General features: G+C 62.7%; 56 protein-coding genes (2 of these 56 running past the window's edge). 30 read left to right on the top strand and 26 right to left on the bottom strand.

The window, feature by feature from the left end; genetic code table 11:
* Together EJ075_RS18855 and EJ075_RS18850 are read left to right on the top strand one after the other, a co-directional pair.
* Positions 1-1,123 carry the 3' portion of an ATP-binding protein gene (locus tag EJ075_RS18855; RefSeq protein WP_126105281.1) on the top strand. The gene continues 290 nt to the left of window position 1, outside the view, so 1,123 of the gene's 1,413 nt are visible here — the last part of the coding sequence; its start codon lies beyond the left edge, outside the window; its stop codon occupies positions 1,121-1,123.
* Between the two features lie 281 nt (positions 1,124-1,404).
* Complete coding sequence (locus EJ075_RS18850) at positions 1,405-2,490, top strand: glycosyltransferase family 1 protein (protein WP_245457950.1); 1,086 nt, start codon at positions 1,405-1,407, stop codon at positions 2,488-2,490.
* A 168-nt stretch (positions 2,491-2,658) separates the two neighbouring features.
* On the opposite strand, the gene EJ075_RS18845 is transcribed toward EJ075_RS18850, so the two are convergent.
* The 3 genes from EJ075_RS18845 to EJ075_RS18835 all read right to left on the bottom strand — a co-directional run bounded on the left by EJ075_RS18845 (position 2,659) and on the right by EJ075_RS18835 (position 4,258).
* Entirely contained in the window at positions 2,659-3,018 is a 360-nt protein-coding gene (locus EJ075_RS18845) for a tRNA-binding protein (RefSeq protein WP_095488848.1), read from the bottom strand.
* 18 nt (positions 3,019-3,036) lie between these two features.
* Positions 3,037-3,537 carry a YbjN domain-containing protein gene (locus EJ075_RS18840; RefSeq protein ID WP_095488847.1) on the bottom strand — a complete coding sequence of 167 codons (501 nt, stop codon included), beginning with the start codon at positions 3,535-3,537 and terminating at the stop codon, positions 3,037-3,039.
* A gap of 418 nt (positions 3,538-3,955) precedes the next feature.
* Positions 3,956-4,258, bottom strand: a complete 303-nt coding sequence (locus EJ075_RS18835) for an accessory factor UbiK family protein (protein WP_095488846.1) — start codon at positions 4,256-4,258, stop codon at positions 3,956-3,958.
* Between the two features lie 132 nt (positions 4,259-4,390).
* Between EJ075_RS18835 and lgt the strand changes: the two genes are divergently transcribed.
* The 6 genes from lgt to EJ075_RS18805 all read left to right on the top strand — a co-directional run bounded on the left by lgt (position 4,391) and on the right by EJ075_RS18805 (position 10,140).
* Positions 4,391-5,245: a prolipoprotein diacylglyceryl transferase gene (gene lgt / locus EJ075_RS18830; RefSeq protein WP_126105280.1), complete on the top strand. Its 855-nt coding sequence runs from the start codon at positions 4,391-4,393 to the stop codon at positions 5,243-5,245.
* Positions 5,242-6,330 (top strand): class I SAM-dependent methyltransferase, encoded by a 1,089-nt coding sequence (locus tag EJ075_RS18825; RefSeq protein WP_126105279.1) that lies wholly within the window; start codon positions 5,242-5,244, stop codon positions 6,328-6,330. The genes lgt and EJ075_RS18825 overlap by 4 nt, the downstream gene beginning before the upstream one ends.
* Before the next feature lie 116 nt (positions 6,331-6,446).
* Positions 6,447-7,241 (top strand): peptidoglycan editing factor PgeF, encoded by a 795-nt coding sequence (gene pgeF, locus EJ075_RS18820; protein ID WP_126105278.1) that lies wholly within the window; start codon positions 6,447-6,449, stop codon positions 7,239-7,241.
* A complete protein-coding gene (locus EJ075_RS18815) occupies positions 7,241-8,392 on the top strand; it encodes a Xaa-Pro peptidase family protein (RefSeq protein WP_126105277.1) in 1,152 nt (383 codons plus the stop codon). Before pgeF ends, EJ075_RS18815 begins: the two co-directional genes overlap by 1 nt.
* 54 nt (positions 8,393-8,446) lie before the next feature.
* On the top strand, positions 8,447-9,049 hold the full coding sequence (locus EJ075_RS18810) for a hypothetical protein (RefSeq protein ID WP_126105276.1): 603 nt from the start codon (positions 8,447-8,449) through the stop codon (positions 9,047-9,049).
* 155 nt (positions 9,050-9,204) lie between these two features.
* Positions 9,205-10,140 (top strand): ribose-phosphate pyrophosphokinase, encoded by a 936-nt coding sequence (locus EJ075_RS18805; RefSeq protein WP_065011960.1) that lies wholly within the window; start codon positions 9,205-9,207, stop codon positions 10,138-10,140.
* 187 nt (positions 10,141-10,327) lie between these two features.
* Here the strand turns inward: EJ075_RS18805 and EJ075_RS18800 are convergent, their stop codons facing one another.
* Positions 10,328-11,200 carry a helix-turn-helix transcriptional regulator gene (locus tag EJ075_RS18800; RefSeq protein WP_126105275.1) on the bottom strand — a complete coding sequence of 291 codons (873 nt, stop codon included), beginning with the start codon at positions 11,198-11,200 and terminating at the stop codon, positions 10,328-10,330.
* A 123-nt stretch (positions 11,201-11,323) separates the two neighbouring features.
* Between EJ075_RS18800 and EJ075_RS18795 the strand changes: the two genes are divergently transcribed.
* Positions 11,324-12,574, top strand: coding sequence for an MFS transporter (locus EJ075_RS18795; RefSeq protein WP_164547133.1), 1,251 nt, complete (start codon positions 11,324-11,326; stop codon positions 12,572-12,574).
* Between the two features lie 135 nt (positions 12,575-12,709).
* Positions 12,710-13,885, top strand: coding sequence for an FAD-dependent monooxygenase (locus tag EJ075_RS18790; RefSeq protein WP_348627329.1), 1,176 nt, complete (start codon positions 12,710-12,712; stop codon positions 13,883-13,885).
* An 83-nt stretch (positions 13,886-13,968) separates the two neighbouring features.
* On the opposite strand, the gene EJ075_RS18785 is transcribed toward EJ075_RS18790, so the two are convergent.
* Positions 13,969-14,568: a TetR/AcrR family transcriptional regulator gene (locus EJ075_RS18785; protein WP_126105272.1), complete on the bottom strand. Its 600-nt coding sequence runs from the start codon at positions 14,566-14,568 to the stop codon at positions 13,969-13,971.
* 140 nt (positions 14,569-14,708) lie between these two features.
* Here EJ075_RS18785 and EJ075_RS18780 point away from each other — a divergent pair, with 140 nt between their 5' ends.
* Positions 14,709-15,197 (top strand): anthrone oxygenase family protein, encoded by a 489-nt coding sequence (locus EJ075_RS18780; RefSeq protein ID WP_126105271.1) that lies wholly within the window; start codon positions 14,709-14,711, stop codon positions 15,195-15,197.
* Positions 15,198-15,309: 112 nt separating this feature from the next.
* Here EJ075_RS18780 and EJ075_RS18775 read toward each other — a convergent pair whose 3' ends face one another.
* Both EJ075_RS18775 and EJ075_RS18770 read right to left on the bottom strand, forming a co-directional pair.
* Positions 15,310-16,500 (bottom strand): glycerate kinase, encoded by a 1,191-nt coding sequence (locus tag EJ075_RS18775; protein ID WP_126105270.1) that lies wholly within the window; start codon positions 16,498-16,500, stop codon positions 15,310-15,312.
* Between the two features lies 1 nt (position 16,501).
* Positions 16,502-17,872: an SLC13 family permease gene (locus tag EJ075_RS18770; RefSeq protein ID WP_126105269.1), complete on the bottom strand. Its 1,371-nt coding sequence runs from the start codon at positions 17,870-17,872 to the stop codon at positions 16,502-16,504.
* Positions 17,873-18,150: 278 nt separating this feature from the next.
* Between EJ075_RS18770 and EJ075_RS18765 the strand changes: the two genes are divergently transcribed.
* The 8 genes from EJ075_RS18765 to EJ075_RS18730 all read left to right on the top strand — a co-directional run bounded on the left by EJ075_RS18765 (position 18,151) and on the right by EJ075_RS18730 (position 25,783).
* Positions 18,151-19,734: a HAMP domain-containing sensor histidine kinase gene (locus EJ075_RS18765; protein ID WP_126105268.1), complete on the top strand. Its 1,584-nt coding sequence runs from the start codon at positions 18,151-18,153 to the stop codon at positions 19,732-19,734.
* Positions 19,731-20,411, top strand: coding sequence for a response regulator transcription factor (locus EJ075_RS18760; RefSeq protein ID WP_348627328.1), 681 nt, complete (start codon positions 19,731-19,733; stop codon positions 20,409-20,411). Before EJ075_RS18765 ends, EJ075_RS18760 begins: the two co-directional genes overlap by 4 nt.
* A gap of 365 nt (positions 20,412-20,776) precedes the next feature.
* Positions 20,777-21,418 carry a 50S ribosomal protein L25/general stress protein Ctc gene (locus tag EJ075_RS18755; protein WP_126105267.1) on the top strand — a complete coding sequence of 214 codons (642 nt, stop codon included), beginning with the start codon at positions 20,777-20,779 and terminating at the stop codon, positions 21,416-21,418.
* A 23-nt stretch (positions 21,419-21,441) separates the two neighbouring features.
* Positions 21,442-22,170: an aminoacyl-tRNA hydrolase gene (gene pth, locus EJ075_RS18750; RefSeq protein WP_126105266.1), complete on the top strand. Its 729-nt coding sequence runs from the start codon at positions 21,442-21,444 to the stop codon at positions 22,168-22,170.
* Between the two features lie 95 nt (positions 22,171-22,265).
* Positions 22,266-23,369: a redox-regulated ATPase YchF gene (gene ychF, locus EJ075_RS18745; RefSeq protein ID WP_126105265.1), complete on the top strand. Its 1,104-nt coding sequence runs from the start codon at positions 22,266-22,268 to the stop codon at positions 23,367-23,369.
* A gap of 331 nt (positions 23,370-23,700) precedes the next feature.
* A complete protein-coding gene (gene corA / locus EJ075_RS18740; protein ID WP_095488832.1) occupies positions 23,701-24,675 on the top strand; it encodes a magnesium/cobalt transporter CorA in 975 nt (324 codons plus the stop codon).
* Positions 24,676-24,845: 170 nt separating this feature from the next.
* On the top strand, positions 24,846-25,316 hold the full coding sequence (locus EJ075_RS18735; protein ID WP_095488831.1) for a MaoC family dehydratase: 471 nt from the start codon (positions 24,846-24,848) through the stop codon (positions 25,314-25,316).
* Complete coding sequence (locus EJ075_RS18730; protein WP_126105264.1) at positions 25,313-25,783, top strand: MaoC family dehydratase; 471 nt, start codon at positions 25,313-25,315, stop codon at positions 25,781-25,783. The genes EJ075_RS18735 and EJ075_RS18730 overlap by 4 nt, the downstream gene beginning before the upstream one ends.
* Before the next feature lie 177 nt (positions 25,784-25,960).
* On the opposite strand, the gene EJ075_RS18725 is transcribed toward EJ075_RS18730, so the two are convergent.
* The 4 genes from EJ075_RS18725 to petA all read right to left on the bottom strand — a co-directional run bounded on the left by EJ075_RS18725 (position 25,961) and on the right by petA (position 29,650).
* Positions 25,961-26,506 carry an adenine phosphoribosyltransferase gene (locus EJ075_RS18725; RefSeq protein ID WP_095484226.1) on the bottom strand — a complete coding sequence of 182 codons (546 nt, stop codon included), beginning with the start codon at positions 26,504-26,506 and terminating at the stop codon, positions 25,961-25,963.
* Positions 26,507-26,805: 299 nt separating this feature from the next.
* Positions 26,806-27,678 carry a cytochrome c1 gene (locus EJ075_RS18720; RefSeq protein WP_126105263.1) on the bottom strand — a complete coding sequence of 291 codons (873 nt, stop codon included), beginning with the start codon at positions 27,676-27,678 and terminating at the stop codon, positions 26,806-26,808.
* Positions 27,679-27,767: 89 nt separating this feature from the next.
* Positions 27,768-29,072: a cytochrome b N-terminal domain-containing protein gene (locus tag EJ075_RS18715; RefSeq protein WP_126105262.1), complete on the bottom strand. Its 1,305-nt coding sequence runs from the start codon at positions 29,070-29,072 to the stop codon at positions 27,768-27,770.
* Positions 29,073-29,089: 17 nt separating this feature from the next.
* Entirely contained in the window at positions 29,090-29,650 is a 561-nt protein-coding gene (gene petA / locus EJ075_RS18710) for a ubiquinol-cytochrome c reductase iron-sulfur subunit (RefSeq protein ID WP_095484223.1), read from the bottom strand.
* Positions 29,651-29,951: 301 nt separating this feature from the next.
* On the opposite strand from petA, the gene EJ075_RS18705 reads away from it, so the two are divergent.
* Positions 29,952-30,308 carry a cupin domain-containing protein gene (locus EJ075_RS18705; protein ID WP_095484265.1) on the top strand — a complete coding sequence of 119 codons (357 nt, stop codon included), beginning with the start codon at positions 29,952-29,954 and terminating at the stop codon, positions 30,306-30,308.
* 287 nt (positions 30,309-30,595) lie between these two features.
* Here the strand turns inward: EJ075_RS18705 and EJ075_RS18700 are convergent, their stop codons facing one another.
* The 8 genes from EJ075_RS18700 to EJ075_RS18665 form a co-directional block, all read right to left on the bottom strand.
* Complete coding sequence (locus tag EJ075_RS18700) at positions 30,596-31,408, bottom strand: methyltransferase domain-containing protein (RefSeq protein WP_126105261.1); 813 nt, start codon at positions 31,406-31,408, stop codon at positions 30,596-30,598.
* A gap of 335 nt (positions 31,409-31,743) precedes the next feature.
* Positions 31,744-31,992 (bottom strand): VOC family protein, encoded by a 249-nt coding sequence (locus EJ075_RS33755; RefSeq protein WP_245457949.1) that lies wholly within the window; start codon positions 31,990-31,992, stop codon positions 31,744-31,746.
* Positions 31,993-32,180: 188 nt separating this feature from the next.
* Positions 32,181-32,663 carry an N-acetyltransferase gene (locus tag EJ075_RS18690; RefSeq protein WP_126107373.1) on the bottom strand — a complete coding sequence of 161 codons (483 nt, stop codon included), beginning with the start codon at positions 32,661-32,663 and terminating at the stop codon, positions 32,181-32,183.
* 51 nt (positions 32,664-32,714) lie between these two features.
* Complete coding sequence (locus EJ075_RS18685; protein ID WP_126105260.1) at positions 32,715-34,442, bottom strand: adenylate/guanylate cyclase domain-containing protein; 1,728 nt, start codon at positions 34,440-34,442, stop codon at positions 32,715-32,717.
* Positions 34,443-34,851: 409 nt separating this feature from the next.
* Positions 34,852-35,166, bottom strand: a complete 315-nt coding sequence (locus EJ075_RS18680; protein WP_126105259.1) for a DUF6665 family protein — start codon at positions 35,164-35,166, stop codon at positions 34,852-34,854.
* A gap of 31 nt (positions 35,167-35,197) precedes the next feature.
* Positions 35,198-37,081 (bottom strand): ABC transporter ATP-binding protein, encoded by a 1,884-nt coding sequence (locus tag EJ075_RS18675; RefSeq protein ID WP_126105258.1) that lies wholly within the window; start codon positions 37,079-37,081, stop codon positions 35,198-35,200.
* 10 nt (positions 37,082-37,091) lie between these two features.
* Positions 37,092-38,966 carry an ABC transporter ATP-binding protein gene (locus EJ075_RS18670; protein ID WP_126107372.1) on the bottom strand — a complete coding sequence of 625 codons (1,875 nt, stop codon included), beginning with the start codon at positions 38,964-38,966 and terminating at the stop codon, positions 37,092-37,094.
* A gap of 29 nt (positions 38,967-38,995) precedes the next feature.
* Positions 38,996-39,421 (bottom strand): hypothetical protein, encoded by a 426-nt coding sequence (locus EJ075_RS18665; RefSeq protein WP_126105257.1) that lies wholly within the window; start codon positions 39,419-39,421, stop codon positions 38,996-38,998.
* Positions 39,422-39,843: 422 nt separating this feature from the next.
* Between EJ075_RS18665 and EJ075_RS18660 the strand changes: the two genes are divergently transcribed.
* Both EJ075_RS18660 and soxR read left to right on the top strand, forming a co-directional pair.
* A complete protein-coding gene (locus tag EJ075_RS18660; RefSeq protein WP_126105256.1) occupies positions 39,844-40,302 on the top strand; it encodes a tRNA (cytidine(34)-2'-O)-methyltransferase in 459 nt (152 codons plus the stop codon).
* A 169-nt stretch (positions 40,303-40,471) separates the two neighbouring features.
* Positions 40,472-40,918, top strand: a complete 447-nt coding sequence (soxR, locus tag EJ075_RS18655; protein ID WP_126105255.1) for a redox-sensitive transcriptional activator SoxR — start codon at positions 40,472-40,474, stop codon at positions 40,916-40,918.
* Between the two features lie 140 nt (positions 40,919-41,058).
* On the opposite strand, the gene EJ075_RS18650 is transcribed toward soxR, so the two are convergent.
* Entirely contained in the window at positions 41,059-41,316 is a 258-nt protein-coding gene (locus EJ075_RS18650) for a hypothetical protein (protein WP_006202578.1), read from the bottom strand.
* Between the two features lie 105 nt (positions 41,317-41,421).
* Between EJ075_RS18650 and hemF the strand changes: the two genes are divergently transcribed.
* The 3 genes from hemF to EJ075_RS18635 all read left to right on the top strand — a co-directional run bounded on the left by hemF (position 41,422) and on the right by EJ075_RS18635 (position 43,385).
* Positions 41,422-42,336 (top strand): oxygen-dependent coproporphyrinogen oxidase, encoded by a 915-nt coding sequence (gene hemF / locus EJ075_RS18645; RefSeq protein WP_126105254.1) that lies wholly within the window; start codon positions 41,422-41,424, stop codon positions 42,334-42,336.
* A 249-nt stretch (positions 42,337-42,585) separates the two neighbouring features.
* On the top strand, positions 42,586-42,846 hold the full coding sequence (locus EJ075_RS18640) for a DUF1344 domain-containing protein (protein WP_126105253.1): 261 nt from the start codon (positions 42,586-42,588) through the stop codon (positions 42,844-42,846).
* Positions 42,847-43,199: 353 nt separating this feature from the next.
* Entirely contained in the window at positions 43,200-43,385 is a 186-nt protein-coding gene (locus tag EJ075_RS18635; RefSeq protein WP_023799945.1) for a DUF1059 domain-containing protein, read from the top strand.
* Between the two features lie 151 nt (positions 43,386-43,536).
* On the opposite strand, the gene EJ075_RS18625 is transcribed toward EJ075_RS18635, so the two are convergent.
* From EJ075_RS18625 to EJ075_RS18615, 3 genes are read right to left on the bottom strand one after another with little or no spacing between them, the layout of a single operon-like run.
* Positions 43,537-44,793 (bottom strand): CCA tRNA nucleotidyltransferase, encoded by a 1,257-nt coding sequence (locus EJ075_RS18625; RefSeq protein WP_126105252.1) that lies wholly within the window; start codon positions 44,791-44,793, stop codon positions 43,537-43,539.
* 8 nt (positions 44,794-44,801) lie between these two features.
* Positions 44,802-45,434, bottom strand: a complete 633-nt coding sequence (locus EJ075_RS18620; protein ID WP_126107371.1) for a CoA pyrophosphatase — start codon at positions 45,432-45,434, stop codon at positions 44,802-44,804.
* Positions 45,435-45,448: 14 nt separating this feature from the next.
* A complete protein-coding gene (locus tag EJ075_RS18615; RefSeq protein WP_126107370.1) occupies positions 45,449-46,078 on the bottom strand; it encodes a DUF1285 domain-containing protein in 630 nt (209 codons plus the stop codon).
* A gap of 146 nt (positions 46,079-46,224) precedes the next feature.
* On the opposite strand from EJ075_RS18615, the gene EJ075_RS18610 reads away from it, so the two are divergent.
* Genes EJ075_RS18610 through EJ075_RS18595 form a run of 4 tightly spaced genes read left to right on the top strand, consistent with a single transcriptional unit; the run spans position 46,225 to position 53,068 of the window.
* On the top strand, positions 46,225-47,229 hold the full coding sequence (locus tag EJ075_RS18610) for a MoxR family ATPase (RefSeq protein ID WP_126105251.1): 1,005 nt from the start codon (positions 46,225-46,227) through the stop codon (positions 47,227-47,229).
* The gene (locus EJ075_RS18605; protein WP_126105250.1) at positions 47,229-48,143 is read left to right on the top strand and encodes a DUF58 domain-containing protein; all 915 of its coding nucleotides are present in this window, start codon (positions 47,229-47,231) and stop codon (positions 48,141-48,143) included. The genes EJ075_RS18610 and EJ075_RS18605 overlap by 1 nt, the downstream gene beginning before the upstream one ends.
* Positions 48,140-50,965 (top strand): DUF4159 domain-containing protein, encoded by a 2,826-nt coding sequence (locus EJ075_RS18600; protein ID WP_126105249.1) that lies wholly within the window; start codon positions 48,140-48,142, stop codon positions 50,963-50,965. The genes EJ075_RS18605 and EJ075_RS18600 overlap by 4 nt, the downstream gene beginning before the upstream one ends.
* A 3-nt stretch (positions 50,966-50,968) precedes the next feature.
* The gene (locus EJ075_RS18595; RefSeq protein ID WP_126105248.1) at positions 50,969-53,068 is read left to right on the top strand and encodes a hypothetical protein; all 2,100 of its coding nucleotides are present in this window, start codon (positions 50,969-50,971) and stop codon (positions 53,066-53,068) included.
* A 174-nt stretch (positions 53,069-53,242) separates the two neighbouring features.
* Here the strand turns inward: EJ075_RS18595 and clpS are convergent, their stop codons facing one another.
* The 3 genes from clpS to EJ075_RS18580 all read right to left on the bottom strand — a co-directional run bounded on the left by clpS (position 53,243) and on the right by EJ075_RS18580 (position 54,419).
* Positions 53,243-53,548, bottom strand: a complete 306-nt coding sequence (gene clpS / locus EJ075_RS18590) for an ATP-dependent Clp protease adapter ClpS (protein ID WP_126105247.1) — start codon at positions 53,546-53,548, stop codon at positions 53,243-53,245.
* 289 nt (positions 53,549-53,837) lie between these two features.
* Positions 53,838-54,053 carry a hypothetical protein gene (locus EJ075_RS18585; RefSeq protein WP_126105246.1) on the bottom strand — a complete coding sequence of 72 codons (216 nt, stop codon included), beginning with the start codon at positions 54,051-54,053 and terminating at the stop codon, positions 53,838-53,840.
* A gap of 36 nt (positions 54,054-54,089) precedes the next feature.
* Positions 54,090-54,419: a hypothetical protein gene (locus EJ075_RS18580; protein ID WP_126107369.1), complete on the bottom strand. Its 330-nt coding sequence runs from the start codon at positions 54,417-54,419 to the stop codon at positions 54,090-54,092.
* Between the two features lie 237 nt (positions 54,420-54,656).
* Here EJ075_RS18580 and EJ075_RS18575 point away from each other — a divergent pair, with 237 nt between their 5' ends.
* Positions 54,657-55,343, top strand: partial view of a response regulator transcription factor gene (locus EJ075_RS18575; RefSeq protein WP_095484205.1) — the 5' portion only. It continues 30 nt past the right edge of the window; the window shows 687 of its 717 coding nt (coding positions 1-687); it begins with the start codon at positions 54,657-54,659; its stop codon lies beyond the right edge, outside the window.

Here is a 55,343-nt window from a genome sequence, read left to right as displayed (position 1 = left end):
TCCGAACGACGCCGACTACGCCAATATCATCCGCATCGCGCAGGATCGCATGCAGCTGAAGATCGACTTGCTTCCGCCCGATCCGCTGCCAGCGCCCGGTCCAAAGCCGTTCTTCTCGATCCTCGACGAAATTCTCTCGTCCGAGATCACCCATCAGATCAACCGGCCGTTCTGGATCGACACGGTCGGCAATTCCAATATCATCGAGGTCCGCGTCCAGCTCGAGGGCAAGGTACTGCGCGCCTTCGTGCGCCGCAGCCAGGCCTATGCCTCGAACACGCACATTTTCCTGATCTGGATGGTCGGCACCTCGCTGGTGCTGCTGATGATCGCCATCCCTTTCCTGCGCAACCAGATCCGGCCGATCCTGACGCTGGCCGAGGCCGCCGAAAGTTTCGGCAAGGGCCGGCCGATGCCGCGCGATTTCCGTCCGCGCGGCGCCGAGGAGGTCCGCCGCGCCGGCTTTGCCTTCATCCAGATGCGCGAACGCATCGAACGCCAGCTCGAACAGCGCACCGCTATGCTGACCGGCGTCAGCCACGATTTGAGAACCATCCTCACTCGCTTCAAGCTGCAGCTTGCGCTGACCGGGACCAAGGCCGACACCGAGGCGCTCGGCCAGGACATCGATGACATGCAGTCTATGCTGGAAGGCTATCTCGCCTTTGCTCGCGGCGAGGCAACGGAAGACGCCGGCCGTTTCAATCTTGAAGCGTATTTCGAAAAGCTGGGCGAGGAGGCCACGCTGCGCAAGCGCAAACTGTCGACCGCGCTCGCCGGCGATCCAAATGTGCATGTGCGGCCCCACGCCTTTGCCCGGCTGTTGTCCAATATCGTCGGCAACGCCTTCCGTTACGCCAAGACGGTTGAAATCAACGCCAATCATGGCCGCGGCTCGCTGCTCGTCACCATCGACGACGACGGTCCGGGCATTCCGCCCGAAAAGCGCGAGGACGTGTTCAAGCCTTTCGTGCGGCTTGACGAGGCCCGCAACCTCGACGCCAGCGGCACCGGCCTTGGCCTTGCCATCGCACGCGACATAGCCCGCAGCCATGGCGGCGATATCATGCTGGACAAGAGCCCGCTCGGCGGCTTGCGCGCCGTCATCAAGGTTCCGGCCTGATTAGAGCGACGTGCGTCCAGTTGGACGCACAAAGTACGCTCTAACACTTTGAACCTACGCACCGTGCTTTCCGAACCGAAGGTCAGCGCAGCAAAAATCGAATTCGATTTTCGGGACGACGCGCTGCTTTTCTGGCAGCTGCGGACGACCGCCGGTTTGCGCCTTCATCGGCCCGTCATGAAACCATGCTGAAGAGCGCGCATGAAGCGTGCGATCCTGATTGATTCGGCCTTGCGGCCTCGCATCAAGGAAACCGACGACATTTCAAGCAAAGGGCTGCTATGCGCATCCTGATGGTCACCGACGCCTGGCGCCCGCAAGTCAACGGCGTCGTCCACACGCTGGAGCGGCTTTCGGAAACCCTGAAATCCTTCGACGTCGAGACGGACTTCCTGACCCCGAACATCTTTCGCACCTTGCCCCTGCCTACCTATCCGGACATCCGGCTGGCGCTGACGACGCCGGGCCATGTCGCGCGCCTGATCGAAGCGCGCAATGCCGATCATATCCATATCGTCACCGAAGGCCCGCTCGGCATCATGGCGCGGCGCTATTGTCGCAAGGCAGGCCGGCCGTTCACGACGAGCTATCACACGCGCTTCCCGGAATATCTTAGCGCGCGGCTGCCTATACCGGAGGCCTGGGCCTACCGCTGGCTTCGCGATTTCCACAATTCCGGACAGGGCACGCTGGTCGCCACCCAGTCGCTGGCGGACGATCTATCGGCACGCGGCTTCACCAAGCTGAGGCCATGGACGCGCGGCGTCGACACCGACCATTTCCGGCCGGACAAGAGGAAGGAACTGGGGCTCAAGGGACCGATCTTCCTCTGCGTCGGCCGCGTCGCGATCGAAAAGAACCTAGCCGCCTTCCTCGATCTCGACCTGCCCGGCAGCAAGGTGATCGTCGGCGAGGGGCCGGAGTTGGCCAGGCTCAAGGCCAGATACCCCGCTGCCCATTTCCTTGGCCACCGCCCGAATGACGAACTGGCCGAGATCTACGCCTCGGCCGATGTCTTCGTCTTCCCCAGCCGCACCGACACATTCGGCAATGTCATCATCGAGGCGCTGGCCAGCGGCACGCCGGTCGCAGCCTATCCGGTGACGGGGCCAATCGACATTGTCGGCGACGGGGTTGGCGGAGCGGTGTCGAATGATTTGCGTGAGGCAGCGCTCGCCGCGCTCCACGTCGACCGCGCTGAGGCGCGCGAACGGGCAATGCGCTATAGCTGGAAAGCCTGCGCGGAAATGTTTCTGGAGACGGTTGAAGAGGCGCTGGGCACCACGCGCAAACTGACACCACCTTTCGTCATCCACGGGCGAAGCGGCGGCGAAGCCGACGCGCAGACCCGAGGATCCATGCCGTGACCTGCGAGCGACCCCTTCGGTGAAGAACTTGTTGGGTTGAGGCGACGAGCCGCACTTGCCCCACAGGAGCGGCCAGAACAACGCGATTCTGGACCGTCCTACTCTTCGACCACTGCTACGGCATGGATTCTCGGGGTTGCGCGTCCGCTTCGCCCGTGGATGACGAAGCTAAAATAATCGGCCGCCATCCGGCACCTTGCGTTCGATCGCGCCAAGCACGACGGCGCCCTCCTCGTCGGGAAAGCCAAGCGTCAGCACTTCCGACATGAAGGGGCCGATCTGCCGCGGCGCAAAATTGACCACCGCGAAGACCTGCCGGCCGACCAGCGTCTCGGGCGCATAATATTTGGTGATCTGCGCCGACGATTTCTTCACACCGATGTCAGCGCCGAAATCGATCTTCAGCTTGATCGCCGGCTTTCGCGCCTCGGGAAACGGCTCGGCTTCGATAATCGTGCCGGCGCGGATATCGACACGGTCGAAATCGGCGAAGCTGATCTCGGGCTTGCGCTGGCTGCTCGAGCTCATTGATGGTCAGGACCTGGCTCAGGCGTTTCCATAGGTCTCGAACAGGACGCCGGCCAGCGCCTCCTTGGCCGAGGTTCCCGACCAGACGACGAACTGGAACGCCTGGAAATAGCATTCGCAGGCTTCCAGCGCCGACGACAACAGCACCTCGACCTGCTGGCTCGACGGCTCGACCCCACCGGCAAGCAGCAGCGACTGGCGGAACATGATCGCGCCTTCCTGTTCCCAGAGGTCGAAATGGCCGAACAGCATCTGCTCGTTGATCAGCGAAAGCAGCCGCATCACTTCGAGCGCGCGCGCCTCCGGCACCTTGATGTCGAAAGCGCAGGCCAGATGCAGCGCCTCGAAATCCTCCATCCAGGAAAATGAGACGTGGTAGTCGGTCCAGCTTCCGGCAACCGAAATCGAAATCTCGTCGTCGCCGGCCCGTTCGAAGGACCAGTCGTTGTTGTGGGCCACCTGCTCGATAACATCCACCGGATGAATTTCGCGAGAGAGGTCGAGTTCGAGAAGTTCCATGGAATGCTTCCTGTCGTTCCTTCGCAACGGCCCGAAAATCGGTTCGATTTTCGGAAAGCACGATGCGAACGTTCAAAGTTCTAGAGCGTACTTTGTGCGTCCAAGTGGACGCACGTCGCTCTAGTGAGCGCCACACGCTCCGCGGGCACACACAACGAACAATCTTGTCTAGAACTCGGACGGCCGGGACTTCGTCAACGCAAAGACCCCAGACCGGACCCCACCGCCCGGCGCATGACCCTGCTTCGAATCATGCAACAAATTCAGTCTATTGATCGGGAGTCGCGTGACCAGCCCAATTTTTCGCACTGCGTCATTCGCATGTGGAAAGCCTCTGTCACGAAGATTCACGCAATGCCGGTAAGCGATTCACGACAAAGCGCTTTTTGCGATTGTGCTTTGTGGAAAAGTTTAACGATTATTTTTTTGATCTGGGCTTTGCCGCAGCCGCAGGCGCGGCCTGCCCGGTCAATTCGGTGAGCTTTGCCTCAAGCGCTTCGAGGCGCGCAGCAAGGCGGGTGTTTTCTTCCCTGGCCTTCGCCGCCATATCGCGTGCGGCCTCGAATTCTTCGCGCTGCACCAGGTCCATCGAGTTGAGAACGCGCTCGGCCTGCCCCTTGAAAGCGGTTTCCACTTCGCGCCGCACCCCTTGCGCGGCACCCGCGGCGTCGGTCATCAGCTTGGCGAATTCATCGAGAATGCGGTTCGGTCCGGTCGACATGGCAAATCCTCGCTTGGTCGATTTGACGTAGTGGCGCGCGACCCGGAATGCAAGCATCCACGTCGCCTTGACCCCGCCAAAACCCTGCCGCATGGTCCGCGCCCGAACGTGATCCGCAACCGGGAGATCCTGTTGAGCGAGTATCTTATGCTGCCGCTGGCGGCCCTGCCCTTCCCCAACATTGACCCGGTCATCGTCCAGATCGGACCGCTGGCGGTGCACTGGTATGGCGTCGGCTACATCGTCGGCATTCTCTTCGCCTGGTGGTATGCCAAGCGGCTCGTCACCAATGCTAGGCTCTGGCCCGACGGCACCGTGCCTATGAAGCCCGAGGATCTCGACGACTTCATCGTCTGGGCGGCCATCGGCGTGGTGCTTGGCGGACGCAGTGGCTACGTACTGTTCTACGACCTGCCGCGCTACATTGCCCACCCGCTCGACATTCTTGCCGTCTGGCAGGGCGGCATGTCGTTCCATGGCGGCCTGCTCGGCGTCATTCTCGCCATGACGCTGTTTTCCTGGTCGCGCGGCATCCGCACATGGTCGCTGTTCGACGTGGTTGCAGCCGGCGTGCCGGTCGGCCTTGGTCTCGTCCGCGTGGCGAATTTCATCAACTCCGAGCTCTGGGGCAGGCCGACCGATGTTCCATGGGCGGTCGAATTTCCCAATGGCGGCCCATTTGCGCGCCATCCCAGCCAGCTCTACGAGGCGCTGCTCGAAGGCCTGGTGCTGTTCCTGGTCCTGCGCTTCCTCACCCATTCCAGGCTCAAGCTGAAGACCCCGCGCTTCGTCGGCGGCGCCTTTATCGCCGGCTACGGTCTCTCGCGCATCTTCGTCGAATTCTTCCGCGAGCCCGATCAGCAGCTCGGCTACCTCCTCGGCACCGACTGGCTGACCATGGGCATGGTGCTGTCGCTACCAATGGTGCTTGCCGGCGTCTGGGCGATGGCGACTGCAAAGCCGGTAACACAGCCCCAGCCGATATGACCCGGCTGAAAACCCGCATCGTCGAGCTGATCGGTGCGGCGGGACCGATCCCGGTCAACCAATACATGGCGCTTTGCCTGTTCGATCCGCAGGACGGCTACTATACGACGCGCGAGCCGTTCGGGGCTGCCGGCGACTTCGTCACCGCGCCGGAGATCAGCCAGATGTTCGGCGAACTGGTCGCTGTCTGGCTCTACGAAGCCTGGCTGGCGACCGGCCGGCCGATGCCGGTCACCATCGCCGAGATCGGCCCTGGCCGCGGCACGCTGATGAAGGACATGCTGCGCACGCTTTCGCGGCTCGATCCGGCGCTGACCGCCGGCGCATCCTTCGCCATGGTCGAGACCAGCCCGCGGCTGATAGATGTCCAAAAGCAAACGCTTGCCGCCACGCCGGCCACGATCGGTTGGCACGAAAGCACGGGCACGCTGCCGCAGACCCCGCTTTTCATCGTCGGCAACGAATTGTTTGACGCTGTGCCCATCCGACAGTTCGTCCGCGCCGGAACAGGCTGGCGCGAACGGATGATCGGCCTCGACGGCGCGGACGAATTGCACTTCTTCGCCGGCGCCGGCTCGGTCGATCCGACGCTGTTGCCGAACGACGCCGAAAATGCGCCACAGGGCGCGATTGTCGAAGTCGCGCCGGCCCGAGCCGCGCTGATGGCGACCATCGCTGAGCGATTGGCCGGGCTCGGTGGCGCTGGCCTATTCCTCGACTATGGCTATCTCCGGCCAGGGATCGGCGACACGTTGCAGGCCTTGCGCAAGCACGATCACGAAGATGTGCTGGCCAATCCGGGCGAAGCCGATCTCACCGCCCATGTCGATTTCGCCGCCCTTGCCGCGATTGTGCGGGCGCACGGCCTCGATGCCCATCTCTCCACGCAAGGCGAATTCCTGGTGGAAATGGGCCTTCTCGAACGCGCCGGCCAACTCGGCGCCAATGCCGATGAGGCGGCTCGCGAAAAGATTGCAGGCGAGGTCGAGCGCCTCGCCGGCCCGCAAGCCATGGGTGACCTGTTCAAGGTGCTTGCCGTCCTGCCTGCCGAAATCGCCGTTCCGCCCTTTGCACCAGCGGATTGACTTTTCGCTGCCGCCTCTCCCACTCTCCCAACTTCCGACTGTCGCCCAACTTTGGACTTTCGCCCATCTTTGGACTGTAGCTTGACGAAATCGCCCACACGGACAACAACGCGGCCATGCTGAATCAGACCAAACCGGATCCCGTTCGGTCGCACTTGCTGGAGAAGGCGCGGGCGCAAGGCATTCGCCACGGCTATTTCACCCGCGTCGGCGGCGTCTCCAGCGGCATCTATCAGGGCCTCAACATCGGCACCGGCTCGAGCGACGACCAGACGCAGGTAGCCGAGAACCGCCGCCGCGTCGCCGACTGGATGGGCGTGCCTCCAACCCATCTCTTGACCGCCCACCAAATCCATTCGCCCGACGTCGTCATCGCCAGGGAGCCTTTTCCCGGCGAGCGCCCAAGGGCCGACGCCATCGTCACCGACCGGCCGGGCATCGCCGTCGGCGCCTCGACCGCCGATTGCGGACCGGTCCTGTTCGCCGATGTGGAGGCGCGTATCATCGGTGCGGCCCATGCCGGCTGGAAGGGCGCCTTGTCAGGCGTGCTGGAAAATACCATTGCAGCGATGGAAGGCCTCGGCGCCCGGCGCGAGCGCATCGTCGCCGTTCTCGGTCCTTCCATCGGCCCAGAAAACTATGAGGTCGGGGCGGAATTCGTCGCCCGCTTCGTCGAGGCCGATGCCAACAACATCCGCTACTTCGCGCCGTCGGCGAAGTCGGGACATGCAATGTTCGACCTGAACCTCTATACGGTCGATCGGCTAAGCCGGGCTGGCGTGACCGCCGACGGGCTTAGCCGCTGCACCTACGCCGAGGAGGATCTGTTCTATTCCTACCGGCGCACCACGCATCGCAACGAGCCGGATTACGGGCGGCAGATTTCGGCAATCGTTTTGGAGACAGAATAATGGCGCTGCATTTCGAACGGTCGGAATTTGACGCGCGGCGCGATCGGCTGATGATCGAGATCGCCGAAAAGAAGCTCGATGCCGTCCTGCTGTTTGCGCAGGAGAGCATGTACTGGCTGACCGGCTACGATACGTTCGGCTTCTGCTTCTTCCAGTGCCTGGTGGTGAAGGCAGACGGTTCGATGATCCTGCTGACGCGCTCGGCCGATCTGCGCCAGGCGCGCCACACCTCGATCATCGACAATATCGTGCTGTGGACCGACCGCGACGGCGCCAATCCGGCGATTGACCTGCGCAATTTGCTCAACGACCTCGACCTGCTCGGCGCCCGCATCGGCGTCGAATACGACACCCACGGCCTGACCGCCTACAATGGCCGGCGCCTGGACGAACAATTGCAGACCTTTGGCCAGATCGCCGACGCTTCCGGCATCGTGAGCCGGCTGCGCCTGTTCAAGAGCCCGGCCGAAATCGCCAAGGCGGAAAGGGCCGCGAGCCTCGCTGACGACGCGCTGGACGCGGCCCTGCCACTGATCAAGCAGGGTGGCGACGAAGCCTTGATCCTTGCCGCCATGCAGGGCGCAATCTTTGCTGGTGGCGGCGACTATCCGGCCAATGAGTTCATCATCGGCTCGGGGGTGGACGCACTGCTTTGCCGCTACAAGGCCGGCCGCCGCAAGCTGACCAAGAACGACCAGCTGACGCTCGAATGGGCCGGCGTCTTCCACCACTATCATGCGGCGATGATGCGCACGGTGCTGACCGGCAAAGTTTCGAAACGTCACCAGGAACTGTTCGATGCGGCGCGCGCCGCGCTTCTGGCCGTCGAGAAGGCGATGACGCCCGGAAATACCTTCGGCGACGTGTTCGACGCGCATGCCCGCACGCTCGAGGCGCACAATTTGACCAAGCACCGGCTCAACGCCTGCGGCTATTCGCTCGGCGCCCGCTTCACCCCGTCATGGATGGACATGCCGATGTTTTATCAAGGCAATCCCGAGCCCATCGCGCCAAACATGACGCTGTTCGCCCACATGATCATCATGGACTCCGAAACCGAGACCGCGATGACGCTTGGCCGCACCTATCTGACGACCGAATCGCAGCCGAAGCCGCTGTCCCGCCATGATCTCGACTTGATCGTGCAGTGAATCCATAATGATAGGGATTCAAAGGGCGTTCATCGCCAAGGAGTTTTGAGGCAAATGAGGCGATCGCATGTGACGACCGTGTCATTGCTCGCGGCGCTGGCGTTGGCCGCCTGCACCAATGCGAAGGATGTTCTCGAACCCTCGGCCATCGCCCCGCAGTCGACACAGGCCGTGCCCGCAGCCGGCACGGCTGCAGCACCGCAGCCTTCCACGACGGCACAACCTTCCGCCCCTGCACAGCCCGCAACCACGACCGTGCCGCCCGCAAAAAGCGCCGCCGTCATCGCACGAACCCGCCTGCAGGTGGCGCCGATCGTCGGCGCGTCGGTAGAAGCCGCCACACCGTTGACCGCGGAGCTTCAGACGCGAGCCAAGCAGCGCGGCATCATCTTGGCAGGCAGCGCCGGGCAGACCCCAACGCACGTGCTGAAAGGCTATTTCTCGACGATGTCGGAAGGTAAGGATACCACCGTCATCTATGTCTGGGACGTCTATGACCCGGCAGGCAACCGGCTGCATCGCATCAACGGCCAGCAGAAGGCGCCGTCGGTTAATGGTGGCGAAGGCTGGGCTGCTGTCGCGCCGGAGACTATGCAGGCGATCGCCGATCAGACGATCGACCAGTTTGCCACATGGCTTGGCGGTCAGGCGGGCTGACACGTTGCAGGCTGCCCTCGCCGTAAACGTTTATTGAGATTAGCCGGCGGATTCCCGATCACGACGCTTGCAATACCGGCACGGGCCGCTAAAAGCCCGACTTAAGAGGCTCAAGAGAGTCTGCCAGAGTCTCCATCCTTCACCAGGAACGGTGCATGAAGCTTTTCGCGGGCAATTCCAACAGAGTGCTGGCCGAAGCGGTCGCCCGCTATCTCAACATCCCGCTGGGCAAAGCCAGCGTCAGGCGCTTCGCCGATCAGGAGATCTTCGTCGAGATCCAGGAAAATGTGCGCGGCGAGGATGTCTTCATCCTGCAGTCCACCTCGTTCCCGACCAACGATCACCTGATGGAACTGCTCATCATGATCGACGCTTTCATGCGCTCATCGGCCAAGCGCATCACGGCGGTCATTCCCTATTTCGGCTATGCCAGGCAAGACCGCCGCGCCTCGGGCCGCACGCCGATCTCGGCCAAGCTGGTCGCCAACATGATCACGCGGGCGGGCGTCGACCGCGTCTTGACGCTGGATCTCCATGCCGGCCAGATCCAGGGCTTTTTCGACATCCCGACCGACAATCTCTTCTCAGTGCCGGTCATGGCCCGCGACGTGAAGGCGAAATACAAGCAGCTCGCCAATGTCATGGTCGTGTCGCCGGATGTCGGTGGCGTGGTCCGCGCCCGCGCGCTCGCCAAGCGCATCGATGCCCAGCTTGCCATCGTCGACAAGCGTCGCGAGCGCCCCGGTGAATCGGAAGTCATGAACGTCATCGGCGACGTGCGCGGCAAGGATTGCCTGCTGATCGACGACATCATCGATTCGGGCGGTACTTTGTGCAATGCGGCCGATGCGCTGCTTGCCGGCGGCGCCACCAGCGTCACCGCCTATACCACCCACGGCGTTTTGTCCGGCGGCGCCATCGCCCGCATCGGCGCCTCGAAGCTGCAGGAACTGGTCATTACAGATTCCATACAGCCGACCCAGGCGGTGCTCGACGCCAGCAACATCCGCGTCATCTCCATCGCCGACCTAATGGGTGAGGCGATCTCGCGCACGGCGACCGAGGAATCGGTGTCGAGCCTGTTCGACTAGCGCACCGACCACGAAACGATTTTCAGCCCTCGATAGGGATGCTCTCGCACGTATCAAAGCCCACCATCGGGCGCGCCACTCCTAGAGCAATTCCAGGAAAAGTGTGAAACGGTTTTCCGTCCGGAATTGCGCAAAACAAAGAGATAGAGCGGTTCGGCGTTTCCGTGAAACGATGAAGCGCTCTAGGCTACAGGACCCGCGCCGGCACATTGGGCCGGCGAACGCCTTCGCCGGCATCCCGCGCGCCGCGCATATAACCGCGCGGCGATGCTCCCAGCATGCGCTTGAACATAGTGATGAAGGCCGGCACGCTGTCATAGCCGAGATCGAGCGCCACTCTGGTGATCGGCTCGCCGTCCGCCAGCCGCGGCAAGGCCGCGAACAGGCAGGCCTGCTGGCGCCACGTCGATAGCGACAATCCGGTCTGGCGATGAAAGGCACGCGTAAAGGAACGGCGGCTCATGCCGACGATATCGGCCCATTCGTCGATCGTCGCATGCGGCGAGGGTGCTGCGACGAAGCGCCGGCACAGCGCCGCAAGCTTTGGATCTGAAGGAAAAGGCAGGCCGAGCGGCCGTTCCGGCAGGCTCGGGATTTCATGCAGCAGGAGGCTCATGATCAACCCGCCGCGCCCCTCCAACTCGCCGCCCTGTGGCAACTTTTCCGATTCCACAATCAGGCTGTGCATCAGATCGGTGATGCCGACGACGCGTAAGCCATGCGGCAGCCCCGCAATAGCGTCCGGCATCACATAGACCGAGCGCATGCTGACGTCGCCAAGCATCTCGACGGAATGCTCGGTGCCGGCGGGAATCCACATGGCATGATCGGGCGGCACCATCCAGCGCCCATGCCGCGTCGTGACCATCACGACGCCGACAAGCGCATGCAGCAACTGGCTGCGACTGTGACGGTGCTGCGGGACGTGGTAGCCGTCGGGATATTCGGTCGGCAGGGCCACCGCCGGCCCGACGGCCTGCTCCAGCCACTGCCAGCGGCGCTCATGCAACTGCCCGAGATCGGTTTCGCCAGCTTTGAAGATTTCATTGCCGTGCGGCATTGGGTAATGGCCCACTCGCGAAACTATTGGACCAAACCACGAAAGAAGTCGCCCGGCAAGTGACTTATAAGGCAACCGGCTACGCCTGCGGGAGCGCCCGCCAAAAAGTCCACGGAGCATGCTTTGACCGACACGACAGCCACCACCGTCGCCACCCCTGCGACGGCCAGCCACACTTCGGCGCAAGCGACGGCCTTCACAGTCATTCTGGCAGTGAGCTTCTGCCATTGTGTCAACGACATCATGCAGTCGCTGCTGTCGGCCATCTATCCGCTGCTGAAGGACAATTACGGCCTCGATTTCTGGCAGATCGGCCTTTTGACCTTCACCTTCCAGGTGACGGCCTCATTGCTGCAACCGCTGATCGGCATGGTCACCGACAAGCGGCCGATGCCCTATTCGCTGCCCTATGGCATGGCGGCCTCGCTGATCGGCCTGATCGTGCTGGCCTATGCCGGACATTATTCGCTGCTGCTGATCGGCGCGTCGCTGATCGGCATCGGTTCGGCGATCTTCCACCCGGAATCCTCGCGCATCGCCCGTTTCGCCTCGGGCGGCAGGTTCGGCCTGGCGCAATCGCTGTTCCAGGTCGGCGGCAATCTCGGCCAGGCCATCGGACCGCTGCTGGCTGCCTTCATCGTCGTGCCCTTCGGCCAGACCAGCATAGCGTGGTTTGCCGTCGGCTCGCTGATCGGCATCATCGTGCTGTGGCGGGTCGGCGGCTGGTACAGCCGTCTTCGCGCCTCGCTCGCCAACCGCAAGGCGGCAGCCTTCGTCTCGCCCTTTCCGCGCCGCAAGGTGATGGGCGCGCTGGCGGTGCTGACCTTGCTGGTGCTGACCAAGAACGCCTACGTCGCCAGCCTCGCCAGCTACTACACCTTCTACGCCATCGATAAATTCGGCGTTTCGGTGCAGATGTCGCAGGTCATGCTGTTCCTGTTCCTCGGCGCCTCGGCGCTGGGTATCCTGCTCGGCGGCCCGTTCGGCGACCGCTACGGACAGAAGCCGATGATCTGGTTCTCGATCGTCGGTGTCCTGCCCTTCACGCTGGCCCTGCCCTACGCCAATTTCGAATGGACGATGGTGCTGACCGTGCTGATCGGCCTGATCCTGTCCTCGGCCTTCTCGAACATCGTCGTCTTCGCGCAGGAACTCGTGCCGGGCCGGGTCGGCATGATCGCCGGCATCTTCTTCGGCTTCGCCTTCGGCATGGGCGGCATTGCCGCCGCCGTGCTCGGCGTCGTCGCCGACATGAAAGGCATCGATTTCGTCTTCCAGGTCTGCTCGTATCTGCCGCTGCTCGGCCTGCTGACGGTTTTTCTTCCCAACATGAAGGAAGCGAGGAAGCTGGAGGACGAAGCCACGATTGGGTGAAGCTTGGGTTGGACGTCGGCATTCCCCAAGTCAGGCCGCGCGAAATGGTAACTCGATGGGAACTCGCGCTGTAAGGCGCTCGTTAAGAACGAGGCCAGGATACACCAATCACAGCGCTACTCAGAATTCTCTGGGATGGAGGTCATGCGGGCAGTCATCGTTGGCGCCGGGATCGCGGGACTTTCGATTGCCAAGGGGCTTCGGCTCCTTGGCTGGGAGGTCGAGATTTTCGAGCAGGCGAGCGAATTGAAGCCTTTGGGCGCCGGTCTCAGCCTGAGCGCTAACGCGCTTCGGGCTCTGCGCACGCTTGGGCTTTACGATGCGGTTGTGGCCAATGCGCAGGCGATACACCGGCTCGACCTTCTTGACGACAAAGGCCAGGTTCTTCAATCAACGGATTTTCAGCGTTTTAGCCAGCGATACGGTCATCTCAGCATGGCTGTGCTGCACCGAGGCGACCTTCACAAGGCCCTTCTTTCGCAGCTACCCCACTCGACAATTCACACCGATATGGAATGCGTCGATGCACGTGATTTGGGTGATCGCATCGTTCTACGCTTCGCGAATGAGGAGAGCGTGGAGAGCGATCTGGTGCTCGCCTGCGATGGCATTCACTCCGTGGTTCGCAAGGCGCTGTTTCCGCAATCGAGGGAGCGCTTCGCGCGTTATGTCTGCTGGCGCGCAATCGCGCCCGGCCTTCCGCAAGGAATAGATCCCACCCGCCTGACTGAGAGCTGGGGGGCCGGCAAACGGATCGGCCTGGCAGCGATTCCCGGCGAAAGAGTCTACTGGTTTGCCTGCAGCGGCGCCGACCGCGTCGGCGATCCCAAACTGGCGCAGGCCGATCTTGCCGAGGTGCGCGCAATGTTTTCCGGTTTCCACGATCCGATTCCGGAAATCTTCGATCGGACACCTGCCGGCTCGATGATCTGGACGGACATTCTCGATCTCGACCCAATGCCTGCGTTCACCCGCGGCAGGGTGGTCCTGCTTGGCGATGCCGCCCATGCCGTCACCCCTGATCTGGGACAGGGAGCGGGACTCGCGATTGAAGACGCGGCGGTGCTTGCGGCTTTGTTCGGACGGCATCCGATCGGGCAGGCAATCCGCGAATATGACAAGCGTCGCCTCGAAAGGGCGCATCGCGTTGCATCCGAATCGCGTTTTTACGCCGGAGTTGCGCAATTGCGGAACCCGATTGTCGTCCCTCTCCGCAACTTGCTGGTGAAGAGCATCCCTGAGCGTTTCATGGACCGGCAGTTGGATTCGGTTCTCGACATAGACTTCGAGCCGGTCAGGGTCGCCGCGTAGCGCCAAGCCTGCATGCATGGCCTTGGAAACCGACCTATTCCTGCTCGCCCTATGCATAACCACAGATCGAGCAATTTTTGCCATCACGTACCGCAGAGCTTTCTAAATGCACTGAGCGCGGCGACCACTCTCGAATGGACATCCTTGTCTGAAGGAACGGGCAGCGTGCTAATGACCCGCCGGATCTGCAGATCACCGATCAGCAGATTCAAGAACCAATCGGCCGCGATGCGTGCAGATGGCGCGGCGAGCGCGCTGCTCTCCAAGCCGCGCTGGATCAGTTTCTCGATCAGCGGGAATACCGAATCGCGACCACCTGCGGCAATCGTCGCACCCAATTCGCCACTTTCGTCAGAAGCAGCCGCGCGGTTAAGGGAAATTGCCCGCTCGCCAAGCAGCATCGAAAGGAGGATCGGAGCAACATCTTCGAGGGTTATCAGAGGATCGGCGTCGTCCCTGATTGCCGCATCCAGTGCCGCTCTCGTCGTCCTTGCATTCTTCTCGACCATCGTCTTGAACAAGCCCTTCTTGTCGCCATACCAGCGATAGAGAGTTTCGTTTGACGCCTTTGCCTCTTTGGCTATGCCAAGCATGGAAGTCCCGCCGTAGCCTCTCTCCTTGAGAAGCTTGTAGGCCGCCCTCTCGATCTGTGCCCGACGCGCAGCTTTGGTGTCTTCGCGCATTCCAATCTCCGAAACTGCCAACCTCAGAAAATGCCAATCACGAAAAATGCCAATCTCGAAGAATGCTTGACCGGAACCGTACACATTTGTACGTATATGCAAAAGCGTACACGACGATACGGTTGTATGGAAGCCGCGAAATGCCTGGGATAGTGGTAGGATTGTCGGTCACATCGATCGTCTTTTCGGGAGCGATATTCGGATTTTTCTACGCCTGGGTCTGCTCCACAATGTGGGGGCTCGACCAGACTGATCCCCGAGTGGCAATCGAGGCTATGCAGGCGATGAACGCATCGGTTCGAAACGCCGTGTTCTTTCCCGCCTTCTTTCTGACGCCGGTTGTCCTGGGGCTCACGGCTGCCGCGATGCGTTTTTATGGCCGCAAGTCGCCAGCGTTCTGGTTCGCTGCGGCGGCGCTTGTCTATCTGACATTCGGCCTCTTCCTCACCTTGACGGTGAATGTGCCGATGAACGAGGCGTTGGCCGCAACCGTCATTCCCAACGATGTCGAGACTGCGCGAGAGATCTGGCAGGATTATTCGCAACGGTGGCAGTTCTGGAACCAGGCGCGAACCATCGCCTCAGGAATCGCCTTGGTTTTTGCCGGCCTCGGTCTGGTGAGGTTGTGACCGGATCGCCTGGCCCGGATGACGGGCGGGTGACTTCCTGCCTTACATCGCTTTGAGCGGAATGCCGCCGGCGCCGGCAATGAATTCGGGCCATTGCTTGGCACGGGATCCACTATCTGAACTTAAATGCGCGCGTTGCCCACATCAGCCGGAATGCCTGTTCGGCTGCGTTCGCCAGCAGCGTGTCGGCGTCACGGATCGCGTCTTCGAGGGAACACGGTCGGCACAGAATGCTGAAGAAGGCATCGATGCCGATTTCGTGGGTCGCCTCGGCGCCTGCTCCGACGGTTCCGGCCAAGGCGATGACGGGCAGATTGTGACGTTTCGCGCGCCGGGCGATCTCGGCTGGCACTTTTCCAAAGCTCGTCTGGCCATCCAGGCCACCCTCGGCCGTCATGACGATGTCGGCGTTTGCCAGTCGATGATCGATATCCATGTACCGCAGAATCAGGTCGAAGCGCGGATGCAGCCGGGCCCCAGCAAAGGCATGAAGTCCAGCGCCGAGTCCACCGGAAGCTCCTCCGCCGACAAGCGGCGCCACGTCGATGCCGAGGTCGCGACGAACGACGTGAGCGAGATTTTCCATACCCTGCTCGAGCAAAGCCACTTGGTCAGGTGTTGCACCCTTTTGCGGGCCGAACACCCGGGCGACGCCTCTCTCACCGAGCAACATGTTATAGGGGTTCACAGCGACATCGATACGAACATTCAAAAGGCGATGGTCACGACTGGAAAGATCGACGTGAGCAAGCGATGAAAGCGCCGAGCCGCTCCCCGAAATGGGACTGCCGCCGCCATCGAGCAGACGCACGCCTAAGGCTTGGGCCATGCCCGTTCCCGCGTCGTTGACGCCCGAGTCACCGCAGCCGATCAGAATTCTTTCCGCGCCAAGATCGAGCGCAAAACGAACCAACTCGCCGACCCCATAACTTGTGGTGCGGGTCGGGTCGCGCATATCCGTGGGGACGAGCCGGAGCCCGGCAGCCGCCGCGATTTCCAGAACGGCCGTCCGCTTTTTTCCTCGCCCGAGAAAACCGATGGTAGCTTCCACGGGTTGGCCCACCGGTCCGGTCACCGTGACGGAATGCAGCTCGCCACGGGACAGTTCAACAAGGGTCCGCGTAAAATCCTCGCCTCCATCGACCATCGGAAGGCCCAGGATCTTTGCTGTCGGAACGGCATTGCGGACGCCCCGCGCCAATGCGTCGATGACGTCACGAACGCCGAGGCTCTCTTTAAAGCCGGAGGGTGCGACCAACACTCGAAGCCGTCTTCTTTTCTTCGACGCTTTCTTTTTCGACATTCTACGGCCTTCCCGGAAGTTGCGGATCGAGCGTGGTGAGCAGGGCTCCGATGGTTGGCCAAGCGGCCACTGCGAACACGACGATGAGAATGAATTGCACCGGCAGCAGGATGGAACTCAGAAGGGCCAGGTCTTTCGGGCCGTAGCCTTCGTCATCGACGCCCCCGAAAAGCGCCACCGGCTTCGCGCAGATCATGAGGGTTTGGCAAAAGCCGGTTGCCGAAACGAGGACGAGCGTTGCAAGCAGCGGATCGAGCCGCACTGTCGACGCAAGCATGAGCGCCGGGGGCAGCAGCACCGAGACGCGGGCCGTGCGACTGTGAATCACGAGATGACTGAAAAGGCCTAGCAAGGCTAGCAACGAGACAAGGGCCAGCGGCCCCAAGCCAGTGCCGCGCAGTGGATCGACCGTCGTCTCGATCAACCATCGATGGAGGCCTGATGCCGTCAGGCCGTCGGCCAAGCAGATTGTCGCTGCCAGGAACAAGAGCAGCTTCCACTCCGCGCTCTTGATCGCATCGCCAAACGCCACGGGGCCGACCTGAGGAAGCGTGGCCAAGAGAGCGCCGCCGACAGCGATGACGGTGGCATCGAGCCCGTGAACAGGTTCGGTCAGCCATGCGATGACAACGCCGCCGGCGATCCAGAGTATCGGCTGCCGTGCCAACCCGGCACCAGCATTGTTGACGGTCGTCGGCTGCAAAAGTGCCATCCGCCGTTCCGCCGGCGACAGGAAAAGCCGGAGCAGGCATTCGACCGAAAGGAAGGTGCTCACGACCGCAAACGGCAGGCCGAAAGCGATCCATTCCAGGTAGCTTACTTTCACACCCGAGAGGCGGCCGACCATTTCGATCGCCAGCAGATGGGCACCGGCGCCAACGGGCGACGCAATGGCCGAGAGCAGAATAACAGTGGGGAACAGCAGCGCGAACGCTCTTCGCAACCGAGCACTTCCACAGCGCCCAGCGATCGCATGATAGGCAGGGATCATCAAAGCTGCGCGACCCGAGGTCGACGGAACGATGAAGGCTGTGGCGACCATCACAGCCGTCAAAGAATAGGCGACTGTGCGAACCGACCGCATGCGCCCCGTCACGAGGCCGAGGATGCGATCTGCGACCCCACTTGCCTTGAAGGCGGCCGCCAGCATGAAGGAGGCGAGCAACAGCCAGATCAATTCATCCCCGAGCGCATGAAACAGCGCCGCGGAATCACGGTTGACAAGCAGCGCCATAGCCAGTCCAGCGGCAATTGCAACGGAGGTGTCGTCTAGCGGCGTCAAGGTCCATCCGATGATCGCGACAAGCAGGATCTCGAGCGCTCGCCGAGCGTCGGACGGAAGCGCGGGGAGGCCGAGTTCAATGACGGCCACGCAGAGGGACACACAGGTTCCGATCAGTGCGGCTCGCCATATCGGCCAGAGCGCCGGCGGTGTCCTTTCCCGAGGAGTGGCGTCCCGAAGCGTGGCGTCAATGTCAGTCTGAAAATCTACTTGTGCCAACCGAAACCTCTTCGAGCTCGTCGCCGATGTGGCGGCGGGGGCGCAACACGGCCCCACGCTCGAACTTAGGATGTTCCGATTAGACGCTCGGTAGAGCTCCGGTTAGAATCTGGTGAGAGACGCTATCCGATCGCCGGCAGGATCACCGCATGACCGTTCGAGGCCGCATCCTCCTATTTCAAATCGTCATTCTCGCCCTTGTCGGCCTGATTTCAGGACTAGCGTTCGCAACGCTCCATCTGACAGAGGAATTCGTCCGCCGCATCGACAGCGTCCACGGGCGGTTCGAAGCCCTCGCCGAACTCAACGGGCAGTCCAACAATTACACCGAGCAACTCGCCGAGGTTCTGCTGCTTGGGCCCGAACAGATGCCGGATTTCGAAGCGGCACGACGAGCACTGAAATCCGGATTCCAAAAGCTGGAGGGCGCGACGCGCGAGGAGCTCGGCGTTCTCCAATATTGGAGCGATCGACGCCAGGAGGAGGCCGAGCTCAGATTCGTAGGCCGCATCAAGGCGCTGTTTGAGGCGATCGATCAGGCTGCCCAGCGACTGTTCAGTCAGCGAACAAAGCCGGAGCCAACCGGCATCGTAGACGCGTTCCGCAACGATGTGGAGCATCGACTAGAGAACGATTTCGAAGAAATGATCGAAGCCGCCTTGCACCATGAGCGCAGGGAGGTTGGAGAGGAACTCGCCCGCGTCCGTGCTGCGCAATGGCGTCTGCTGCTACTGACCGGCGGCTTCTCTGCGTTGCTCATGCTGGGCAGTCTCGGGTTCGGCCTCGTCCTGCGACGGTCAATCGCCACACCTGTGCGTGAGCTGAATGAGAGCGCCAAAGCCATCGCTGCAGGTAAGCTCGACCATCGCATCTCTGCGACCGGACGCGACGAGTTCGCTTCCTTGTCGCGAAGTTTCAACAGCATGGCCGAGGCCCTTGAGATCGAACGTGCCGCTCTGATTTCGGTAAAGGACCGCCTGGAGGCGGAAGTTCAGCTGCGCACGAGCGAACTGCGGAAAGCGAATGAGCAACTGAGGGCTCTCAATAGCCGACGCACACAATTCTTTGCGGAGGCAAGCCACGAGCTCCGCACGCCGCTGACGATCCTCCGCGGAGAGGCAGACGTTGCCCTTCGCGGCCAACCGCGTGTTCGACCTTATCGCGAAGCTCTGAGCCGAATCCGCAATCACGCTGAAGACATGGCTCGCAACCTGGGGGACCTTCTGGCATTCGCCCGCTCCGAAGCCGAAGATTTCAGGTTCTCCCTGCACAACATCGATTCCGGTGAGGTTGTGAAGGCGGCCGTTCAGGAGGCTTCCGTACTCGCCGGTCCCAAGCAGATATCCGTTGATCTGTCGCTCAACCCAGACCATCTCCTCATTCGGGGTGACGCCCAGCGCCTAAAGCAAGCGCTGCTGATCGGCTTCGATAACGCCATAAAGTATTCAAAGCCATATCAGGCGATTGCAGTCGAGATGACTGAGCGCCATGGAATGCTTGAGATCACTATCCGCGACAACGGCTCAGGGATCGATGCCAACGATCTCCCCTTCGTGTTCGACCGTTATTATCGCGGGCGTGGCGGCAGGAGATCCACGGCCGAGGGGCTTGGTGTTGGCCTCGCGATCGCCAAGGAGATCATAGACAGGCACGATGGCACTATCGGCCTTGAAGGAATGGAGCCTTCAGGAACCCTCCTCAGAATCAGACTGCCGCTGGTAAAACACCGATGATTCGAATCCTGATCGTTGAAGACGACCGGCGTGTCTCCGACTTTCTCCGCCGGGGGCTGGAGGCCGAAGGCTTTCACGTGAGTATCGCGGAGGACGGCCGCGAGGGGCTGGCCGTTATTCGCACGGACCCATTCGATCTCGTGATCCTGGACCGTCTGCTTCCCTATCTGGACGGCCTTGAACTGTGCCGGATCGTGCGATTGGAGCAGTGGCCGGTTCTCATCCTGATGCTGACCGCCAAGGAGACAATTCAAGATCGCGTAGATGGGCTCAAGGGCGGCGCCGACGATTACCTGACGAAACCGTTTGCCTTTGATGAGCTGGTGGCCAGGATTGACGCCCTACGCCGACGCCGTCCGGGCGCAGTGGAGGGGCAGTTGCTTCGAGTAGGCAGCCTCGACCTCGACACGAGTGCTCGCCGTTCTACGGACGGCGACCGGGAAATCCGCCTAACCCGACGTGAATTCGACCTTCTGCATTTCCTGATGCTCAATGCGGGGAAGGTGGTCAGCCGCCAGCGCATCCTCAACAACGTCTGGTCATACAGCTTCGAACCTGGGACCAAGATCGTGGAGGTATACATTCGCTATCTGCGTGCCAAGCTCGGACCGGATGCATCGGCTAGCATTCAGACGGTCCGTGGGATCGGCTACATGCTGGTCGAGCGGAAGCCATAGAAGGTAGAGCGAACCTCTTTCGCCCGCCCAAGCCGGAAATTTCATTGCGCCGCCTCCTCGTTCGTGGCCTTCAGCCTCGACCTGCCAGGTTCGTCAGTGCTTGCATATCCGCAGTTGGTGCCAAGCCGAAGTTCAGGTGAGATACTGCCTACCCCCAACGGCTTGCACCCCGCCCCGCCTTCCGCTATAGAGCCGCCACCCGCGTAGACACCCTTGGAGGCAACGCGGCGGAAGGCTGTCCGGGCCTGCGTGATCCCAAAAAAGATTTTGGACCAGATCATGTAAGGCCATGACGGCTTTCGACGTTTACGGCCCAGGCATCTCGCCGGCCGCGAACGCTCCAGAACAACGCGAAAGGAAATGCCATGAGCCAAGCTTCTTACGAGCTCAAGGCCGAAGCGCGCGAACAGGTCGGTAAGGGGTCCGCCCGTGCAGTTCGCCGTAACGGTAAAGTGCCTGCAGTAATCTACGGTGACAAGCAGCCTCCCCTGGCGATTGCGCTGACCTACAAGGACATCTACTACAAGATCCATGGCGGCGGGTTCCTGACCACGATCGCCACGATCGATGTCGACGGCAAGAAGATCCAGGTCCTGCCCAAGGACTTCCAGCTCGACCCGGTCAAGGATTTCCCGGTCCATGTCGACTTCCTGCGCATCGGCAAGGACACAGAAGTCAATGTCGACGTGCCGGTCCACTTCATCAACGAGGACAAGTCGCCCGGCATCAAGCGCGGCGGCGTGCTCAACATCGTGCGTCACGAGGTCGAGTTCCACTGCCCGGCCAATGCGATCCCGGAATTCATCACCGTCGATCTCACCGGCACCGATATCGGCGATTCGATCCACATCTCGGCGGTCAAGCTGCCGGCCGGCGTCAAGCCGGTGATCTCCGACCGCGACTTCACCGTCGCGACCATTGCCGGCTCCGCGGCGATGAAGCCGGAGGCGGAAGAGACGGTCGAAGCGGCTGAGCCCGAAGCGGCTCCTGCCGCCGAAGAGAAGTAATCCCTTTCCGCCCGGAGGTGACGATGCTGCTGTTTGCAGGCCTCGGCAATCCGGGCGCGAAATACGCCAACAACCGGCACAATGTCGGCTTCATGGCGGCGGACGCAATCGCCCGCCGCCATTCCTTTTCGCCCTGGTCGAAGAAGTTCCAGGGACTGATCGCCGAAGGCACGCTTGGCGGCGAAAAGATCATCCTGATCAAGCCGCAGACCTTCATGAACAATTCAGGCCAGTCGATCGGCGAAGCGCTGCGCTTCTACAAGCTCACCCCCTCGGCGCTCACAGTCTTCTATGACGAGATCGACCTCGCCGACGGCAAGGTCCGCGTGAAGACCGGCGGCGGCGCCGGCGGTCACAACGGCATCCGCTCGATCGACGGCCATGTCGGTAACGCTTACCGCCGCGTGCGCATCGGCGTCGGCCATCCGGGCGTCAAGGAATTCGTCCAGCATCATGTGCTTGGCGATTTCGCCAAGGCCGATCGCGAATGGCTGGAGCCGCTGCTCGACGCCATCGGTGATCATGCCGAAATGATTGTGAGGGGTGATGAGCCCGGCTTCATGAACAAGGTCAGCGTTGCCGTCCAGCGCAAGACCGGTGCTACGCCCGAACGCGAAAACGCGGGGTCGAAACAGCAGAGCCCGAAACAGCAAAGCCACGTCCGTCAGGCGCGACAGCAGCCGGCGGTCAAGCTGCCGCAAACCGGCCCGATGGCCGCCATGCTGAAGAAGCTGTTTGGCGGCAAGGATTGAGCTTCGGCGTGAACGGAGCGAAGGGCTTGACGTTCGTCACCGCTTTCGCCCATAGCCCTCATCAAATTTCGATTTCCCGATAGGACCGGATAAAAATGGGTTTCAAATGCGGCATCGTTGGCTTGCCCAACGTCGGCAAGTCGACACTTTTCAACGCGCTGACCAGGACGGCGGCGGCGCAGGCCGCCAACTATCCGTTCTGCACCATCGAGCCGAATACCGGCGAGGTGGCGGTGCCCGACCCGCGTCTGCAGAAGATCGCGGCGATCGGCAAGTCGAAGGAGATCATCCCGACCCGCATCTCCTTCGTCGACATCGCCGGCTTGGTACGCGGCGCCTCGAAGGGCGAAGGGCTGGGCAACCAGTTCCTGGCCAACATCCGCGAGGTCGACGCCATCGTCCATGTGCTGCGCTGCTTCGAGGATGATGACATCACCCATGTCGAGGGCCGCATCGATCCCGTCGCCGACGCCGAGACCGTCGAGACCGAGCTGATGCTCGCCGACCTCGACAGCCTCGAGCGCCGCATCGTGCAGTTCCGCAAGCGCGCTTCCGGCAAGGACAAGGAGGCGTTGACCGTGCTTCCGATGATGGAAGCCGCTCTTGAACTCCTGCAGGCCGGCAAGCCAGCCCGCATTCTGCTCAAAGGTATCTCCGCGGAGGATCTGCGCATCCTGCAGGGGCTGAACCTGCTGACGTCGCACCCCGTTCTCTATGTCTGCAATGTCGCCGAGGCCGACGCCGCCACCGGCAATTCGCACACCAAAGCGGTCGAGCAGATGGCTGCCACGCAAGGCGCCCGCACCGTGGTGATTTCCGCGGCGATTGAAGCCGAGGTCGCGCAGCTCAGCGACGAGGAGGAAATGGAATTCCTGGCAACGTTGGGCCTTGAGGAGCCAGGCTTGAACAAGGTGATCCGCGCCGGCTACGAGCTTTTGCAGCTCATCACCTATTTCACCGTCGGGCCAAAGGAAACGCGCGCCTGGACCGTGCACAAGGGCGCCAAGGCGCCGCAGGCGGCAGGCGTCATCCACACCGATTTCGAGCGCGGCTTCATCCGCGCCCAGACCATCGCATACAACGACTTCGTCACGCTGGGTGGCGAAGTCGCGGCCAAGGAAGCCGGCAAGGCGCGCGACGAAGGCAAGGAGTATGTCGTCCAGGACGGCGACATCATGCTGTTCAAGTTCAACACCTGACCTGACCGACGGCGCCTTCTTCCTTCTCCCCTTGCGGGAGAAGGTGGATTGGCGCGCAGCGCCAAGACGGTTGAGGGGTGTTAGCCGGAGCGCTGTGGGTGCCAAGCTGGAACACCCCTCATCCGACCGAGCTTCGCTCGGCCACCTTCTCCCACAAGGGGAGAAGGGAGAGACCGCACGGGCCCTTTCCGCGTGGCTTGACTGCCCGCAATGCCCGGTCTAAGGGGCGTCTGCACCGGCCCGCGCTTTCGTCGAAAGCCTGTCCCGTGCAATCCGAAACGACACGCCCGCTCGAACCCATCCTTTTGGCCTCAGCAAGGGAGACCCGGCGATGATCAAGGCATTCGTCGTGGACAATGATCGCCTGCGCGTTGCCGACGATCTCTTGGCAAACAGCGACAAGGTCGTCTGGGCCGACCTTATGAACCCTACCAAGGAAGAGGAAACGGCCATCGAGACTTGGCTCGGTGTTGCCATTCCGACGCGCGAGGAGATGGAGGAGATCGAGATTTCGAGCCGCCTCTATATCGAGGACGGCGCCTATTTCATGACCGCCACGCTGCCGGCTCAGACCGAGGCCGACGATCCGCTAATGTCGCCGGTCACCTTCGTGCTGGCCGGCAATAGGCTGATCACCGTGCGCTACCACGAGCCGAAGGCCTTCAAGACCTTTCCGCTGCGCGCCGAGAAGGTGGCGACCGGCTGCACCAGCGGCGACACCATCCTGATCGGCCTGCTGGAGGCGATCGTCGACCGCCTCGCCGACATTCTGGAGCGCGCCGGCCGCGACATAGAGACGATCTCGCGCGACATCTTCGAGGCACGCTCGACCAAGGCTTCCAAGCGCAACCGCGACTTCCAGGAATTGCTGAAGGCCATCGGCCGCAAGGAGGACATCGCCTCCTCGATCCGCGACAGCCTGATCTCGCTGCAGCGGCTCGCCGGCTTCCTCACCCACGCCTCGACCCAGACCAAGATGAGCAAGGATATCCGCGCGCGCATCAAGACCTTGTCGCGCGACGTGCTGTCGCTCGCCGACCACGCCACCTTCCTGTCGCAGAAGATCAACTTCCTGCTCGACGCGACGCTCGGCATGATCTCGATCGAGCAGAACGCCATCATCAAGATCTTCTCCGTCGCCGCGGTCATCTTCCTGCCGCCGACGCTGGTCGCGTCGATCTACGGCATGAATTTCAATGTCATGCCCGAGCTGAGCTGGCACTTCGGTTATCCCTTCGCCATCGGCTTGATGATCCTGTCGGCGATCCTGCCCTTCTGGTATTTCCGCCGCCGCGGCTGGTTGTAAAGCCTTCGGACCTTCTGTTTCGTTGACTGTTCCGTGGGGCGCGCGATGGCCTGGCGCACCAGAAATTACTTGACCAAATCCCGTCCCACCTGCATCCGGGAACCCCGATCCGTGGCGATCGTGCAATCTTGAACCGGATTCCAGACCATGACCGGAAAGAATTCCAGACCATGACCGGCCAGACCGGAAAGACTTGGGCCTATGAGGATTTCGTCGAGGGCGCCTCGCTCGACCTCGGCACGAAGCTGGTGAGCGCGGCCGAGATCATCGAATTCGCGCAAGAGTTCGATGCGCAGCCGATGCATCTCGACGAGGCGGCGGGCAAGGCCAGCATCCTTGGCGGGTTGGCGGCCTCCGGCTGGCACACCTGCGCGATGTTCATGCGCATGCTGTGCGATGCCTTCCTGCTGGACTCGACCTCGCAGGGCGCCCCCGGTGTCGACCTCGTCAAATGGAAAAAGCCGGTGCTGGCCGGCGATATGTTGACCGGCAACACCACCGTCCTTGCCAAGCGCCTGTCCAGATCGAAGCCCCAGCTCGGCCTCGTCACCATGCGCAGCGAGCTTTTCAACCAGCGTGGCGAAGGCGTCTTCGAACTCGAGAACACCGTCATGTTCCTGACCCGAGGGGCCAACGCGTGAGCCTCGACGAATTCTTCTGCATCGGCGTCACCGTCACGCTCGGTTCGCATAAATTCGAATCCGAGGCGATCAAGGCGTTCGCCAGGAAATACGATCCGCAGATATTCCATCTCGACGAAGAGGCGGCGAAGAGGAGCGTGTTCGGCGGCCTGTGCGCCTCGGGCTGGCACACAGCGGCAACCTGGATGAAATTGAACCTCGAGACCGGCGTGGAGGCCAACGGCGCCCGGTGGGCCGGCACTAGGCCCGCGCCCGAATTTGGCCCCTCGCCCGGCTTCAAGAACCTCAAATGGCTGAAGCCCGTCTATGCCGGAGAAACCGTGACCTTCACCCGCACCGCGCTTGCCCATCGCCCCATCGCATCACGGCCGGGCTGGCGGTTGCTCACGCTGCGCTCGGAGGCCTTCGATTCGACCGGCGACAAGGTTATCGAGTTCGAAAGTGCGGTGCTGGTGAAGGTGGGTTGAGCTTTCTTCCTTCTCCCCCTGTGGGAGAAGGTGGATTGGCGCGCAGCGCCAAGACGGATGAGGGGTGTTGGAGGGAACTCAACGCCTCACTCTGTCCAGCACCCCTCATCCGACCGAGCTTCGCTCGGCCACCTTCTCCCACAAGGGGGAGAAGGCAGTGCGCGCCTCACAGTCCGCTCAATGCCCTTCGAACCCGATCAGCGTCCTGACCGGCACGCCGAGCGCTTCGAGCTTCTCGCGACCGCCGAGGTCCGGCAGGTCGATGACGAAGCAGGCGGCGAGGATGTCGGCGCCGATCTGCCGCAACAGCTTGACCGCTGCCTCCGCCGTGCCGCCGGTGGCGATCAGGTCGTCGACGAGGATGACCTTCTCGCCCGGCGACACGCCATCCTTGTGCATCTCCATCTCGTCCAGCCCATATTCGAGGCTGTAAGCGACGCGCACCGTCTCGTAAGGCAGCTTGCCCTTCTTGCGGATCGGCACGAAGCCGGCCGAGAGCTGGTGCGCGATGGCGCCGCCAAGGATGAAGCCGCGCGCCTCGATGCCGGCGATCTTGTCGATCTTCTGGCCGGCGTAGGGATGCACCAGCTCATCAATGGCGCGGCGAAAGGCGCGCGCATTGCCGAGCAGCGTGGTGATGTCGCGAAACAGGATGCCCGGCCTGGGATAGTCCGGAATGGTGCGGATCGCGGCAAGCAGCGTGTCTTCGAGCGAAGGTTTCATGAGGCAGCTCTCCGGGGCATTCGTCCGATTCGACTTGAAGACGTGAAAGGAACTCGGGTCGATCGTAACCCGGGGCGGCCGGCGACGGCTACCGCGATGTCGCGCCCTTGAAGAAAATTGTCCGGCAAAGGACTGGAGCCGGCGGTCTTAGAGCGACTCCACTCGGACGCACAAAGGACGCTCTAGCACTTTTGAATCTACGCATCGTGCTTTTCGAAAATCGATTTTCGGGCGGATGCGGTAGGAAACGCAAAAGGGCGCCTTTCGACGCCCTTTTGATCTCGTCGCTTTGCGTAGTCTCAGTGCGCCACGCCGGCCCACACCTTGCGCTTGGTCAGATAGACTAGCGCGCCGAACAGCAGCAGGAAGACCAGCACGCGAAAGCCGGTCTTCTTGCGGGCTTCCAGATGCGGCTCGGCTGCCCACATCAGGAAGGCCGACACGTCGCGGGAATACTGGTCGACCGTCTGCGGCGAGCCGTCGTCATAGGTCACTTGATCGTCGGAAAGCGGGTTGGGCATCTTCAGCGACACGCCGGCTATGAAGTACGGATTGTAGTGCGTGCCTTCCGGTATCTCCATGCCCGCCGGCGGCTGCTCGTCATAGCCGGTCAGCAGCGAGTGGATATAGTCGGGACCGCCCTGGGCGTATTGCGTGAAGATGTCGAAGACGAAACGCGGAAAGCCGCGCTCGACGCCGCGCGCCTTGGCTAGCAGCGACATGTCGGGCGGGGCAGCCCCGCCATTGGCGGCCGCTGCTGCCTGATCGTTGGGGAACGGCGCCGGGAAATGGTCGGACGGTATGCCGGGACGATCGAACATGTCGCCGGCATCGTTGGGACCATCATTGATCGTATACTCGGCCGCCAGCGCCTTGACCTGCGCTTCCGAATAGCCAAGATCTTCCAGCGTGCGGAATGCCACCAACTTCATCGAATGGCAGGCCGCGCAGACTTCCTTGTAGACCTTCAGCCCGCGCTGCAACTGTGCCTTGTCGTAGGTCCCGAACGGCCCGGCGAAGCTCCAGTCCATCTCCTTGGGCTCGTGTATCGGGAAATGCGTCGGCTGGGCTTCGCTGTGCGCCTCCTCCTGGGCGATGGCCCCGGTGGTCGCGGCCGCGGTACCCGCCAAAACAAGGCCGAGCAGCGCCAGCGAGGTGAGAATCGTCTTCATGCCAAATCCCCTTGAGATTCTCTGCCGCGCGGTCGTCGTCTCGAGCATGATCTTGTCCGGAAACCGGTCTCCACTTTTCGGGATCATGCTCAGCCCTTGGTTTCCGGTGCGGCTGTCGCGCGAGCCGGATGTCCGCCACCGCCACCCTTGTTCTTCTCGAGCACCGCCTCGGTGATCGAATTCGGCAACCGCCGCGGGGTCTCGATCAGGCCGAGCACCGGCAGCACGACCAAGAAAAAGGCGAAGTAGAACAATGTCGCCATCTGCGCCATGAAGACATAGCTGCCTTCGGCTGGCTGCGAGCCCAGCCAGCCAAGCAGGACGGCATCGATCACGAACAGCCAGAAGAACAGCTTGTACCAGGGCCGGTAGACCGCCGAGCGCACCTTCGAGGTGTCGAGCCACGGCACCAGGAACAACATGGCGATGGAGCCGAACATCGCGAGCACGCCACCGAGCTTGGAGTTGATCGGCCCGATATTGAAGGTGATGGCACGCAGGATCGCGTAGAACGGCAGGAAGTACCATTCCGGCACGATATGGGCAGGCGTCTTCAGCGGGTCGGCGACTACGTAGTTGTCGGGGTGACCGAGAAAGTTCGGCAGGTAGAAGACGAAATAGGCGAAGATGAACAGGAACACGAGCATCCCGAACGCGTCCTTGATGGTCGCGTAAGGGGTGAAGGCGACGGTATCGGTCTTCGACTTGACCTCGATGCCGGTCGGGTTCGACTGGCCGACCACATGCAGCGCCCATATATGCAGCACGACGACGCCGGCGATCATGAACGGCAGCAGATAGTGAAGTGAAAAGAAGCGGTTCAGCGTCGGGTTGTCGACAGCGAAGCCGCCGAGCAAAAGCTGCTGAATCCAGTCGCCGACCAGCGGGATGGCGCTGAAGAAGCCGGTGATGACGGTCGCGCCCCAGAAGCTCATCTGCCCCCAGGGCAGCACATAGCCCATGAAGCCCGTCGCCATCATCAGCAGGTAGATGATGCAGCCGAGGATCCATAGAAGCTCGCGCGGCGCCTTGTACGAACCGTAGTAGAGCCCGCGGAAGATGTGGATGTAGACGGCGACGAAGAAGAACGACGCGCCGTTCGAATGCATGTAGCGCAACAGCCAGCCCGAATTCACGTCGCGCATGATCTTCTCGACCGAATCGAAGGCGAGAGTGCTGTCCGCCGCATAATGCATGGCCAGCACGATGCCGGTCAGCATCTGCGCCGTCAGCATGATCGCCAGGATGCCGCCGAAGGTCCACGCATAGTTGAGGTTGCGCGGCACCGGATAGGCGACGAAGCTGTCATAGACCAGCCGCGGCAGCGGCATGCGGGCGTCGAACCAGCGTCCGATACCGGTCTTGGGCGTATAGGTCGAGTGTCCCTCGCTCATCGAAATGTCCCCTAGCCTCAGCCGATACGGATCTTGGTGTCGGAAATGAACTGGAACACCGGCACCGACATGTTCTCCGGCGCCGGCCCCCCGCGGACGCGGCCGGCGGTGTCGTATACCGAACCGTGGCACGGGCAGAACCAGCCGCCGAACTCGCCTTCCTGGCCGAGCGGAATGCAGCCGAGATGGGTGCAGACCTGGACCATCACCATCCAGGCCTCCTTGCCCGGCATGGTGCGGTTGGCGTCCGTCGCCGGCGCATCGGCCGGCAAATTGGCGTTGCGGGCGAGCGGATCCTTGAGCTGGGCCAGATTGACCGCCTCGCCGTCCTTCATCTCTTGTTCAGTGCGGTTGCGCACGACCACCGGCTTGCCGCGCCATTTCACGACAAGCGACGTTCCCGGCGTCAGCGAAGAGACGTCGACCTCGACCGAGGCCAGCGCCAGCGTCGAGGCATCCGGGCGCATCTGGTCGATGAATGGCCAGGCGACGGCACCCGCGCCGACCACTGCGGCCATGCCGGTGGCGACGTAGAGAAAATCACGACGGTTGGGATCCTGGATGTCGGTTGCGCTCACGGGTGCCTGATCCTTTCGCCTCTTCCGTGCCGGTGGCCGAGCCTTATTCCCCGCTCATTCACGCCAACCCGACAGCGCATGGCGAACAGGCTAGCGAATTCCTCCGGCATTTGGACTTCGGTTTATGCGTGAAGCCTGTTTTTGTCCAGACGGGTGAAGGCACAAGGGCAGATTGTCGCGGGGACGCAATTCGGCGTCGGACCGCATGGCAACGAAGACGGCGAAACCACAGGAAAACAACGGCAAAATCGGAGCCTGCGTTTGCCTCGACAGGAGGCCCGGCCTCGGTCTATCCTCGGCCATGGCGCATGTCATCGACCGCGACAAATGGGCCGGAGCGACCGACCGCTGGCCCGACCATTGGCAAGGCGAGCTGCAGTGCGGCGCCTACGGCTCCAAAAGCTGCCTGATCTTCAACTATCTGCCGGAGATCGGCGGCGGCCCGCGGCTGCACATGCATCCCTATTGCGAGATTTTCATCATCCGCGCCGGCACCGGGCTGTTCACCGTCGGTGACCGGCAGATCGAGGCGTCGGCTGGCCAGATATTGATCGTGCCGCCGAACACGCCGCACAAGTTCACCAATCTCGGCCCAGGCCCGTTGGAGACCACCGACATCCACGAAAACGGCAGCTTCATCACCGAATGGCTGGAGTAGGCCATGATCACGAACCGAAGGTCCGCGTCAGCGAAAACCGGAAACCGGTTTTCGGAAAAGATCATGGTTGAACTAGTGGTGAAAATCTGACGCTTGGTACCCGAGGTGAGACAACCGCTTTGGATGGTTTTCTGCCTTCCGTATCGCCGATCGGAACGCACAGGCAGCGCCATTTCGCGACATTCATGGCCCGTCTCAAAACTGGTCGTTCGCTGTACCGCCCGAATCGACCCTTTGCGGACGGCTCTCCGGTGTGAGAAAGGGCGCGTTCTCACCCATTTCAGACGTCAGGCACTCGAGGGCTTGGTACCGGAAGCCACCACCACGGGCCTTCGGATTACAACAGTACCGTCGAAGACATGCGCTTTCGCGGCACCGAGAATCGCGTCATGAATCCGGGCGCGCCGAGCTGGCTCTTGTGCTTCCAGCATCATGGCAACTCGCACAGCGCCGCCATAAATGAGATCGAGCAGCGCTTTCGGTCGCTCGTTCGTCCATGTCGTTTCAATGAGATCGTCACGCACTTCGGTAAAGCCGCTGGCTTCAAGCACCCGACGGCATTCGCGCGGATCACTGAATCGTAATGGCGGAGGTGCATCCGGCAGATCTGAGATCGGCGTTCCGTGGTCGGCGATCGCCGATAGTACGATATTCAGCACCTCATCGTCCTTGCCCCACTGCGTAAACACAAATCGGCCCTTGGGGCGGAGCACGCGAAAAGCTTCTGCAATGGCCGACTCGGGGCGCCTGAGGTGCATCACCCCGAATGCGCATACGACATGATCGAATGTGTCGCTCGCGTGGGGCAACGCTTCGGCGTCACCCACCTGGAAGGTGAGTCTTGGATAGTTCTCTCCCGCTTTCGCTATCATGGAGGCTGCAAAATCAACGCCCTCAACGGCAGCCCCCTCGGTTGCAAGCGATCCAGCGAGATGGCCCGGTCCGCAACACACGTCCAACACCCTCCTTCCGTCCAGCGGTCCCAAGGCTGCAATGATGGGCGCGATGACCTGGTTGGTAATCGGAGATAGGTGCTGATCGTAGCTTGCTGAGCGGGTGGACCAGCCGGCGAGTTCTGCCTCCCGAAACGACGTTGTCATCCAGATACCCTCCACGCTCCGGTGCCTGCTTTGAGCTTATCACGCTGCGTGGACTGTCTGCTAATGACACATTCCGGGTCGTTGGTGCCGCTATGCTCGATGACCGCGCCTTCCACCCAACCGCGACGTGGAGAGCTCGGTGGCCGTGTGGCAGAGCCGAATCCTTCGGCCGGCTCCGTCGCGCCAGATCCGGTCATTCGGCGGGATTCCCCATTGCCGACCTTCGCTCAACCGCAGGATTCGAACCGTTGCAGTCGATGACGGCAGAACTGGCATGAGGCAGGGTCAGCCCGATGCGGACCTTCGCGATTTTCCGCCGGAAGTTCTGACCATTGTTAATCTTGCCAAGTCTCCTGCTTGCGTTCATGAAAGCCGAGCACGCGTTTGCTATCGGTCCACCGTGCGACCTCACCTTCCATTCCATCCGGGTCCTTGAAGCTGACAAGACGGATAGCGCCGAAATCCGTAATGGTCCCATCCGAAGCGCCGGCCTTCACTAGACGTCGCCTGACTTCCTGCAAGCGCTCTTCATCGTCTACCTTCAGTGCGAGATGATCTATGTGACCTCTCTTCCCCATCTGCATCGAGCCACCCTCATACCCCGTCGGTTCTGGCATTTGGAACGGATGAAGGGCAAAGCCGCCTCCAAGGTCGACAAGCGAGTGACGAAGAGTGCCGCCACCCGGACCGGGCTCAGAAAGATCGAACGTCGTATCCGCGTCGAAGATCTCTTCGTAACGTATTAGGGCAGCTATGCGCCTGCGCAAGGCAGTCAGAGCGATCGGTGCATTACCAGCGTGTCCACGAACCCCAGAACCGGATGCTCGAAACCTTGCGGAATCGTTCCGACAACGTCGAATCCAAGATGACGCCAAAGCTTGACCGCGCGTTCGTTGGTACTGACCACACAGTTGAACTGCATGGCCCGGAAGCCTCGCGCAGCCGCGTGACCCAGAGAGTGCTGGCACATCGCCGTTGCAACACCCCGGCCGACCGAGTCCGGCGCGGTTATATAACCGCAGTTGGCGACGTGGGCACCGCCGCCCCGTTGGTTCGCGTGCAGATAATAAGTTCCCATCACCAGTTCGTCCGTTCCTGCGACGAACACCTCGTGATCCGGGGAAAACCAGTATGACAGCGCGTCGGATCGGCTCCAGTCAGGCGGCAGCGCGTAGGTTTCGCCTGCCCGCAAGATGGGCTCGAGTATGCTCCAAATGGCGTCTGCGTCGGCAAGTGTGGCTGTGCGAATGGTCAGCAAGGCTAGATATCCAAATTTGCACGGTTGGGGTTGTGGCCACGTCCGGCCCTACTGTGGCAGGCCGGCGTCTTCATAGCCATCGATGAAATGCTGTCGATCGGCCTCGTGCCGGAACGGTTGTGTGCTTGCCCAGTGCTGTATCGAGAAATCTCCATTCGAGGCGAGGAATTGCCTTGCTTCCTCCTTGGCCTCTTCCATATGCCCGAGCCGCGCCAGACTTGCAGCCAAGATACGTTGCGAGCCGAGCCGGTGCGTGGCCTCATGCCGGAGTGTTTCGACGGCATCGGCGTATTGACCCGCTGCGTATTGGGCGAGCCCGAGAAGCCAATAGTACCACCCCGGCGGGTGCGGATTGAGGCGAATGGCGTGGCGCAAATGTCCGATGCCCTCGATAGCCTTTCCCTCGAATGCCTTCAGTTGCCCCAGGAATGCCCAGGCATCGGCATGATTGGGGTTGACCCGAAGGGCAGTGGCCAGCTCCGCCGCGCCTTCATCCGGCTTGCCATCGTAGATCAGCACGTCGCCGAGGATTGCATGGGCCACGGCATTTTCCGGATCAAGCGATACGGCGCGCCAGGCTGCCGCCAGAGCCAGCGAATGATGGCGCTCTGGAGCATCCAGCCAATACGCCCAGGCAAAATGGTGGCTCATCGCAAGCCAAGCATGAGCATCGGCGAAGCCGGGATCGAGTTCGATGGTCCTTTCCAAGAGCGCGGGAGCCGCCCTGTTGCTTTCGGGCGACTGAACCACCAGCACGCGGCCGCGGACGAAGAGGTCATACGCTTCGAGACTTGCTGTCCTACGTGTGCTGGAGGTCACAGCGGTCGGCAACACGCCGGACAGGGCACTTACAATCGTATGGACGACCTCGTCCTGCAACAGGAAGACGTCCGCCAAATCGCGGTCGAAGCGATCAGCCCAGAGATGACTGCTGTCCGTGGCGTCGATTAGCTGGGCATTGATCCGCACCCTAGCCTTCTCCCTGCGCACACTTCCTTCAAGCACATAACGCACCGTCAGCTCCCTGGCGACTGAGCGGACATCGACTGACCTCCCCTTGTAAGCGAATGTGGAGTTGCGTGCGATCACCAACAGACCAGGCACTTTCGACAAGTCAGTGATCAGGTCTTCCGCCAGACCGTCAGCGAAGTACTCCTGCTCGGGATCGCTGCTCATGTTCGTGAACGGCAGAACGGCAATCGAAGGCTTGTCGGTGATGGCCTTGGATGTGGAAATCACAACAGGCGGCGTGCCGGAAACGCGGTAGATGCGAACTGGCAGGGCAATGTTTTTCACGGTCTGGGCCCCGAGATCCTCGAAACCAACCTCGATCTTGTTTCGGACGTGGTCGTAGATCGTTCCGGAGATGAGGATGCCGCCTGGCTCGGCGGTGGTTTCCAGTCGCGCAGCGATGTTGACGCCATCGCCATAAAGGTCACTGCCCTCGACCATCACATCACCTAAATTGACGCCAATGCGCAGCACGATACGGAGCTTCTCCGGCAGAGCGGCATTGGCGGCAGCCATCGCATGCTGCACGTCTATGGCGCATTGCAAAGCATTGACGGCGCTGGCGAACTCCACCATCACGCCGTCGCCAGTCACCTTAAAGACCCGGCCATGGTGCCTGGCGACCAACGGCTGCAGCACTTGCTTGCGTCGGGACTTGAGCGCGGCCAGCGTGCCGGCCTCATCCGTTTCCATGAGGCGGCTGTAGCCAACGACATCGGCCGCCATTACGGCGGCGAGTCGACGCTGGATGCGTTCGTCGGTCATGTGCGGCGATTGCTCTCATCTGAAAGCAGTCCGGCAGTGTACCGACGCTTCGTGAACGAGTCTATCAGTCCAACCCCGGAGCCTACCTCGTAGGAAAGTTCAGGAACGGATCATGAGCACTGGTCGCGGCCAATGTCTGCTTTCTGCCAAGAGCACCGGCTCAAGAAGGTCAGCAAGGGGTCAGAGCGGCTGGTTCAGCCGAACGTCCGCTATCCGGCACCAAAATGAGTTCGGGAAGGTCCGAGAAGGGTCATCAGACTGGTTGCGCTTAACGTCCGGTTCCGGGAAGGAAAATCGGCCTCGGAGAGTCTCGAAAGGGTCACGACGTTCCCTTGAACTCCCATCAGGGATGGTCCGCAAAGGGTCGAAATCGGTATTTCGTCTTCGGTCAGATTTTCAACACTATTGTCTATTTCGCGCCGAGCCTGGCCAGCACGGCTTTGGGAATGTTGTATTCCCGGATCACCGCGTCGTGCCTGCGCAAGCCGCACAATTCGCGCTGGATGAAATAGCCGTGGACGGCCTCCGCCGCGTCCTTGAGCAGCCGGGCACGTTGTTTGCCGTCATCGCCATGCTCACGCAGCTTCGTCAGAGTTTCATCCACGCGCCGGCCGGCGCGGCCGAGCGCCGCCGCCTTTTCGCCGAGGATTTCATTGCCGAGCAGGTCGAGCGCGCTCTCCTGCGCTCCCGACCGTCCGAAATTCGATGGCATTCGCACCGACATGGTCCACTCCGGTTCTTGCTGAAATCTGGCCCTACTCCGCCGGCCGCGTCTCCTCCAGCACGCTCTCCTCGTTGAACAGGAAGCCGCCGGACTGCCGCTTCCACAGCCGCGCATAGAGCCCGTCGAGCGCGACCAGCTCGTCATGCGTGCCTTGTTCGACGATGCGGCCACCGTCGAGCACCACCAGGCGATCGAGTGCCGCGATGGTCGACAGCCGGTGCGCGATGGCGATGACCGTCTTGTTCTCCATCAGCCTCGCCAGATTCTCCTGGATGGCCGCCTCGATGTCGGAATCGAGCGCCGACGTCGCCTCGTCGAGTATCAGGATCGGCGCGTCCTTGAGGAAGACGCGCGCGATCGCCACGCGCTGGCGCTGGCCGCCCGACAATTTCACGCCGCGCTCGCCGACGAAGGCCTCGTAGCCCTGGCGATCGCGATTGTCGCGCAAGTCGAGGATGAACTCGTGCGCCTCGGCCTTCTTGGCGGCCGCGATCACCTCGGCGTCGGTTGCGTCCGGCATGCCGAGCTTGATGTTGTCGCGAAGCGAGCGATGGAACAGTCCGGTATCCTGGCTGACGACGCCGATGTTGGCGCGCAGCGAGTTCTGCGTCACCTTTGAAACGTCCTGGCCGTCGATCGTGATCTTGCCGGCCTCGAGGTCGTAGAGGCGCAGGATCAGATTGGCCAGCGTCGTCTTGCCGGCGCCGGACGGCCCGACCAACCCGACCTTCTCGCCCGGCCGCACCACGAGGTCGATGCCGTTGAGCACGCCGAACCCCTTGCCGTAGTGGAACTCGACCTTCTTCACGTCGATCCGGCCGCCGCCTACCACAAGCTCCCTGGCGTCGGGTGCGTCGGTCAGGCCGAGCGGCTGCGAGATCAGCGCCTTGGAGTTTTCCAGAACGCCGAGATTGCGCAGGATGCTGTTGAGCTGCATCATCAGCCGGCCGAGCAGCATGTTGAGCCGCAGCACCAGCGACAGCGTGAAGGCGACGGCGCCGACGGTGATCGAGCCTTCGACCCAGAGATAGACGGCAAAACAGGCGATCGCCGTGATCATGATCCCCGAAAGTGTCGTCAGCGCCATGCGCACGCCGGTCAGCCGGCGGGTGAACGGGCGCAGCGCGTCGAGATAGATATCGAAACCGCTCCTGATGTAGCGGTCGTCGCCGTCGGCGGAGAACAGCTTCAGCGTCTGCACGTTCGAATAAGAATCGACGATGCGGCCGTTGATCATCGAACCGGCCTCGGCGGTTGCCTCGGCATGCTTGCGGATCGCCGGCAGATAGCGCTTGGCCAGCCAGCCGAAGGCGGTGATCCAGATCACCACCAGCACTGCCAGCCTGAGATCGAGGCCGGCGACCAGCACCAGCGTCGTCACCGTATAGACGACCATGAACCAGACGACCTCGATGAAGCTTTGCATCAGATCGCCGGTCGCCTGCCCCGCCTGCCAGACTTTTGTCGCGATACGCCCGGCGAAATCGTTCTGGAAGAAGGCGTAGGACTGGCGCGAGACATGGCGGTGAGCCTGCCAGCGCACCAGATTGTAGAAGCCGGGCGTGATCGTCTGCTCGTCGACCAACGCCGCCAGGCCGACGACGATGGTACGGATGACCAGCACCACGGCGGCCATGAAGACAAGTTCGGGACCGGCGGCAGTCCACAGCGCGTCCCAACTACGCTCGCCGGGGAGCTGGTCGAGAATGTCGACCAGCCGCCCGACGAAGTAGAACAGTCCGGCCTCGACCAGCGGCGCGATGCCGCCGATGACAAGCATGGCGAAGAAGGCGAATTTCGCCTGGCCGACATAGTGCCAGAGGAACCCCCTGACGCTGACCGGTGGCCGAAGGACCGCGGGCTCCCTGAATGGATAGACCCAGTTCTCGAACCAGCGATAGACGGCAGTCATCATTCGGCGGCTATCATTCTGCTGCTTGACCCTTGATCATGGCATCGTTGGCGGCGGCACCGTCGTCGAGCAGGAAGCCGCCCGATTGGCGCTGCCAAAGCTGCGCATAGAGCCCGCCGCTGGCGACGAGTTCCTCATGCGAACCTTCTTCGATGACGCGGCCCTTGTCCATGACGACGAGCCGGTCCATCGCCGCGATGGTCGAGAGCCGGTGCGCGATGGCGATGACGGTCTTGCCCTGCATGAGCCTGTAGAGGTTCTCCTGGATGGCCGCCTCGGCCTCGGAATCAAGCGCAGACGTTGCCTCGTCGAGAATGAGGATCGGCGCGTCCTTCAGCATAACGCGGGCAATGGCGATGCGTTGCCGCTGGCCGCCGGACAATTTGACCCCGCGATCGCCGACATGCGCATCGAAACCCGTGCGGCCACTGGCGTCCGAAAGCCTTGATATGAAATCAAGCGCTTCGGCGCGGCGTGCCGCTTCGATCAGCATCTCGTTGCTGGCGTCCGGCCGGCCATACAGGATGTTCTCGCGCACCGAACGATGCAGCAGCGAGGTGTCCTGGGTGACCATGCCGATCTGGGCGCGCAGCGAATCCTGCGTCACCGCCGCGATTTCCTGGCCGTCGATCAGGATCCGGCCAGTTTCGAGGTCGTAGAAGCGCAAGAGAAGGTTGACCAGCGTCGACTTGCCGGCGCCGGAGCGGCCGACGATGCCGACCTTCTCGCCCGGCTTCACCGTCAGCGACAGGCTTTCGATGATGCCCTTCTGCTTGCCGTAGTGGAAGCGTATGTCCTCGAAACGGATCGCGCCCTTGGTGACGGCAATGTCCCTGGCCCCGGGCCTGTCTTCGACGAGGCGCGGCAGCGAGATCGAGCTGATGCCGTCCTGCACCGTGCCGATATTCTCAAACAGGGTGGACATCTCCCACATGATCCATTGCGACATGCCCCAGAGCCGAAGCACGAGGCCGATGACCAGGGCTACGGCGCCGATCGTCACCGCCTGGCCGAGCCACAGCCACAGCGAGATCGCGGTGACCGAAAACAACAGGAGCGAGTTGAGGACGTAGAGCAGGCCATAGAGCTGCGTTACCAGCCGCATCGACCGGTAGACCGTATCGAGAAAGCCGGCCATGCCTTCCCTGGCGAAGGACGCCTCGCGCCGGGCATGCGAGAACAGCTTGACCGTCTGGATGTTGGAGTAGCTGTCGACGACGCGGCCGGTCATGGTCGAGCGCGCATTGGCCTGCTCCTCGCCGACCTTGCCCAATCGCGGGATGAAGTAGCGCAAGAGCAAGATATAGCCGGCAAGCCAGACGGCGAGCGGTGCCGCCAGCCGCAAGTCGGCCGAGCCGACGATGAACAGCATGCCGAGGAAATAGACGACGATATAATTGAGCACGTCGATAAGCTTGATGACGCACTCACGCACGGCAAGCGCGGTCTGCATCAGCTTGGTCGCGATGCGGCCGGCGAACTCGTCCTGATAGAAGCTCATCGACTGCTTGAGCAGGTAGCGATGCACCTGCCAGCGGATACGCATCGGATAATTGCCCATCAGCGTCTGCTGGTTGAGGAGCGAATGGAACCAGACCGTCGCCGGCAGCACGAACACCACGATGAAGGCCATTCCGGCGAGTTTCCAGCCCTCGGTCTGCAGGAACGTCTCGCGATTCTGCACCGACAGCCAGTCGACGATCCGGCCCATGAAGCCGAACATCCAGACCTCGGCGACGGCGATAGCCGTCACCAGCACCGCATCGAGAGCGATGTAGGGCCAGGCGCCGCGCGTATAGTGCACGCAGAAGGCGATCAGCGTCTTCGGCGGCTCGACCGGCTCCTCGGCGGGGAACGGATCGAGCCTTCTTTCAAACCAGCGGAACATTGTCTTGGTACTCACATGCTTGGTTTCGCTCACGCGGCGCGGGAACGCGTAGCGTCCCGGGAGCGGGTAGCGTCATGGGATCGCGTGGCGACAAAGACCGGCGTCCCGGAATCACCCGGGCCGCCGGTCCTGCTTCGCGCAGTATAAGGTGTTGCGAGCTTTTCGCCGACAGGCTCGTTTGACGATCCTGACAGCGCTCTGTCGACGACCCGGAGTTTCGCGCCTGTTTTTGCGCCAGGGCGGATCAGCCTGATGATCCGGCGCACCAGCGACGGCCGGCTGCGGTCGGGGACCGCGCGCGAGAAATCGACGTCCGGCAGCATACCGCGATGCGGACGCCGACGGGTCTCGGCGTGAACCGCCGACGAATAGGTTTCGCCGATCAAAAGCGCCCAGGTCGCCATCCTGCGCTCGTGCAGGCTTCTTGAACCGGGAATTTTGCAGGGATCGAACATCGGTCCGTCCTCCATATGAAAATACGGGTAAAAGGGTGAATCCGGCCTGCTCGCGGGCGAATGGCCAGCGAAAGGCAGGGATTGCCCAGAGGCGTGTTCAGGTGGGGCGTTCAGCCCCTTCGACAGCTTGAAAAACATCGCAGGATTCCTTCGAAGACCGAAAAAGGTTTCGGCTAAGAATCGGTGCGATCGAAGTCTAAAAGGTCAGGAGAATCGTCGTACCGAAACCGCCGGCAGGCTGGTAAGCCCACAAGAGGGGCGCTGGATGTACATGGTCATCATGAATTACCCCTCCATCGGTTCGGGTTGACAATGCCCGGCGTATAACCGACTTCGCAGAAAATGACCACCCGCCAGTCCAGCATTTTCCAAAACCGCGCGGCCCCTGTGGCCGATCTGCCACGGATCAAAATGGCGTGGAAATGAACGATCGTCTCCGCATCGCGCTCTACCAGCCGGATATCGCCGGCAACACCGGGACAATCCTGCGCTTCGCCGCTTGCCTCGGTCTCGGCGTCGACATCATCGAACCGGCCGGCTTCCCGCTCTCCGACCGGGCGCTGAAACGAGCCGGCATGGACTATCTCGAAATGGCGCGGCTTTCCCGGCATGTCGACTGGCACGCCTTCGAGAGCTGGCGCAAAGGCGAAGCGCGGCGGCTGGTGCTGCTGTCGACCAAAGCCGCGACCGCCTACACGGATTTCGCCTTCGCCGACGCCGACGTTCTTCTGTTCGGCCGTGAATCCGCAGGCGTGCCGGATCCTGTCCGCGAGGCGGCGGATGCGCGACTGATCATCCCGATGCAGCCCGGCGCGCGCAGCATCAACGTCGCGCTCTCCGTCGCCATGGTGGCCGGCGAGGCGATCCGGCAGCTCGGATAGGATTTGCAGGCCCTCAGTGGGCGCAGCGATTATCGCCGCTTTCTGGCCGGCGACCACACCCTCTCTTGTCATTCTCACCCAGGCGCACATCGCCTTCTCCTGCGGTTTGCATGTCCAGGATTTCTTCGTTACAAGCTCAACTTAACTTGAGGTCAAGCGGAAAATTCGAATGGCTGCGGTGACGGAATTGACGGTCGGCCAGGTGGCGACGCGAAGCGGGGTGGCGGTATCGGCGCTGCATTTCTATGAGGCGCGCGGACTGATCCGCAGCCACCGCACATCGGGCAACCAGCGGCGCTACGGCCGCGATGTGCTGAGGCGTGTGGCGATCATCAGGATCGCGCAGGAGGTCGGCATCTCGCTGGCCGAGATCGGTGCTGCACTTGAATCACTGCCTGAAGGCCGCACACCGACGCGCGCGGACTGGAACCTGCTTTCAACGGCCTGGCGCGACCAGCTCGATCAGAAGATTGCCCAGCTGAAAAAGCTGCGTGACGGGCTGACCGACTGTATCGGCTGCGGGTGCATGTCGATCGACAAGTGCCCGCTGAGGAACAAGGAAGACCGATTGAGCGCCCAAGGCCCGGGCGCAAGGCGGTTGTTGGTCGCGCGCTAGAGTGTATTGAGATTCAGGTCAGGCCGAGTCGAAAACGGTGGTTTCCGAGAACCGGAGCGGAGCGTACTTTTGGTACGTGAGCACCGGAAGCGCAGGAACCCGCCGTTTGCAGGCCGGCATCACCTGAATATCAACACACCCTAGTCCGCCGCCGGCAATCGCCTGATGGTGAATTCGATGACGTCGCCCGGCCGCTCGAACCAGCTTTCGATCTCGGTCCAGTAGGCCTGCTTGGGAAAGCGCTCGAACCACTCCTTCGCCTTGAGCCGCGCATCGGAGCGTGGCAGCACGAAGGTCTCGCGCAGGAACCCGTCGCGCGGCATGCGCTCGCGCTCGGCGCGCGAACGGTCGAGCCTCTTCTTCAGGCCATCCAGCGGCGGTCTTGCCGGAGTGCGCACGAAAGAACTCCATTCACACTTGACCCTTGCACCCAACAGATTAGGGATCGCGGCCGGAAAAGACGAGTCATTTGTCGGGGTGCGCCCCGCAACCGGAGACGGCATTTGCAACGACCCGAAATACCGGCGGGGCTGCCGGCCGACATCGAGCAGAAGAAGATGAAGGCGCGGCTGTGGTTCGAGACGTTGCGCGAGCGCATCTGCGCCGCATTCGAGCAGATCGAGCAGGACCTGCAGGGACCGCAGGCCTCATGGTCGCCCGGTCGCTTCGAAAAGACGCAGTGGGAGCGTGATGCCGGCAAGGGCGGCGGCGGCATCATGTCGATGATGCGTGGCCGCGTCTTCGAGAAAGTCGGGGTCCACACCTCCACCGTCTATGGCGAGTTCTCGCCGGAGTTCAGGAAGCAGATGCCGGGCGCCGAGGAGGACCCGCGCTTCTGGGCGAGCGGCATTTCGCTGATCGCGCACCCGTGGAACCCCAACGTGCCGGCCGTGCATATGAACACGCGCATGGTCGTCACCTCGCGTCAGTGGTTCGGCGGCGGCGCCGACCTGACGCCGGTGCTCGACCGTCGCCGCACACAGGAAGACCCGGACACGGTTGCCTTCCATCGTGCCATGCAGTTCGCCTGCGAGAAGCATCCGGCGGTGGCCGACCACGCGAAATTCAGGGCTTGGTGCGACGAGTATTTCTATCTCCCGCACCGCAACGAACCGCGCGGCACCGGCGGCATCTTCTTCGACTGGCTGCATTCGGACGAGGACAGAGGCGGCTGGAACGCCGATTTCAACTTCGTCCAGGATGTCGGGCGCGCTTTTCTCGTCGTTTACGGACATCTGGTGCGGGCCAATTTCAACGACAACTGGACCGACGGCGACCGCGACGAACAGCTGATCCGCCGTGGCCGCTACGTCGAATTCAACTTGCTTCACGATCGCGGCACCATCTTCGGGCTGAAGACAGGCGGCAACGTCGCCTCGATCCTGTCCAGTCTGCCGCCAGAGGTGAAATGGCCGTAAAATCTCGGTGAGTTGGACGTGAGCCGCAATCAGGTCCAAATCGCCTGATTTTGGCGGTGAATGTGGCGCACAGGATATCTTTTTCGTCCAATATCCCTTTGAAAAAACAGGACTATTTTTCGTTTCCGGGCCGGGAAGCGCCAGCGGTTCTCGCCTCCTCTAGAACCGCGACCCGACGCGACCGGACGGCCCATAATTGAGTGGGGCACCTCCCCAATCAGGTGCCCTCATTTTCCAGGAGAGCATGCCATGCGCAAGCTTATTATGTCGGCTGCGGCTGCTGCCGTTCTTGCCTCTGGTGGCGCTGCCTTCGCGGCGGTCAAGCACACCACGGGCACGGTCAAGACCTATGATGGAACGGCCATGAGCCTTGTTCTGGATGACGGATCTACCTTTACGCTGCCCAAGGCCTTCAAGGATCCTGGCCTGAAGGCCGGCGAAAAGGTCCGCGTTTCGTGGGACATGAGCGGCAACAACAAAATTGCCGAGGCAGTCAGGATCGTGAAGTGACGGCCTGCCCGCTGGAGCAAGACACAGTCTTGTCTCTGGGGTAGCGTAAGAGGGCGGAGCAGCGCTGCTCCGCCTTTTCGATCTTTCGCGCATGACCCCGAAAACCGAATCGGTTTTCGGAAAGGATCATGCGCAGATAACAAATAATGTTAGAGCGTCTTTTGCGCGTCCTCCGGACGCGCGGCGCTCTAACGCAACCAAAACCAGTCGATCGTGTTATGCTTGCTCGGCCAGCGCATGACCCGAATACCGATACCGGTTTTCGACAGGGATCATGCGTCGATCAAAGGTGCTGGAGCTTCCGTGCCCAAGCAAATGCGCGGAGCTCCGAGGAGGAAAAGGGAGAAAATCCGATGAAGGAATTCCACTGCGGCTCGCTCGTTCCGGGTTGTGACTGGCATACGCGCGCCGACGAGGAAGCCGAGATCATGCGTCGCGCGGTCGAGCACATGCGTGAGACGCATGGCGAGACGATCATCCGCGAGACGATGATCGAAGCGATCCGTTCACGCATCGAAAAGGCCCGCGACGCGGCCTGATTTACCTAAGAGACTGTTTCGAAATTCGCTCTGGCGAGTCATATGGTGGTGGTTTCGAGAACCGGAGCGCAGCGGACATTTGGGTCCGTGAGCACCGGAAGCGCAGAAAACGCCACCAGATGGCCGCCAGAGTAGAGTTTCCAAACGGTCTCTAACTTTCGAGTGCTTCTGCGGCGCGATTGAGGAGCGCGCCGCGATCCAGCGCAAAGCCGGACTCGATCCACTCGTTTTCGAGGTTTTTCAAGGTTGCGCCGAGTTTCGGCCCGGGCGACGCGCCAAGCGTCGTCAGATCGGCGCCCTTGAGCGGAAAGTCGGGCTTTTTCCATTTTCCGGCGAAGGCCAGCAGGCGCGAGAAGCCGCCGGCTTCGAGCAACGCGTCATTGTCCTCGACCGCGCGGGCTCGAGCCGAAGCAAGCGACAGCCGCAAACGATCGACAAAGCCCTGACGATCGCCACGGTAGAGCCGTTTTGCGAGTTCCGTTTCGGTCGTCTTCGGCTCGACAGGCGCGGTCAGCGCCCACTGCCTGAGACGGACGGCTTCGCTGATGGAGAATCTCAGCCGCTCAGCCAGCGTCTTCATTCGCGCGACATCCGGCGGCACGATCGCTTCCAGCCTGAGCAGCGGGTCCGGCGTCCAGCCCAGATCCTTCTCGGTCCTGGTCAGCGCATGGATCGCATCGATGCCCCATTTCTCGCTCTCCGGCAGAACGCTGGTGAGCACGCTGGCTTGGCGCATCCACAGCAAGGCGCGCGATGGATCGGGCGCTGCCAGCAGCTTTTTCAGCTCGGACCAGACGCGCTCGACCGAGAGTTGGCTGAGCCCCTCCTTGAGCCGGGCGCAAGCCTTCAGTCCTTCGGCATCGGGCCGGCCGTCGCCATACCAGGCGAAGAAGCGGAAAAAGCGCAGGATGCGCAGATAGTCCTCGCGGATGCGTGCCTCCGGATCGCCGATGAAGCGCAGCCGGCGCGCCTCGATATCGGCGATGCCGCCGACCAGGTCGACGACCGTGCCGTCGGCCTCGGCATAGAGTGCGTTGATGGTGAAATCTCGCCGTTGCGCGTCGGCCTTCCAGTCGCGCCCGAACGACACCTTGGCTCGCCGTCCGTCGGTCTCGATGTCGGCGCGCAGCGTGGTCACCTCGAACGGTTTGCCGCCGGCGACAATCGTGATGGTGCCGTGCTCGATGCCGGTCGGCACGGCCTTGAAGCCCGCCGCCTCGGCACGGCGGATGGTTTCATCAGGCAGGCAAGTGGTGGCGATATCGACGTCGGCGACCGGCTGGCCGATGAGCGCATTGCGCACCGCGCCGCCGGCGACACGCGCCTCCTCGCCGCCATCCGCCAGCGCCGCCAGCAGGCGCTGCAGGTGCTTTTCGCCGAGCCAGTCGGCTTTGCCCGCGAGCGACATCCGGCCGCTCACGTATAGAGCCTTTCATAGAGCGTGCGAATGATGCCAGCGGTGACGCCCCAGATGCGCTGGCCGCCATAGGGCATCTCGTAGAAGACCCATTCCAGGTCGTTCCACATGCGACTGTCGCGGCCATGGTTGGCCGGGTCCATCAGGAAGCGCAGCGGCACCTCGAAGACGGCGTCGACCTCCTCGGAATTCAGCGTCAGTGAAAAACCCGGCTGCACGATCCCCAACACCGGGGCGATGCGATAGCCGCTGCCGGAGACATAATCGGGCATGCGGCCGATGATCTCGATCCGGTCCTGGCCAAGACCGATCTCCTCGAACGTCTCGCGCAATGCCGCCGTCTCCGGGCTCGCGTCGGTCGGGTCGATCGTGCCGCCTGGAAAAGCCACCTGCCCCGAATGGTTGCGCAGGTTTTCCGCCCGTTTGGTCAGGAGAACCGTGGCGTCGCGTCCGTGATCGACCACCGGGATGAGCACCGCGGCATCGCGCAGGGCCTTCGCGAGCTTTAAACGCGGATGGCCGGGATTGAAGCGATGGTCGCCGTAATCGTCTGCGGCATGCGCTAGCGGCTGTGCCGCGACACGGGCGCGAAAATCCTCGGCGGAAAACGGCACCGGCGTCACCTGATCCATCATACGCTGCCCCATCACGCGCTCAGCCGCTGCAGTTTTTCCGCCGGCATGATCGGATAGACCGCGCCCTTCGAGCGGACGGCAAACATCCTCCTGCCGCCGACCTCGATCTCTTCGCCATGCTCGACCAGTTCGTACATGACCGGCCGCGCCACCAGCGCCTCCAGCCGTCCGCGCACCAGCACATAGGGTTTCAGGCCACCGGTCGCATCCTCGTCGACGAAGCGCAGCGGATGGTCCGGCCCGGCCTCGACCACATCGCCGACATTGGTGCGGAAGGTGATGACTTGGCCATCGCCGGTGCCGCAAACGTCCATCTCGACGGCGATGAAAGGCGCATCGGCGACGCGGATGCCGACCCTTTCCACCGGCGTCACCAGATAGGTCTTGCCGTCTTCGTCCTTGCGCAGCACGGAGGAAAACAGCTGCACCAGCGGCATGCGGCCGATCGGTGTGCCCAGGTAGAACCAAGTGCCGTCCTGTCTGATCTCCATGTCGAGATCGCCGCAAAAGGCCGGATTCCAGCGCTCCACCGGCGCCGGCCCCTTACCTGCGCGGGCGGCACGCGAGATCAGCGCCTCCAGTCCCCGCGCCTCAGCGACGGCCGTCAAACTCTCTTCACGATCCTCGGCGCGTTCTGTCATGGTCACGAAATAGTCACTGTTGTTCCGCTTGTCAGCCTAAGTCTGTGATTTAAGTTCAAAGACAGGCGCCATGCGAGGCCGAATCGCGGCATTCTGCGGCGTCGAAGGTGCAAGCCGGTATTTCCAACGAGAAGGATCGATGCTGCATGAGCGTGATGATCAAGGAAAGCCCGATCAGCGAAAAGGATATGATCGACCAGGCCGAGACGGCGCTGGCCGACATTTCCAGGGTTCGCGATGGCGTCGGCCGCGTCATCTTCGGCCAGGAAAGCGTTGTCGAACGCACGCTGGTGGCGCTGCTGGCCGGCGGCCATGCGCTGCTGGTCGGCGTGCCCGGCCTCGCCAAGACCAAGCTGGTCGAGACGCTGGGCATCGTGCTCGGCCTCGATTCCCGCCGCATCCAGTTCACGCCCGACCTGATGCCGTCCGACATTCTCGGCTCCGAGGTGATGGAGCAGGACGAATTCGGCAAGCGTTCTTTCCGCTTTATCTCCGGGCCGATCTTCGCGCAGCTGCTGATGGCCGACGAGATCAACCGCGCCTCGCCGCGCACCCAGTCGGCGCTGCTGCAGTCGATGCAGGAATACCACGTCACCATTGCCGGTGTCCGCCATGACCTGCCGGCGCCGTTCCACGTGCTGGCAACGCAGAACCCGCTAGAGCAGGAAGGCACCTATCCGCTGCCCGAGGCGCAGCTCGACCGCTTCCTGATGCAGGTCGACATCCTCTATCCGGAAATCGAGGCGGAGCGCCGCATCCTGCTGGAAACCACCGGCATCGAGGACGCCAAGGCGCAGAACGTGCTGCAGCCGGCGCGACTGAAGGAGATCCAGACCTTGATCCGCCGCATGCCGGTGCCGGAAAGCGTCGTCGAGGCGATCCTCCAGCTGGTGCGCTCGGCGCGTCCCGGCCAGGGCAACGCCGAGACCGACAAGCACGTCGCCTGGGGCCCGGGCCCGCGCGCCAGCCAGGCGCTGACATTGTGCGCCCGCGCCCGCGCCCTTTACGACGGACGGCTGGCGCCGTCGGTCGACGACATCAGAGCGCTGGCCGAGCCGGTGCTGCAGCACCGCATGGCGCTGACCTTTGCCGCCCGTGCCGAGGGCACGACCGTTCGCGACGTGGTGGCGAAACTGGCAAAAGGCATCTGATGGCGCGTATAGGCGAGGCCCAGGCACCGGCAGCGACGCGTGACGCGCTCGCCCGCGGCCGGTTGCGGGCGTCGCTGGTCCCTGACCTGCTGGTCGAGGCGCGCCGCATCGTCAACACGGTGATCGCCGGCTGGCACGGCCGCCGCAAGCGCGGCATCGGCGAGAATTTCTGGCAGTTCCGGCCCTATGTCGAAGGCGATTCCTCACGTATCGACTGGCGCCGCTCGGCCCGTGACGATCACATCTATGTGCGCGACCGCGAATGGGAAGCGGCCCATACGGTGTGGCTGTGGGCAGATCCCTCGCCCTCAATGCTCTACAAATCGACCGGAGCCCCCGTCTCGAAGGAATCCCGCGCGCTGGTGCTGGCGCTGGCCATGGCCGAGCTTCTGTCGCGCAGCGGCGAGCGTATCGCCTGGCCCGGGCTGACCGATCCGTTCACCGCCCGCAACGGCGCCGAGCGTATCGCGGCGCAACTCACCCATGCCGGCGAATTGCCGGCAAAGCCCGACCTGTCCGGCATTCGCCGCTTCTGCGACATCGTCATCGTCAGCGATTTCCTCGATCCGGTCGAGGACACCATCGCCTGGCTCGACGTGCTCGCCCGCCACGGCGTGCGTGCCCATCTGATCGAGGTCGCCGACCCGGCCGAGGAGAGATTTCCCTATGCCGGCCGTACCGAATTCACCGATCCCGAGACCGGCGACAAGCTGACCGCCGGCCGCGCCGAAACGCTGGGCGATGAATACCGCCTGCTTTACATCGCCCGCCGCCAGGAGCTGACCGACTGGTGCAAGCGGCTCGGCTGGAGCTTCACGGTCAACCACACCGATCGCCTCGCCTCCGATGCGCTGGTGCGTGTCCATATGGCGATGACCGTCGATGGCAGCTCAGCCGGGAGGATCCGCGCATGAGCTGGCTGCCGCTCTCCTTCGGGGCGCCGATGGTGCTGTGGGGCCTTCTGGCGCTGCCGGTGATCTGGTGGCTTTTGCGGTTCACCCCGCCCAAGCCGCAAACCGAGATATTCCCACCGCTGAAGATCCTGGCCCGGGTGCTGAAGCGCGAGGAGACGCCGCAACAGAGCCCGTGGTGGCTGACGCTGCTCAGGCTGCTGATGGCCGCCCTTATCGTTGCGGCGCTGGCCGAACCCGTCTTCAACCCGCGTGAAAAACTGCCGGCCGAAGGCGCCGCCCTTGCGCTGGTCATCGACAATGACTGGGCAAGTGCCGCCGACTGGGGCCAGCGCGTCGCCACGGCCGAACGGCTGATCGCCGATGCCAGCTCCAACGAGGTGCCTGTCATCATCGCCTTCACCGCCGAAAAGCCGAATGCCGAGATCGGCCCCTTCGACGCCGCCGCCGCGCTCGACCGGCTGCGCGCGGCAAAGCCGAGGCCGATCCCGACCGACCGCCCTGCCGTCTACGCCCGCGTCGCGGCAACCCTGGAGAGCTTGCCGGGCGCCAGCGTCGCCGTGCTCGCCGACGGTCTGGCGGCGGAAGGTGACGAGGCCGCCTTCAACACGCTTTTGTCGAAGAACGCCGCCCGTGTCGTCTGGGCCGTTTCCGACAGGCCTACCTTGATCGGCCTGACCGGCGCCGACAACCAGGTGGACGGCTTCGAGCTGACCGCCATCCGCGCGCCGGGCGATCCGGCGCCGGCTCAGGTGACCGCCGGCGCCTTCGACGATAAGGGCCGCCGCATCGCCGACGCCACGCTGACCTTCTCGCCGGGCGAATCCACCGCCACCGGCACGATGGCGGTGCCGTTCGAGCTGCGCAACGATTTCGCCTCGATCACGCTCGACGGCCAGCGGCAGGCCGGCGCCGTACGCGTGCTCGACGAGAATTCCAAGCGCCGCCGCGTCGGGCTGCTGTCGCAGGCCGAGGCCGACCAGGCGCAGCCGCTTCTGTCGCCGCTCTACTATATCAGACGCGCGCTGCAGCCCTTCGCCGATCTGGCTGAGCCGTCGAGCGCCGATCTCGCCGACGCCATCCCGCAGCTTCTCGACCAGAAGCCGGCGATGATCGTCATGGCCGATATCGGCACCATTCCGGAGCAGGTGCGGCAAAGGCTGGTCGACTGGGTCGACAATGGCGGCACGCTGGTGCGGTTCGCCGGCTCGCGGCTGGTCGCCGGCGGCAATGACGACGATCTGCTGCCGGTCAGGCTGCGCACCGGCGAGCGCTCGCTCGGCGGCGCGCTGTCGTGGACGACGCCGCAGGCGGTCACCGATTTTCCGAAGACCGGCCCCTTCGCCGACCTCGCTCCGCCCGCCGAGGTCACCGTCACCAGGCAGGTTCTGGCTGAGCCGACGCCCGATATCGTCGAGCGCACCTGGGCCACGCTTGCCGACGGCACGCCGCTGGTGACCGGAATGAAGAAGGGCAAGGGCACGCTCGTCCTGTTCCATGTCACGCCGGAGGCGACCTGGTCGAACCTGCCGATCTCCGGCAGCTTCGTCGAGATGCTGCGCCGCATCGTGCAACTGTCGCGCAACCAGGGTGCGGCGGTCGCCAATGCCGAGGCCGCCGCCACTTCGCTGGCGCCCTACCGCATGATATCGGCCGACGGCACGCTGGTGCCGCCGACGCCGGATGCAAGGCCGCTGGTGCCGGGTGCCGGCCCGCTGCCGGTGACGTTCGAGAACCCGCCCGGCCTGTACGGCTCCGAAACCGGCGTCTTCGCCCACAATCTGCTCAATGCCGAAAGCAGCTTCGCGCCGCTGGTCCGTCCTCAGATCACCGTGCCGGTCACCACCATCCAGTACGCTTTCGACGAATCGCACAATTTGAAAGGCCCACTGGTGGCGGCAGCACTGTTGCTGATGGTGCTCGACACGCTGGCCGTGTTCTGGATGGGCGGCCTGTTCTCGCGCCGGCCGCGCCGCGCCGGCACTGCTGCCGCAACCACCGCCGCCCTGCTGATTGCGCTCGGCGCCCTGGGCGGCCACACCGACATCGCCCGCGCCGACGATGCCAAACCGGGCGATGACCGGGCGATCGAGGACATTTCGAAGACCCGGATCGCCTATGTGCAGACCGGCGAACAGAGCGTCGATTCGATCAGCCGGGCCGGGCTGGAGGGCCTGACCCGCTTCCTGATCGAGAAGACCGCGCTCGAGCCGGGCGCGCCGGCCAGCGTCGATATCTCGAAGGACCAGCTGTCCTTCTATCCGCTGATCTACTGGCCGATCGACCCTGCCGCGCCGATGCCGAGCCAAGCCGCGATCGCCCGCGTCGACGCCTATATGCAGCAGGGCGGCACGGTGCTGTTCGACACGCGCGACCAGTTCGCCACCGGCATCGGCGCGGATTCGACCAGCCCGGCGACGGAGCGGCTGCGCGACATCCTCGGCAACCTCAACGTGCCGCCGCTGGAACCGGTGCCGTCGGACCATGTGCTGACCAAATCCTTCTACATCCTGCCTGAGTTTCCCGGACGCTTCGCCGGCAGCCCGCTCTGGGTCGCGGCGTCGCTCGAAGCCAGCAACACCGAGAACCGCCCGGTGCGCACCGGCGACGGCGTCTCGCCGATCATGATCACCGCCAATGATTTCGCCGGCGCCTGGGCGGTCGACGAGAATGGCGACCCGCTTTTGCCGACCGTGCCGTCGGACCCGATGCAGCGCATTTACGCGCTGCGCGCCGGGGTCAACATCATGATGTACATGCTGACCGGCAATTACAAATCCGATCAGGTGCATGTGCCGGTGCTGCTCGAACGGCTGGGGCAGTAAGCCATGAATTGGTCGCTCGCCTTCGAACCGCTCATTTCCTGGCCGCTGCTTGGCCTGGTGCTGGCGCCGCTGTTGCTGCTGGCACTGGTCGGCCTGTGGTTTCGCCAGCGCGGCGCGGTCTTCCGTTTCGCCGCCCTGCTCGCGCTGGGTGCGGCCCTGCTCAACCCTGTGGCCCTCGACGAAGAGCGCGAGGCGCTGAAAAGCGTCGTCGTCGTCGTCGTCGACCGCAGCCAGAGCCAGGACATTGGCGAACGCACCAAGCAGACCGACGAGGCGCTGGCCGGGCTTCAGCAGCGCCTCGGCCGCTTCAAGCAGTTCGACGTCCGCGTTGTTGAGGCCGGCAAGTCGGAAGCCGCCGAGGAGCGCACTGAAACGCGGCTTTTCGGTGCGCTTGAAAGCGCTTTCCGCGACGTGCCGCCTTCGCGCATCGGCGGCGCCATCATGATCACCGATGGCGAGGTGCATGACGCCCCCGCCGGCACACCCGACTTCCACGCCCCGCTGCACGCCCTGATCACCGGCAACGACCAGGAAAAGGATCGTCGCATCCGCTTCGAGAATGCGCCGCGCTTCGGTCTGGTCGGCAAGCCGCTCGAAATGACCTATCGCGTCATCGGCACCAACAATGAGGCCGGCTCGGTCGATGTGCGCGTGTCGGTCAATGGCGAGCAGGTTTCGGTCGAGCGCGCCATCATCGGCCAGGCCATGCCGCTGCAAGTGACCATTCCCGGCGCCGGCCGCAACATCGTCGAACTCGCCATCGATCCCGAGCCCGGCGAACTCACCGACACCAACAACCGCGCCATCGCGCTCATCGACGGCATTCGCGAGAATTTGCGCGTGTTGCTAGTCTCCGGCGAGCCGCATGCCGGCGAGCGCACCTGGCGCAATTTGCTGAAGTCCGACGCCTCGGTCGATCTGGTCCACTTCACCATTCTGCGGCCGCCGGAAAAGCAGGACGGCACGCCGATCAACGAATTGTCGCTGATCGCCTTTCCGACGCGCGAGCTATTCGTCGAAAAGATCAAGGATTTCGACTTGATCATCTTCGACCGCTACCAGCACCGCGACGTGCTGCCGATCCTCTACTACGACTACATCGCCGAATATGTCGAAAAAGGCGGCGCGCTGCTGATCGCGGCAGGGCCCGAATATGCCGGTGAAAGCTCGATCGCCCGCACGCCTTTGATGTCGGCGCTGCCCGCGATGCCGACCGGCGAAGTTGTCGACAAGGCCTTCTATCCACGCCTCACCGAGCTCGGCCAGCGCCATCCGGTGACGCGAGGGCTCGACGGCTCCGCCACCGAGCCGCCGCACTGGAGCCGCTGGTTCCGCACCATCGGCGTCGAGAACCCCGAGGGCGAGGCGGTGATGAAGGGCGCGGACAACCGTCCGCTGCTCCTGCTTGACCGCAAGGGCGAAGGCCGCGTTGGCATGTTTCTGTCCGACCAGGGCTGGCTATGGGCGCGCGGCTTCGAGGGCGGCGGCCCGCATGTCCAGCTCTATCGCCGCATCGCCCATTGGCTGATGAAGGAGCCCGAGCTCGAGGAAGAGCGGCTGACCGCCGACGGCCGCGGCATGATGCTGGAAATCCGCCGCCAGACAATGAGCGACGACCCCGGCCCGGCGCAAATCATCACCCCGTCCGGCAAGGCGCTGACCGTCAAGCTCGAGAGGGCCGAGCCCGGCGTCTTCCTGGGCAGCATCGAGACCAATGAGATCGGCCTCTACCAGGTCGGCAATGGCGACCTGAAGGCGCTTGCCCATGTCGGCCCGGTCAATGCGCCTGAATTCACCGACGTCGTCTCCACCGAGGGCCGGCTGAAAGCGCCGGCCGAGGCCACCGGCGGCAGCGTGCGCCGGCTGGCGCCATCATCGGCACTTGGGTCGACCATCGGCAACCTCACAGGCGGCGTGACGCTGCCCTCGGTCGTCCCGGTCCGCGCCTCGGGCGCCGCGAGCGGCAACGACTGGATCGGCCTGCGCACCACCGACGACAGCGTGCTGAAGGCGGTCTCGCGCGTGCCGCTGTTCGGCGGATTCCTCGGCCTCGGCCTGCTGCTTCTGGCATTGGGCTCGATGTGGTACCGCGAAGGGCGGTAGCAGCATCGTCTTTCCTTCTCCCTTGTGGGAGAAGGTGGATTGGCGCGTAGCGCCAAGACGGTTGAGGGGTGTTGGACGGAGTGTCGGCAGTGCCAAGCTGGAGCACCCCTCATCCGACCGAGCTTCGCTCGGCCACCTTCTCCCACAAGGGGAGAAGGAAGAACGCGAACCGCACTACTCCTCCGGCTCCGTCGTGAACATCAGCGGATAGCCCTTGGCTTTGCCGGCATCGGTCGCCCGCGTCGCCTTGGTCTCGGCGACGTCCCTGGTGAAGACGGCGACGACGCAGACGCCGCGCTGATGCGCGGTGATCATCACCCGCCGCGCCTGGTCTTCGCTCAGCTTGAATTCGCCCTTGAGCACCGTCACCACGAACTCGCGCGGCGTGAAGTCGTCGTTGAGGAGGATGACCTTGTAGAGCTTCGGCCGTTCGATCTTCGGCTGCGTCTTGGTGCGGGGTTTTGTCGTGATTTCAGGCATCGGAACCCGGCAGTTGCGCGCAAGAATTTCGCTTTTATTCTGACATGAACGAAAGCGATCGTCCATTTTGAGCCGCGCGCAAACCGCCTTCCAAGCGGGTGCGGCCGTTCACAAGTCCGTGCCTATGTGGGAACTGCCGGTTGCCATTCAACGGCTTGGTGCAGCGAAGCCCGGCGGGAATTTCGATTGGCTCCGCGACAGATGCCGCCCATCTGGAACGAAAAAGAAGACCGCTCCAGGCGCATCGCAACTGGAGCAGTCTTCTTAGTGGACAAGAGATGTCGCTGGATCAGGCCTTCGGAGCTGCCTTGACTGCGTGCTTCTTGTGCTTCTTGACGGTCTTCTTGGCGGCGACCTTCTTCACCATCTTGGCCGGCGCAGCGGTCGTCGCGGTCGTCGCAGCCACGGTCGTGGTGGCGGCGTTGGCGCTGCTGGCGCCGAGAACCGGCATCGAGAAGGCAAGCGCGATGGCGAGACCGAGAGCGGAGAGGAGGGACTTTTTCATGGCTTCGTTTCCTTGTTGTGCAGATCGGATTGAGGGTCACTGAACGGGGTCGATCGGTGTCACTCCAAGCAGCTTCAAAGCGTTGGCGAGCATCCGGATTCCCTGTGCCTGTTTCTTGTTGGCGCAGAACCGGTTTCCCTTCCTTTGAAGTGCCTTCGCCGCGGTGACCTGCGTTGCCGCGGCATGGGTTTCGAGGGCTTCGTCGAATTGACGGCTCAGATCGCTGCAACGCCCGCTCCGGGTGATCGCCGCCTTTGTATCGGCCACCTTTGCATCGGCCACCTTTGCATAGGATTGTTCGACCGCGGCGGTGATAAGCGAGATGCCGAGCAACACACCCATCAAGCTGATCGAGAACCTTTGCATTGGTTTGTCCGTAATCCCGTAACGCGTGCCGCAGCCGATGACCTGACCGCCACGGCACCACTTATGCCTTTGATTTTTTTCGGGAGTTTTTCCGAACTGTAGAATTTTGTTTCTGGATTGTTTCTGAGCAACCTGTTCGGGGTCGCTTGTCGTCACCGGCCAACATATGGCCTGAATTCTATCGTGTGGGTGATTATCGAACGGCGGTTTCAGCCATCAGTGACAGCAGGGCTCTCAGTGAAATCCGACGCGCACATACTGATCGTCGACGACGACAAGGGCATTCGCGACCTGCTTCAGGAGTTCTTCCAGAAACGGGGGCTGCACACGTCGGTCGCCGCCGACGGCACCGAGATGGAAGCCGTCCTGCGCCGCGCGCAGGTGGACCTTATCGTTCTGGACGTCATGCTGCCCGGAAAGAGCGGGCTGGAGCTTTGCCGCGATCTTCGCGCCAACCATGCGACACCGATCATCATGCTGACCGCCGTCACCGAGACGACCGACCGCGTCGTCGGGCTGGAAATGGGCGCCGACGATTACGTGCCGAAACCTTTCGATCCGCGCGAGCTGCTGGCGCGGATCCGAGCCGTGCTTAGGCGCAACGGCGCCGCCGAGCCGCGGCGGCCCACCTCGCGGCAGATTTACCATTTCGCCGGCTGGACGATGGACTGTTCGCGCCGCCGGCTGATGGCGCCGGGCGATGTCAGGGTCGAGCTAACCATGGCGGAGTTCAACCTGCTGCAGACTTTCGTCAAGAGCGCGCAGCGCGTGCTGAGCCGCGACCAGCTCATCGAACTGTCAGGCGGCGACAGCGGCTACAGCTTCGATCGCAGCGTCGACATTCTGGTCAGCCGGCTGCGGCGCAAGATGGAGGACGACCCGAAAACGCCGAAACTGATCCTGACCGTGCGCAGCGGCGGCTAC

The sequence above is a fragment of the Mesorhizobium sp. M6A.T.Cr.TU.016.01.1.1 genome (genome assembly GCF_003952585.1).
GTDB classification, from domain to species: Bacteria; Pseudomonadota; Alphaproteobacteria; order Rhizobiales; family Rhizobiaceae; genus Mesorhizobium; species Mesorhizobium mediterraneum.
This window is presented reverse-complemented; position numbering and strand designations above follow the sequence as displayed.

What these genes read in the sequence shown, in the direction of transcription:
- EJ075_RS18850 (WP_245457950.1), top strand. Translation starts at nt 1,405, where the DNA reads ATGCGCATCCTGATGGTCACCGACGCCTGGCGCCCGCAAGTCAACGGC.
- EJ075_RS18845 (WP_095488848.1), bottom strand. Translation starts at nt 3,018, where the DNA reads ATGAGCTCGAGCAGCCAGCGCAAGCCCGAGATCAGCTTCGCCGATTTC.
- EJ075_RS18840 (WP_095488847.1), bottom strand. Translation starts at nt 3,537, where the DNA reads ATGGAACTTCTCGAACTCGACCTCTCTCGCGAAATTCATCCGGTGGAT.
- EJ075_RS18835 (WP_095488846.1), bottom strand. Translation starts at nt 4,258, where the DNA reads ATGTCGACCGGACCGAACCGCATTCTCGATGAATTCGCCAAGCTGATG.
- EJ075_RS18825 (WP_126105279.1), top strand. Translation starts at nt 5,242, where the DNA reads ATGACCCGGCTGAAAACCCGCATCGTCGAGCTGATCGGTGCGGCGGGA.
- pgeF (WP_126105278.1), top strand. Translation starts at nt 6,447, where the DNA reads ATGCTGAATCAGACCAAACCGGATCCCGTTCGGTCGCACTTGCTGGAG.
- EJ075_RS18815 (WP_126105277.1), top strand. Translation starts at nt 7,241, where the DNA reads ATGGCGCTGCATTTCGAACGGTCGGAATTTGACGCGCGGCGCGATCGG.
- EJ075_RS18810 (WP_126105276.1), top strand. Translation starts at nt 8,447, where the DNA reads ATGAGGCGATCGCATGTGACGACCGTGTCATTGCTCGCGGCGCTGGCG.
- EJ075_RS18805 (WP_065011960.1), top strand. Translation starts at nt 9,205, where the DNA reads ATGAAGCTTTTCGCGGGCAATTCCAACAGAGTGCTGGCCGAAGCGGTC.
- EJ075_RS18800 (WP_126105275.1), bottom strand. Translation starts at nt 11,200, where the DNA reads ATGCCGCACGGCAATGAAATCTTCAAAGCTGGCGAAACCGATCTCGGG.
- EJ075_RS18790 (WP_348627329.1), top strand. Translation starts at nt 12,710, where the DNA reads ATGGAGGTCATGCGGGCAGTCATCGTTGGCGCCGGGATCGCGGGACTT.
- EJ075_RS18785 (WP_126105272.1), bottom strand. Translation starts at nt 14,568, where the DNA reads ATGCGCGAAGACACCAAAGCTGCGCGTCGGGCACAGATCGAGAGGGCG.
- EJ075_RS18780 (WP_126105271.1), top strand. Translation starts at nt 14,709, where the DNA reads ATGCCTGGGATAGTGGTAGGATTGTCGGTCACATCGATCGTCTTTTCG.
- EJ075_RS18775 (WP_126105270.1), bottom strand. Translation starts at nt 16,500, where the DNA reads ATGTCGAAAAAGAAAGCGTCGAAGAAAAGAAGACGGCTTCGAGTGTTG.
- EJ075_RS18765 (WP_126105268.1), top strand. Translation starts at nt 18,151, where the DNA reads ATGACCGTTCGAGGCCGCATCCTCCTATTTCAAATCGTCATTCTCGCC.
- EJ075_RS18760 (WP_348627328.1), top strand. Translation starts at nt 19,731, where the DNA reads ATGATTCGAATCCTGATCGTTGAAGACGACCGGCGTGTCTCCGACTTT.
- EJ075_RS18755 (WP_126105267.1), top strand. Translation starts at nt 20,777, where the DNA reads ATGAGCCAAGCTTCTTACGAGCTCAAGGCCGAAGCGCGCGAACAGGTC.
- pth (WP_126105266.1), top strand. Translation starts at nt 21,442, where the DNA reads ATGCTGCTGTTTGCAGGCCTCGGCAATCCGGGCGCGAAATACGCCAAC.
- ychF (WP_126105265.1), top strand. Translation starts at nt 22,266, where the DNA reads ATGGGTTTCAAATGCGGCATCGTTGGCTTGCCCAACGTCGGCAAGTCG.
- corA (WP_095488832.1), top strand. Translation starts at nt 23,701, where the DNA reads ATGATCAAGGCATTCGTCGTGGACAATGATCGCCTGCGCGTTGCCGAC.
- EJ075_RS18735 (WP_095488831.1), top strand. Translation starts at nt 24,846, where the DNA reads ATGACCGGCCAGACCGGAAAGACTTGGGCCTATGAGGATTTCGTCGAG.
- EJ075_RS18725 (WP_095484226.1), bottom strand. Translation starts at nt 26,506, where the DNA reads ATGAAACCTTCGCTCGAAGACACGCTGCTTGCCGCGATCCGCACCATT.
- EJ075_RS18720 (WP_126105263.1), bottom strand. Translation starts at nt 27,678, where the DNA reads ATGAAGACGATTCTCACCTCGCTGGCGCTGCTCGGCCTTGTTTTGGCG.
- EJ075_RS18715 (WP_126105262.1), bottom strand. Translation starts at nt 29,072, where the DNA reads ATGAGCGAGGGACACTCGACCTATACGCCCAAGACCGGTATCGGACGC.
- EJ075_RS18705 (WP_095484265.1), top strand. Translation starts at nt 29,952, where the DNA reads ATGGCGCATGTCATCGACCGCGACAAATGGGCCGGAGCGACCGACCGC.
- EJ075_RS18700 (WP_126105261.1), bottom strand. Translation starts at nt 31,408, where the DNA reads ATGACAACGTCGTTTCGGGAGGCAGAACTCGCCGGCTGGTCCACCCGC.
- EJ075_RS33755 (WP_245457949.1), bottom strand. Translation starts at nt 31,992, where the DNA reads ATGCAGATGGGGAAGAGAGGTCACATAGATCATCTCGCACTGAAGGTA.
- EJ075_RS18685 (WP_126105260.1), bottom strand. Translation starts at nt 34,442, where the DNA reads ATGACCGACGAACGCATCCAGCGTCGACTCGCCGCCGTAATGGCGGCC.
- EJ075_RS18680 (WP_126105259.1), bottom strand. Translation starts at nt 35,166, where the DNA reads ATGTCGGTGCGAATGCCATCGAATTTCGGACGGTCGGGAGCGCAGGAG.
- EJ075_RS18675 (WP_126105258.1), bottom strand. Translation starts at nt 37,081, where the DNA reads ATGATGACTGCCGTCTATCGCTGGTTCGAGAACTGGGTCTATCCATTC.
- EJ075_RS18670 (WP_126107372.1), bottom strand. Translation starts at nt 38,966, where the DNA reads ATGTTCCGCTGGTTTGAAAGAAGGCTCGATCCGTTCCCCGCCGAGGAG.
- EJ075_RS18665 (WP_126105257.1), bottom strand. Translation starts at nt 39,421, where the DNA reads ATGTTCGATCCCTGCAAAATTCCCGGTTCAAGAAGCCTGCACGAGCGC.
- EJ075_RS18660 (WP_126105256.1), top strand. Translation starts at nt 39,844, where the DNA reads ATGAACGATCGTCTCCGCATCGCGCTCTACCAGCCGGATATCGCCGGC.
- soxR (WP_126105255.1), top strand. Translation starts at nt 40,472, where the DNA reads ATGGCTGCGGTGACGGAATTGACGGTCGGCCAGGTGGCGACGCGAAGC.
- EJ075_RS18640 (WP_126105253.1), top strand. Translation starts at nt 42,586, where the DNA reads ATGCGCAAGCTTATTATGTCGGCTGCGGCTGCTGCCGTTCTTGCCTCT.
- EJ075_RS18635 (WP_023799945.1), top strand. Translation starts at nt 43,200, where the DNA reads ATGAAGGAATTCCACTGCGGCTCGCTCGTTCCGGGTTGTGACTGGCAT.
- EJ075_RS18625 (WP_126105252.1), bottom strand. Translation starts at nt 44,793, where the DNA reads ATGTCGCTCGCGGGCAAAGCCGACTGGCTCGGCGAAAAGCACCTGCAG.
- EJ075_RS18620 (WP_126107371.1), bottom strand. Translation starts at nt 45,434, where the DNA reads ATGGATCAGGTGACGCCGGTGCCGTTTTCCGCCGAGGATTTTCGCGCC.
- EJ075_RS18615 (WP_126107370.1), bottom strand. Translation starts at nt 46,078, where the DNA reads ATGACAGAACGCGCCGAGGATCGTGAAGAGAGTTTGACGGCCGTCGCT.
- EJ075_RS18610 (WP_126105251.1), top strand. Translation starts at nt 46,225, where the DNA reads ATGAGCGTGATGATCAAGGAAAGCCCGATCAGCGAAAAGGATATGATC.
- EJ075_RS18605 (WP_126105250.1), top strand. Translation starts at nt 47,229, where the DNA reads ATGGCGCGTATAGGCGAGGCCCAGGCACCGGCAGCGACGCGTGACGCG.
- EJ075_RS18600 (WP_126105249.1), top strand. Translation starts at nt 48,140, where the DNA reads ATGAGCTGGCTGCCGCTCTCCTTCGGGGCGCCGATGGTGCTGTGGGGC.
- EJ075_RS18595 (WP_126105248.1), top strand. Translation starts at nt 50,969, where the DNA reads ATGAATTGGTCGCTCGCCTTCGAACCGCTCATTTCCTGGCCGCTGCTT.
- clpS (WP_126105247.1), bottom strand. Translation starts at nt 53,548, where the DNA reads ATGCCTGAAATCACGACAAAACCCCGCACCAAGACGCAGCCGAAGATC.
- EJ075_RS18585 (WP_126105246.1), bottom strand. Translation starts at nt 54,053, where the DNA reads ATGAAAAAGTCCCTCCTCTCCGCTCTCGGTCTCGCCATCGCGCTTGCC.
- EJ075_RS18580 (WP_126107369.1), bottom strand. Translation starts at nt 54,419, where the DNA reads ATGCAAAGGTTCTCGATCAGCTTGATGGGTGTGTTGCTCGGCATCTCG.